Source organism: Mesorhizobium sp. M0052 (genome assembly GCF_040323255.1).
GTDB lineage: Bacteria > Pseudomonadota > Alphaproteobacteria > Rhizobiales > Rhizobiaceae > Mesorhizobium.
The window spans coordinates 171,108-226,828 of sequence record NZ_JAMYUS010000010.1; the positions used below are offsets into that span (position 1 = coordinate 171,108).

Annotated in this window: 56 protein-coding genes (2 of these 56 cut by a window edge); 31 read left to right on the top strand and 25 right to left on the bottom strand. The window is 63.6% G+C overall.

The genetic code is table 11. The annotated features are described in order from the left end of the window. Window positions 1-344: the final stretch of a caspase family protein gene (locus NKJ77_RS15995; protein WP_023695271.1), read on the top strand. Its footprint begins 1,270 nt before the window's first position; 344 of the gene's 1,614 nt are visible here — the last part of the coding sequence; its start codon lies off the left edge, out of view; it ends in the stop codon at window positions 342-344. Between the two features lie 79 nt (window positions 345-423). Here NKJ77_RS15995 and NKJ77_RS16000 read toward each other — a convergent pair whose 3' ends face one another. Then, window positions 424-960: an OmpA family protein gene (locus NKJ77_RS16000; protein WP_023682635.1), complete on the bottom strand. Its 537-nt coding sequence runs from the start codon at window positions 958-960 to the stop codon at window positions 424-426. Window positions 961-1,189: 229 nt separating this feature from the next. On the opposite strand from NKJ77_RS16000, the gene NKJ77_RS16005 reads away from it, so the two are divergent. Beyond that, window positions 1,190-1,753: a DUF6931 family protein gene (locus NKJ77_RS16005; RefSeq protein ID WP_023735648.1), complete on the top strand. Its 564-nt coding sequence runs from the start codon at window positions 1,190-1,192 to the stop codon at window positions 1,751-1,753. A gap of 58 nt (window positions 1,754-1,811) precedes the next feature. Here NKJ77_RS16005 and NKJ77_RS16010 read toward each other — a convergent pair whose 3' ends face one another. From NKJ77_RS16010 to NKJ77_RS16020, 3 genes are all read right to left on the bottom strand, one after another. Next, window positions 1,812-3,056, bottom strand: a complete 1,245-nt coding sequence (locus NKJ77_RS16010) for a caspase family protein (RefSeq protein WP_352535458.1) — start codon at window positions 3,054-3,056, stop codon at window positions 1,812-1,814. A gap of 56 nt (window positions 3,057-3,112) precedes the next feature. Next, window positions 3,113-4,219 (bottom strand): OmpA family protein, encoded by a 1,107-nt coding sequence (locus tag NKJ77_RS16015; protein WP_352535442.1) that lies wholly within the window; start codon window positions 4,217-4,219, stop codon window positions 3,113-3,115. 139 nt (window positions 4,220-4,358) lie between these two features. Then, window positions 4,359-5,000 (bottom strand): ThuA domain-containing protein, encoded by a 642-nt coding sequence (locus NKJ77_RS16020; RefSeq protein WP_352535443.1) that lies wholly within the window; start codon window positions 4,998-5,000, stop codon window positions 4,359-4,361. 257 nt (window positions 5,001-5,257) lie between these two features. Here NKJ77_RS16020 and NKJ77_RS16025 point away from each other — a divergent pair, with 257 nt between their 5' ends. Continuing rightward, complete coding sequence (locus NKJ77_RS16025) at window positions 5,258-5,902, top strand: YjbE family putative metal transport protein (protein ID WP_352535444.1); 645 nt, start codon at window positions 5,258-5,260, stop codon at window positions 5,900-5,902. Between the two features lie 13 nt (window positions 5,903-5,915). On the opposite strand, the gene NKJ77_RS16030 is transcribed toward NKJ77_RS16025, so the two are convergent. Beyond that, a complete protein-coding gene (locus tag NKJ77_RS16030; protein ID WP_352535445.1) occupies window positions 5,916-7,301 on the bottom strand; it encodes an FAD-binding oxidoreductase in 1,386 nt (461 codons plus the stop codon). A 226-nt stretch (window positions 7,302-7,527) separates the two neighbouring features. Here NKJ77_RS16030 and NKJ77_RS16035 point away from each other — a divergent pair, with 226 nt between their 5' ends. Continuing rightward, window positions 7,528-8,592, top strand: a complete 1,065-nt coding sequence (locus NKJ77_RS16035) for a LacI family DNA-binding transcriptional regulator (protein ID WP_031194612.1) — start codon at window positions 7,528-7,530, stop codon at window positions 8,590-8,592. On the opposite strand, the gene NKJ77_RS16040 is transcribed toward NKJ77_RS16035, so the two are convergent. From NKJ77_RS16040 to NKJ77_RS16050, 3 genes are all read right to left on the bottom strand, one after another. Then, complete coding sequence (locus NKJ77_RS16040) at window positions 8,580-9,560, bottom strand: alpha/beta hydrolase (protein WP_023830367.1); 981 nt, start codon at window positions 9,558-9,560, stop codon at window positions 8,580-8,582. The two genes, NKJ77_RS16035 and NKJ77_RS16040, sit on opposite strands and share 13 nt — an antisense overlap. Before the next feature lie 14 nt (window positions 9,561-9,574). Further along, window positions 9,575-10,723 carry a Gfo/Idh/MocA family protein gene (locus tag NKJ77_RS16045; protein ID WP_023830368.1) on the bottom strand — a complete coding sequence of 383 codons (1,149 nt, stop codon included), beginning with the start codon at window positions 10,721-10,723 and terminating at the stop codon, window positions 9,575-9,577. Between the two features lie 255 nt (window positions 10,724-10,978). After that, window positions 10,979-11,740: a DeoR/GlpR family DNA-binding transcription regulator gene (locus NKJ77_RS16050; RefSeq protein WP_023692210.1), complete on the bottom strand. Its 762-nt coding sequence runs from the start codon at window positions 11,738-11,740 to the stop codon at window positions 10,979-10,981. Window positions 11,741-11,902: 162 nt separating this feature from the next. Here NKJ77_RS16050 and NKJ77_RS16055 point away from each other — a divergent pair, with 162 nt between their 5' ends. The 9 genes from NKJ77_RS16055 to NKJ77_RS16095 all read left to right on the top strand — a co-directional run bounded on the left by NKJ77_RS16055 (window position 11,903) and on the right by NKJ77_RS16095 (window position 20,758). Then, complete coding sequence (locus NKJ77_RS16055) at window positions 11,903-12,703, top strand: beta/alpha barrel domain-containing protein (RefSeq protein WP_023709984.1); 801 nt, start codon at window positions 11,903-11,905, stop codon at window positions 12,701-12,703. Between the two features lie 3 nt (window positions 12,704-12,706). Continuing rightward, window positions 12,707-13,657: a PfkB family carbohydrate kinase gene (locus NKJ77_RS16060; RefSeq protein WP_023830369.1), complete on the top strand. Its 951-nt coding sequence runs from the start codon at window positions 12,707-12,709 to the stop codon at window positions 13,655-13,657. A gap of 89 nt (window positions 13,658-13,746) precedes the next feature. Next, window positions 13,747-14,892 carry an ABC transporter ATP-binding protein gene (locus tag NKJ77_RS16065; RefSeq protein WP_352535446.1) on the top strand — a complete coding sequence of 382 codons (1,146 nt, stop codon included), beginning with the start codon at window positions 13,747-13,749 and terminating at the stop codon, window positions 14,890-14,892. Between the two features lie 115 nt (window positions 14,893-15,007). Continuing rightward, on the top strand, window positions 15,008-16,255 hold the full coding sequence (locus NKJ77_RS16070) for an ABC transporter substrate-binding protein (protein WP_023830370.1): 1,248 nt from the start codon (window positions 15,008-15,010) through the stop codon (window positions 16,253-16,255). A 140-nt stretch (window positions 16,256-16,395) separates the two neighbouring features. Further along, entirely contained in the window at window positions 16,396-17,292 is an 897-nt protein-coding gene (locus NKJ77_RS16075) for a carbohydrate ABC transporter permease (protein ID WP_023699786.1), read from the top strand. Window positions 17,293-17,296: 4 nt separating this feature from the next. Next, the gene (locus NKJ77_RS16080) at window positions 17,297-18,139 is read left to right on the top strand and encodes a carbohydrate ABC transporter permease (RefSeq protein ID WP_023686993.1); all 843 of its coding nucleotides are present in this window, start codon (window positions 17,297-17,299) and stop codon (window positions 18,137-18,139) included. A gap of 39 nt (window positions 18,140-18,178) precedes the next feature. Continuing rightward, entirely contained in the window at window positions 18,179-19,000 is an 822-nt protein-coding gene (locus NKJ77_RS16085; protein ID WP_023692215.1) for a sugar phosphate isomerase/epimerase family protein, read from the top strand. A 4-nt stretch (window positions 19,001-19,004) separates the two neighbouring features. Further along, a complete protein-coding gene (locus NKJ77_RS16090) occupies window positions 19,005-19,730 on the top strand; it encodes a ribulose-phosphate 3-epimerase (RefSeq protein ID WP_023807540.1) in 726 nt (241 codons plus the stop codon). Beyond that, complete coding sequence (locus NKJ77_RS16095; protein ID WP_352535447.1) at window positions 19,730-20,758, top strand: ROK family protein; 1,029 nt, start codon at window positions 19,730-19,732, stop codon at window positions 20,756-20,758. Before NKJ77_RS16090 ends, NKJ77_RS16095 begins: the two co-directional genes overlap by 1 nt. A 77-nt stretch (window positions 20,759-20,835) precedes the next feature. Here NKJ77_RS16095 and frp read toward each other — a convergent pair whose 3' ends face one another. The 3 genes from frp to NKJ77_RS16110 all read right to left on the bottom strand — a co-directional run bounded on the left by frp (window position 20,836) and on the right by NKJ77_RS16110 (window position 22,529). After that, entirely contained in the window at window positions 20,836-21,171 is a 336-nt protein-coding gene (gene frp, locus NKJ77_RS16100) for a fluorescence recovery protein (RefSeq protein ID WP_023704781.1), read from the bottom strand. Between the two features lie 74 nt (window positions 21,172-21,245). Beyond that, complete coding sequence (locus NKJ77_RS16105; RefSeq protein ID WP_023729215.1) at window positions 21,246-21,521, bottom strand: hypothetical protein; 276 nt, start codon at window positions 21,519-21,521, stop codon at window positions 21,246-21,248. Between the two features lie 96 nt (window positions 21,522-21,617). Further along, window positions 21,618-22,529: a LysR family transcriptional regulator gene (locus tag NKJ77_RS16110; RefSeq protein ID WP_023818559.1), complete on the bottom strand. Its 912-nt coding sequence runs from the start codon at window positions 22,527-22,529 to the stop codon at window positions 21,618-21,620. Window positions 22,530-22,631: 102 nt separating this feature from the next. Here NKJ77_RS16110 and NKJ77_RS16115 point away from each other — a divergent pair, with 102 nt between their 5' ends. The 3 genes from NKJ77_RS16115 to NKJ77_RS16125 all read left to right on the top strand — a co-directional run bounded on the left by NKJ77_RS16115 (window position 22,632) and on the right by NKJ77_RS16125 (window position 24,826). Beyond that, on the top strand, window positions 22,632-23,270 hold the full coding sequence (locus tag NKJ77_RS16115; protein ID WP_352535448.1) for a DsbA family protein: 639 nt from the start codon (window positions 22,632-22,634) through the stop codon (window positions 23,268-23,270). A gap of 52 nt (window positions 23,271-23,322) precedes the next feature. Continuing rightward, window positions 23,323-23,931 (top strand): NAD(P)-dependent oxidoreductase, encoded by a 609-nt coding sequence (locus tag NKJ77_RS16120; protein ID WP_023667893.1) that lies wholly within the window; start codon window positions 23,323-23,325, stop codon window positions 23,929-23,931. A 163-nt stretch (window positions 23,932-24,094) separates the two neighbouring features. After that, complete coding sequence (locus NKJ77_RS16125; RefSeq protein ID WP_023820937.1) at window positions 24,095-24,826, top strand: SDR family oxidoreductase; 732 nt, start codon at window positions 24,095-24,097, stop codon at window positions 24,824-24,826. On the opposite strand, the gene NKJ77_RS16130 is transcribed toward NKJ77_RS16125, so the two are convergent. After that, window positions 24,777-25,709: a LysR family transcriptional regulator gene (locus NKJ77_RS16130; protein WP_352535449.1), complete on the bottom strand. Its 933-nt coding sequence runs from the start codon at window positions 25,707-25,709 to the stop codon at window positions 24,777-24,779. The two genes, NKJ77_RS16125 and NKJ77_RS16130, sit on opposite strands and share 50 nt — an antisense overlap. Before the next feature lie 264 nt (window positions 25,710-25,973). Here NKJ77_RS16130 and NKJ77_RS16135 point away from each other — a divergent pair, with 264 nt between their 5' ends. From NKJ77_RS16135 to NKJ77_RS16150, 4 genes are all read left to right on the top strand, one after another. Continuing rightward, window positions 25,974-26,888: a dihydrodipicolinate synthase family protein gene (locus NKJ77_RS16135; protein ID WP_352535450.1), complete on the top strand. Its 915-nt coding sequence runs from the start codon at window positions 25,974-25,976 to the stop codon at window positions 26,886-26,888. Window positions 26,889-27,131: 243 nt separating this feature from the next. Further along, on the top strand, window positions 27,132-28,988 hold the full coding sequence (locus NKJ77_RS16140; RefSeq protein WP_352535459.1) for an ABC transporter ATP-binding protein: 1,857 nt from the start codon (window positions 27,132-27,134) through the stop codon (window positions 28,986-28,988). Next, complete coding sequence (locus tag NKJ77_RS16145; RefSeq protein WP_352535451.1) at window positions 28,988-30,874, top strand: ABC transporter ATP-binding protein; 1,887 nt, start codon at window positions 28,988-28,990, stop codon at window positions 30,872-30,874. The genes NKJ77_RS16140 and NKJ77_RS16145 overlap by 1 nt, the downstream gene beginning before the upstream one ends. Before the next feature lie 363 nt (window positions 30,875-31,237). After that, window positions 31,238-31,402 carry a DUF3309 family protein gene (locus NKJ77_RS16150; RefSeq protein WP_023667887.1) on the top strand — a complete coding sequence of 55 codons (165 nt, stop codon included), beginning with the start codon at window positions 31,238-31,240 and terminating at the stop codon, window positions 31,400-31,402. Window positions 31,403-31,737: 335 nt separating this feature from the next. Here NKJ77_RS16150 and NKJ77_RS16155 read toward each other — a convergent pair whose 3' ends face one another. Together NKJ77_RS16155 and NKJ77_RS16160 are read right to left on the bottom strand one after the other, a co-directional pair. After that, complete coding sequence (locus NKJ77_RS16155; RefSeq protein ID WP_023830379.1) at window positions 31,738-32,919, bottom strand: MFS transporter; 1,182 nt, start codon at window positions 32,917-32,919, stop codon at window positions 31,738-31,740. 102 nt (window positions 32,920-33,021) lie between these two features. Then, the gene (locus tag NKJ77_RS16160; protein ID WP_023692229.1) at window positions 33,022-33,249 is read right to left on the bottom strand and encodes a DUF1127 domain-containing protein; all 228 of its coding nucleotides are present in this window, start codon (window positions 33,247-33,249) and stop codon (window positions 33,022-33,024) included. A gap of 254 nt (window positions 33,250-33,503) precedes the next feature. On the opposite strand from NKJ77_RS16160, the gene NKJ77_RS16165 reads away from it, so the two are divergent. Further along, a complete protein-coding gene (locus tag NKJ77_RS16165) occupies window positions 33,504-35,021 on the top strand; it encodes a winged helix-turn-helix domain-containing tetratricopeptide repeat protein (protein ID WP_031194617.1) in 1,518 nt (505 codons plus the stop codon). 534 nt (window positions 35,022-35,555) lie between these two features. After that, window positions 35,556-37,052 (top strand): aldehyde dehydrogenase family protein, encoded by a 1,497-nt coding sequence (locus NKJ77_RS16170; protein ID WP_023830380.1) that lies wholly within the window; start codon window positions 35,556-35,558, stop codon window positions 37,050-37,052. 25 nt (window positions 37,053-37,077) lie between these two features. On the opposite strand, the gene doeB is transcribed toward NKJ77_RS16170, so the two are convergent. The 10 genes from doeB to ehuR all read right to left on the bottom strand — a co-directional run bounded on the left by doeB (window position 37,078) and on the right by ehuR (window position 47,080). Beyond that, on the bottom strand, window positions 37,078-38,082 hold the full coding sequence (doeB, locus tag NKJ77_RS16175; protein WP_023830381.1) for a N(2)-acetyl-L-2,4-diaminobutanoate deacetylase DoeB: 1,005 nt from the start codon (window positions 38,080-38,082) through the stop codon (window positions 37,078-37,080). A 5-nt stretch (window positions 38,083-38,087) separates the two neighbouring features. Next, the gene (gene doeA, locus NKJ77_RS16180) at window positions 38,088-39,266 is read right to left on the bottom strand and encodes an ectoine hydrolase DoeA (RefSeq protein ID WP_023830382.1); all 1,179 of its coding nucleotides are present in this window, start codon (window positions 39,264-39,266) and stop codon (window positions 38,088-38,090) included. Window positions 39,267-39,304: 38 nt separating this feature from the next. Next, the gene (locus tag NKJ77_RS16185) at window positions 39,305-40,297 is read right to left on the bottom strand and encodes a cyclodeaminase (protein ID WP_023830383.1); all 993 of its coding nucleotides are present in this window, start codon (window positions 40,295-40,297) and stop codon (window positions 39,305-39,307) included. 232 nt (window positions 40,298-40,529) lie between these two features. After that, complete coding sequence (gene eutB / locus NKJ77_RS16190) at window positions 40,530-41,516, bottom strand: hydroxyectoine utilization dehydratase EutB (protein WP_023830384.1); 987 nt, start codon at window positions 41,514-41,516, stop codon at window positions 40,530-40,532. Between the two features lie 5 nt (window positions 41,517-41,521). After that, window positions 41,522-42,301 carry an ectoine utilization protein EutA gene (gene eutA, locus NKJ77_RS16195; protein WP_023830385.1) on the bottom strand — a complete coding sequence of 260 codons (780 nt, stop codon included), beginning with the start codon at window positions 42,299-42,301 and terminating at the stop codon, window positions 41,522-41,524. A gap of 8 nt (window positions 42,302-42,309) precedes the next feature. Next, window positions 42,310-42,969, bottom strand: a complete 660-nt coding sequence (gene ehuD / locus NKJ77_RS16200) for an ectoine/hydroxyectoine ABC transporter permease subunit EhuD (protein ID WP_023692236.1) — start codon at window positions 42,967-42,969, stop codon at window positions 42,310-42,312. Window positions 42,970-43,003: 34 nt separating this feature from the next. Continuing rightward, a complete protein-coding gene (ehuC, locus tag NKJ77_RS16205; protein WP_023830386.1) occupies window positions 43,004-43,663 on the bottom strand; it encodes an ectoine/hydroxyectoine ABC transporter permease subunit EhuC in 660 nt (219 codons plus the stop codon). A 206-nt stretch (window positions 43,664-43,869) separates the two neighbouring features. Further along, window positions 43,870-44,721, bottom strand: coding sequence for an ectoine/hydroxyectoine ABC transporter substrate-binding protein EhuB (ehuB, locus tag NKJ77_RS16210; protein ID WP_023682674.1), 852 nt, complete (start codon window positions 44,719-44,721; stop codon window positions 43,870-43,872). A 63-nt stretch (window positions 44,722-44,784) separates the two neighbouring features. Further along, a complete protein-coding gene (gene ehuA / locus NKJ77_RS16215) occupies window positions 44,785-45,570 on the bottom strand; it encodes an ectoine/hydroxyectoine ABC transporter ATP-binding protein EhuA (protein ID WP_023682675.1) in 786 nt (261 codons plus the stop codon). A 124-nt stretch (window positions 45,571-45,694) separates the two neighbouring features. Next, the gene (ehuR, locus tag NKJ77_RS16220; protein ID WP_023830387.1) at window positions 45,695-47,080 is read right to left on the bottom strand and encodes a MocR-like ectoine utilization transcription factor EhuR; all 1,386 of its coding nucleotides are present in this window, start codon (window positions 47,078-47,080) and stop codon (window positions 45,695-45,697) included. Between the two features lie 82 nt (window positions 47,081-47,162). Between ehuR and NKJ77_RS16225 the strand changes: the two genes are divergently transcribed. From NKJ77_RS16225 to NKJ77_RS16240, 4 genes are all read left to right on the top strand, one after another. Continuing rightward, entirely contained in the window at window positions 47,163-47,651 is a 489-nt protein-coding gene (locus NKJ77_RS16225; RefSeq protein WP_023740582.1) for an Lrp/AsnC family transcriptional regulator, read from the top strand. A 129-nt stretch (window positions 47,652-47,780) separates the two neighbouring features. After that, window positions 47,781-49,274 (top strand): NAD-dependent succinate-semialdehyde dehydrogenase, encoded by a 1,494-nt coding sequence (locus NKJ77_RS16230; RefSeq protein WP_352535452.1) that lies wholly within the window; start codon window positions 47,781-47,783, stop codon window positions 49,272-49,274. Window positions 49,275-49,305: 31 nt separating this feature from the next. Continuing rightward, window positions 49,306-50,685, top strand: coding sequence for an aspartate aminotransferase family protein (locus NKJ77_RS16235; RefSeq protein WP_352535453.1), 1,380 nt, complete (start codon window positions 49,306-49,308; stop codon window positions 50,683-50,685). An 8-nt stretch (window positions 50,686-50,693) separates the two neighbouring features. Beyond that, window positions 50,694-51,797 (top strand): alcohol dehydrogenase family protein, encoded by a 1,104-nt coding sequence (locus NKJ77_RS16240; protein ID WP_023732239.1) that lies wholly within the window; start codon window positions 50,694-50,696, stop codon window positions 51,795-51,797. A 12-nt stretch (window positions 51,798-51,809) separates the two neighbouring features. On the opposite strand, the gene NKJ77_RS16245 is transcribed toward NKJ77_RS16240, so the two are convergent. After that, window positions 51,810-51,986, bottom strand: coding sequence for a hypothetical protein (locus NKJ77_RS16245; protein ID WP_023692240.1), 177 nt, complete (start codon window positions 51,984-51,986; stop codon window positions 51,810-51,812). 178 nt (window positions 51,987-52,164) lie between these two features. Here NKJ77_RS16245 and NKJ77_RS16250 point away from each other — a divergent pair, with 178 nt between their 5' ends. The 5 genes in view from NKJ77_RS16250 to NKJ77_RS16270 are tightly spaced (at most 17 nt apart) and all read left to right on the top strand, a layout consistent with a single transcriptional unit that may run on beyond the window. Continuing rightward, entirely contained in the window at window positions 52,165-52,836 is a 672-nt protein-coding gene (locus NKJ77_RS16250; protein WP_023695231.1) for an amino acid ABC transporter permease, read from the top strand. Then, on the top strand, window positions 52,836-53,507 hold the full coding sequence (locus NKJ77_RS16255; RefSeq protein ID WP_023818577.1) for an amino acid ABC transporter permease: 672 nt from the start codon (window positions 52,836-52,838) through the stop codon (window positions 53,505-53,507). The genes NKJ77_RS16250 and NKJ77_RS16255 overlap by 1 nt, the downstream gene beginning before the upstream one ends. 1 nt (window position 53,508) lies before the next feature. Beyond that, entirely contained in the window at window positions 53,509-54,243 is a 735-nt protein-coding gene (locus NKJ77_RS16260) for an amino acid ABC transporter ATP-binding protein (RefSeq protein ID WP_023699816.1), read from the top strand. 2 nt (window positions 54,244-54,245) lie between these two features. Next, window positions 54,246-55,166, top strand: a complete 921-nt coding sequence (locus tag NKJ77_RS16265) for an isoaspartyl peptidase/L-asparaginase (protein ID WP_023807550.1) — start codon at window positions 54,246-54,248, stop codon at window positions 55,164-55,166. Between the two features lie 17 nt (window positions 55,167-55,183). Then, window positions 55,184-55,721 carry the 5' portion of a transporter substrate-binding domain-containing protein gene (locus tag NKJ77_RS16270; RefSeq protein ID WP_023695228.1) on the top strand. The gene runs 254 nt beyond the window's last position, so the window shows 538 of its 792 coding nt (coding positions 1-538); its start codon is at window positions 55,184-55,186; its stop codon lies off the right edge, out of view.

Genomic DNA, 55,721 nt, shown 5'->3' on the forward strand with positions numbered 1-55,721 from the left:
CTCCGACCACCTTCCTGACGCGCGAGCAACTGGCATTCCTGGTTATCCAGACGGATCCGATGATGGAGGCCGTGCGTGCCAAGCATGAGGCCGACCAGGCCGGCGTGGACAAGCCGAAAAAACAGATGGTGCAGAAGGCCCGCACGCTGAAGCCGGTGGCGGAAAAGCCACGCAAGAAGCAGTACGCCCAGAAGCCGCGCCGACAGCAGCAGTTCGTGCAGAAAAGGCGCAACCGGGAGGTCGTGCGCGAGGATGAGCCGCCGCCGCGGGACAACAATGATTTCCTGACCAAGGCGCTGATCTTCGGCACCGGCGTAGCGGTCGGCGGCGTGCTCAAGAACTGATCGATCACATCGAACGACAAAAACGCCGCGTGTCCGTTGGACGCGCGGCGTTGATGGCCGGAAAACGCAGCCGGCGACGCTACTGCGCCTTGATCCGCATCTCGACCCGGCGATTGACGGGATCGTAGGGGTCGGGGTTGCGTGGATTGGCCTCGCCGAGACCGACCGCCTTGATGCGGGTGGCTTCGATGCCGTTGGATTCGAGGAAGGCCGTCACCGACTGCGCCCTGCGCTGCGACAGCCCCTCATTGTAGGTCGCCGAGCCGGATGCGTCGGTATAGCCTTCGACGACGAAGGACAGCTTGCTCAGCCGATCGTCCTTCAGCGCCTTGGCGAATTCGTCGAGTTCGCTGCGCGCCTTGGCGTCGAGCTCGGACGAATCCAGGCTGAAATTGATCAGCATATCGAGGCCGGTCTTCTCCGGAGGCTTTTCTTTCTGGCCGGTCTTGCTCTTGCACTCGTCCTCGGTGCCGACACAAATCCCGCGTGCCGCGCCGTGATCGATCGTGCCGGCAAAGAACTTCACAATGTCTTCCGATTTCTGAAGTGGGTCGGCATAGACGTGAGTCGAGAAAAGCACGGTCGCCAATGCCAAGACTGAAATGTGCCGCTGCATAACGGTTACTCCCGTTTCGAGCATCCGATTTTCACTCAGGCCCGATCCATGGATCCGGGCCAACTCTTCCTGTTCGACAATGATCTGTCGAGATCACGGTCGGCTGTGGAATATACCAAACCGTGAGGCGTTTGTCTGTGAACAACGTCATGGACATGTGGTGGTCGACAGACTTGACCCGCGCCTCGCAGGCGGGTTGAGTGAGGGCTGGGGGAGGATAACAGCAGCGATGGTCAACGGGCTTCGATTCCAGACCGCACGCGATCTCTTCGCCGCGAACACGGCTGTCGCTCGGGACATGACGGCCGTTCCGACCGACCAACCCTCGCTCGAGTTCTGCCGCCGGCTGATGGCCGGGCGCATCCCCGAGGAAGCGATTACCTTTTGCGCCTATCTCCTGCCTGACCGGGCCGCAATCTGGTGGGGCCATGAGTGCCTGGGGCATCTGACCGAGCTGCTCGAAGAGCAGGACCTCGCAACGCTGGCACTGATCCAGGAGTGGGTCGGCGACCCCAACAATGCAACCCGCCGGGAGGCTGTCGCCGGGGCGGCGATGACGCAGCAGCACACGCCTGCCGGCTGGATCGCGCTAGCGGCGCAACGGCACATCAATGGCCTGACGCCGCAGACCAACGGGTCAAGGCTGCGGCCGCTGCCGGCTGCGCATGCCGTCAATGCCGGCATACTGGCCGGACTGGCGCGGGTTGCGGTGGCGGACCGTTTCTCCGTGCTCACCGCCTTTGTCGAAATGGGCATCCATCTGGCCGAAACCGAGGCGCTGCGCCGAGCCTGATTGCTCTGGATCGTGATGAGATTTCATTGAAATCTGATCCAACCCATTGTTGGCGGTCTCATTTGCAGCCGTTTTGCGCCCATTTGCCGAGCGCCACCTTGAAGCGCGTGCCCAGCGGGTGTTGCAGGCGCAACACCGAGACATCATTGGTGACGTAGGTCTTGGCCTGGTCGCACAGCCGCTCCTCGGTCCATTGATGACAATTGCTGCACTGGTTGTCCCAGACGGACTTTTCCAGGCCCTCGACCGGACTGAAGTGCGGCTTGCCCTGGATGAGTTGGGCGATGCTCTTGCCGTCGATCGCCGGGTCGCCGAAATTGACCGGAACATCGAAAAGGATTGGCGCGTCCGAGCCCAGCTTCGGAATTTCCTCACGCAGCTGTTCCAGCGCCTGCTCGCCGGCGTCCGTACCCGGCGGATTGGCGGCCGCGCCGGTGCGCGCCTGCGTATCGCCTTCGGGCGCAGCCGGGCCGGAATCGCCGACGATCAGCGGCGCCTTGAGATCGACCTTGTGAAGCACGACATCGGTGGTCAGCGAAACGTTGATCCAGGGCCGCTGGCGTCCGGCTGTGGCCTTGAACACATCCGACGTAACCCGGTTCATCGCTTCGGTGATCGAGACGTTGACCTCGCCGATATGGGCAAGCAGCGCCGCCGAAAATGGCGAGTGCTCGCCCGGTCCGTCATAGGCGAGCTGGTTGGGACTGGCAGCGAAGGCGATCAGCGTGCCGGCGCCGCCATTCTCGATCGGTATTTCGGCAAGGCCGCTGCTTGCCGTGCTGTCGCCGCCGGTCTCCTTGGCAAGCACATCGGCGAGCGGGTTGTCGCGGCAGGCGTCGAGGAACACCAGCCTGATGCTGGTCTCGCGCGACATCTGCCGCAGGATGAAGTCCACCTGCACGGCTTCGAAGTCCAGCGAGGTCTCGTCCTCCAGCGCCGCATCGACAGGCAGCAGGTAATTCCTGCCCGAGACCTGCAGGCCATGACCGGCATAGAAGAACAGCGCGATATCGGCGCCACGCACCTGCCTGGCGAATTGCGCGATCTTTTCCTGCGTCTGCGCCTTGGTGAGATCGAGGCCGGAGACGATTTCGAAGCCCAGCCCCTTCAGGCGATCGGACATTGCCTGCGCATCGTTCACCGGATTGGGCAGCACCGGCGCGTTCCGGTAGTGGGAATTGCCGAGCACCAGGGCGATGCGGCGTTCGGCACTGGCCGCGGTCATGGTAATGGTCATGGTCAACGCAAGCGCCAGCACGGCGAGGCCGATGCCGCGCATGAAGTTGCCGCAACTTGCAATCATGTCCAAACGCACCGGATTCCTTTTCGGTTGACGGGCCTTCTCAGTTAAGGACCGGCTTAGTTGGAGAGCGGCGTGGCGGAGAACTCGATCCGCCGGTTCAGCGCCTTGTTCTTCGGCGTATCGTTCGGCGCCACCGGCTTTTCCTCGCCATAGCCGGAAGCCGTGATCTGCGCCGATGGAATGCCCGCAGCGATGATCGCGTCGGCGACCGTCTTGGCGCGCCGTTCCGACAGGTTCTTGTTGGCCGTCGGCGAGCCGTCGGAATCGGTATGGCCCGAAACCTCGACCTTCAGTTTCGGACATTTGCCGACGACGCCGACTACCTCGGCCAGCAGCGGGCGGCTCTTTTCATCGAGCCGAGCGCTGGCTGGGCGAAAATAGACGGCGCCGGTGCGCGACAGCACCTCGAACCTGTTCAGGCATTCATCGTCGCTGAAGGACGTCTTGCCTGCATCTGTGGCGACCGGCCCGGCATCGGCTGGGGCTGCGGCTGCGACGGCAGGCGCCGCCGCCGGCTTGGCCCCGTCAGCGGTGAAGACGAAGTCGAACGACACCGAAGCCGTCGGCACGATGCTGCTGACATTGGCCGCCTGCTGGAGTTTTTCGATGTTGGGCAACAGGCCGAAATCCTCGACATGCACGGCGACCGGCGCCTCCGAGGCGATCGACACCATGCTGTCGGTGATCATAGTGACCACGACATTGGCCTCAAGGTCCTTGTCGACGCCGTGCAGGCTCAGGCGAAACGGGATATGCGCGCTCATGCGCCGTTTGGTGGCGAGATCGGCAAAAGCGGCGGGATCGACTTTCGCCGTCACTTCCGCCGTCGGGAATTTAAAGGTTTCGAAGAACAGGAAGCGCATGCGGACATTGCGAAGGTCGATACCGGTGTCGACCGAGTTGAGGTCGAACGTGACCTTGGCGGCGCCATCCGATGTCAGCGTGCCCGAGAGGTTCCTGATCTTGTTGGTTTCGACAATGGTGTTCTTCTTCACCGATTGATAGGTGAGTGTCGAATTCGCCGGATCGAGCGTCCAGTGCGGCTGCGCGTTGGCCGCCTGCGGCGTAAGCAGCAACAGACCGAACACCACGACCACCAGAGCGGGCGGACGCCAGCGCTGCGACGACTTTCCATGCCTTACTAATCCGACGACCCCGAACATGCATGTCCCCCGTGACAACACATTTCAGTTGCGATGACGGCGGTCGAACGCCGTGACCTCAGCCAGCATAGAGCGTTAGCCGCGGCTTAGCGAGTAGCGGAGGCGTGATATCGCCGTTGCTTGCTCGGACAGGCCCCGGTTACCGGCTGGCCCACAACGCCCCGCGCTCGAAGATGGTGCGCATTTGCGGCACGGAAAACTCATCCGCCGTGTGGCCGAGCGCGCTGAAGAAGACGCGGCCCTTGCCGTAGCGGCGCTTCCAGACCACGGGCATGACGACGCCGTCGATGAAGTCGAGATGCTCACCGCTGAACGTCGTCGTCGCCAGCACCTCGTTGCTCGGGTCGACATGCATGTAATACTGCTCGGAATGGTAGGCGAAACCCTCGATACCCCTGACGATCGGATCGTCGCTGATGATGTCGACACGGTAGTCGATGATGTCGCCGGGGTGCGCGACCCATTGGCCGCCGGTCATGAACTGATAGTTCGGCTCGTTGCGAAAACTGTCGCCCATTGTGCCGTGGAAGCCGGCAAGGCCGGTTCCGCCGCTGACGGCGGCGGTGAGGTTTTGCAGCTCCGGTTTCTCGATCGTCGACATGGTGATCACCGGCACGATAAGATCGATGACCGGGAGCTGCGGATCGGCGAGCGCGGATGTGCCCTCTTCTATCCGCACCTCGAAGCCATGCCCGGTCAATATCTCGCTGACGACAGCGGCGCTGCGGGCCGGCGTGTGACCCTCCCATCCGCCCCAGAAAATCAGTGCCGTCTTGCTCATGCTCGTCTCTCCTTTGGTCGGCAATATTGATAGGCAAGCGGAACGCTTTTGTCTTCCCTTCCATGACGGGCATTCTGGGACGGGCATTTCTGGTCGGAAATCACGACCCGGCGATGAATTCCGTGGATGAGGACCGATTGGCCGCGCTGGCGTCTTGTTTCAATGCCGGGCTGCACTCAAATCAGCTGTCTTCGCGTTTGCGCAGACATCGGTCCGATCCGCCGCAACCAGCCGGAGCCTTCCGGGGAGACCGCTCTATGAGTTTCGACCAGACGACTGTCGCCGCCTATCTGGAAGTCATCACCATCAACCTTGTGCTGTCTGGCGACAATGTCGTGGTGATCGGCATGGCGGCCGCAGGCCTCGCCAAGGCGTTGCGGCAGAAGGCGATCATCGCCGGCATTGCCGCGGCGGCGGTGATCCGCATCGTCTTTGCGGTGATCGCGGTGCAGCTGCTGGAAATTCCTGGGATCATGCTGGTCGGCGGCATGCTTTTGTTCTGGGTGTGCTGGAACATGTTCCAGGAGTTGCGCTCGGCCGGCGACGGCGAGGACGTCGACACTGAAGCCGCAGCACTTGCGACGGCGCGGCCGGCCAAGGCGCTGCGCACCGCGATCCTGCAGATCGTCGTCGCCGATGTCTCGATGTCGCTGGACAATGTGCTGGCCGTGGCGGGCGCCGCCGCCCACGACATGAATGCGCTGGTGTTCGGTCTCATCCTGTCGGTGGTTCTGATGGCGGTCGCCTCGACGCTGGTGGCGGCGCTGCTTGCCAGGTATCGCTGGATCGGCTGGCTCGGTCTGGCAATCATCGTCTATGTCGCGGGAAATATGACTCTGGACGGCGTCGAGCAGATGAGAACGGTCGACTTCCACGCGCTGCTCTCGCCAGTTGCAAGCTAGATCCTCCTGGCGATCAAATGATATCGAAAATCCGCCCTGGGTTGAGAATGTTGTGCGGATCGAACGCCACCTTCAGCCGGCGCATGGCTGATAGTTCGGCGTCGCTGCGCACGAGGTTCAGCCATTTCTTCTTGTCGAGGCCGATGCCGTGCTCGGCCGAGACGGCGCCACCGCACGCCGCCACGCCGCGATAGATGATCTCATAGGCGGCCGCCGGTTCCGTGGTGTCGACCTGATAGTGCAGATTGCCGTCGCCGAGATGGCCGAAGACGTAGATCTCGGCGCGGCTGTCGACGGCGTGGATCGCGGCTTCGGCGTTGCGCAGGAAACCCGCCATGGTCGCCAACGGGATGCTGATGTCGACGCCGATCATGCCCTCGATCGCAAACAGGAAGCGGTTGGCCTCTTCGCGCACATCCCATAGCGCACGGAATTCGCGTGGCGACTGCGAGACGACCACGTCGGCGACGATACCGTCTTCGACCGCCTGCATCAGCACCGAAGCGAAACGCTCGCCGTCCAGCTCGGCCTGATTGCCCTGGATCTCGGCCAGCACGTAAACCGGCGCGCCGGCCGGCAGCGGCGCCGGCGCCGCCATGCCGGCAATCATGGAGCCGTAGAGCGGCGAGAAATTCACCTCATAGGCTGACAGCAAGGGACCGAGCCGCTGCTTGAGCAGGTCGAGCAGCGCAATGGCGGCCCCCAGCGAGCCAAGGGCGCAAAAGGCGGCAACCTCGGTGGCGGGCTTGGGATGCAGCCGCAGGCAGGCGCGAGTAACCACGCCCAGCGTGCCTTCGCTGCCAATGAAAAGCTGGTTGAGATCGTATCCCGAATTGTCCTTGGCCAGGCCACGCAACGAAGTCAGGATCGAGCCGTCGGCAAGCACGGCCTCCAGCCCCAGCACCTGGGCGCGGTACATGCCGTAGCGCAGCACGCGAATGCCGCCAGCATTGGTGGCGATGTTGCCGCCGACCGTCGCCGTGCCGCGCGCGCCGATATCGACGCCGAACATCAGGCCGGACGCATCGGCCGCTTCCTGCACCATTTGCAGCGGCGCGCCGGCTTCCGCGATGATGGTTGCCGCGGCGCGGTCGGGCGCTTCGACCGCGGTCATGCGCTCCAGCGACAGCACCGCTTCGCCCGGCTGCACGCGCGCGCCGCCGGCCAGCCCGGTGCGGCCGCCATGGACGACCAGCTTCTGGCCGATACCACTGCATAGGCGCAGGATTTCGGCGACGTCGGCGGCGTTGCGCGGACGCAAGACCAGTTCGGGCTGGCCGCCGCCCTTGCCGGAGAGGTCGTCGCTGTAGCGCGGATCGATAGCATCGCCGATCACAACCGCGGCGGCATCGAGCCGACGATAAAGCTGGGAAAGAAGCCGATCGATCTGTTGTGTCATGGTGCCTGGACTGTTTCAGCGCTCTTTGTGACCGAGACTTTGATGCGCGACAATTTTCGCGTCAATTGAACAAATTTACGCACGGTATAATCTGTCATTGCGCGTTGAACCCACTGACGTTTCCTGTAAATTTCGTCTGCCGTTGCGTGGCAGACGCGCCGGCTGCAGGACCGTGGGCAGCGTCAAGGGATGACCGAGGTTCTGGCGCGTGCCAGACGAGGATTGAATGCCAATGACGCACAAGACGATGGAGGATTTCGCCCGCTCCTGCGGCGTCTCCAGGCCGACGCTGTCGAAATATTTCGACGATCCGACCAGCGTCAAGCCGGCAACGCGCAAGCGCATCGAAGAGGCGTTGCGGTCGTCCGACTACCAGCCCAATCTGTTTGCCCGCAACCTCAACCGCAAGCGCACCCGCGCCATCGGCATTGTCGTACCGACGGTCACCGACCCCTTCTATTCCGAAATGGTCAGCCGCATCGAACTTCGGCTGCGCGACGAGGGCTACTGGCCGATCGTCATCTCCTCGCATGGCTCGACCGAGCTCGAAATGGAGGCGACACGTACCATCCTGTCGCTGAAAGTTTCGGGCGCGCTGATCGCGCCGCTCGGCTTGCGCTCGGACCGGCGCACGCTGGAGAAGCTGACCCAGACAATGCCGGTCGTCTATTTCGACACCTATCTTGAAGGCGGCACGCCCTTTGTCGGCAACAACAATGCCCAGAGCGTCTCGACCATCGTCGACTATCTCTGCCGCTCCGGCGACGCCCCGGTCTATTTCGACATCCCGCATGTCAATCACAATTCGCCGGAGCGCCTGAACAGTTACGTCGCCGCGATGCGTCAGCTTGGCCAGGAGCCGGTGGTTATCGGCAACACCCGAGACTACACATGGGATTTCGAGCGCATCGGCTACGAGCAGATGGAACAGATGCTCGGGGCCAGCGGCCTGCCGGGCAAGACCAGAGGTCTGCCCGGCAAGACCGGGGGTCTGCCCGGCAAGACCATACTGTGTGCGAATGACCGCCTGGCCTTCGGCGTGATGGCGGCAGCCTTCGCGAAAGGGCTGAAGATCGGCCGCAAGGCCGATTGCGACCTGCGTATCGCCGCCCATGACGACCATCCGCTGAGCCGCTACACCTGCCCCGCACTGACCACCATCGCGCAGGATTTTGCCGCCATGGCGGGGCGCAGCGTCGAGACACTGCTCGCTTTGCTCAACGAGGATAGGGCAAACGTCGCGCCGAAGGTCAGCCTCGACGCCGCCCTGGTGATGCGTCAGTCCGCTTGAGCCTTTCCAAAGGCAGGATCGAAGCTTCGCCACGCGGCAATGGCGGCGGCAACCGCCTGTCTCGCTGCCGGGCCGTGACGGCCCATCGAGACGAAGCCGTGGATCTGACCGGGCCAGTGTTCCAGCACGACCGGCACGCCGGCCTGCTGCAGACGCCTGGCATAGGCCTCGCCTTCGTCGGCGAGGATGTCGTGACCGGCGATGGCGATGAAGGTGGGCGGCGCACCGGCGAGGCTTTCCGCCTTCAGCGGTGAGGTACGCCAGTCGCCGATGTCGGCGGCATTGCGGATATAATGGTCGCGGAACCAGGCCATGGTCGAGGCGGTCAGGCCAAAGCCTATGGCGAAGCGGCGATAGCTGTCCGTCGTCTGCCCGGCATCGGTGTTGGGATAAAACAGAAGCTGCGCTGCCGGCGGATTTTTGTCCCCCCGCGTGAGCAGGCCGAGCACCGTAGCGAGATTGCCGCCGGCGCTGTCGCCGGCAACCGCAATGCGGGCAGCCTCGATGCCGAGCTCGTCCGCGGCGCTTTGCATGTAAGCAAGTGCCGCTCGGCAATCCTCTATTGCCGCCGGGAACTTGTGTTCCGGCGCCAGCCGGTAGTCGACGGAGACGACGACAGCGACTGCCTCGTTGGCGAACCAGCGGCAGATCTCGTCATGCGAGTCGAGATTGCCGATCACCCAGCCGCCGCCATGGAGATAGAGCAGCGCCGGAGCGCCTGCCGAAGGCGCGCCCTGCCCGCGATAGATCCTGAGCCTCAGCGGACCGCCGGGTCCTGCAATGATGCGCTCGCTGATCGACGCGACCAGCTCGCGCTCGCCTTGCAGGGTCGGGAAGCCTTCATTGTAGGCACGGCGCGCCTGCTCAGGCGTTCCCGTTTCGAACGGCGGCGCGCCGGCCTGGCTGCCGAGCTCGAGCACATGCCGGGCCTCCGGATCGAGTGTCGACGGGGACGGTGGCGATGTCACGGACGAATCTCCCGTCAGGCAAGCAGGGTTGCGGCTTCGTCTTCGCCAAGCAGCGGCGGCTGGTCGACCGTGCCGTTGACGGCAACCGAGCCACGGCTTTCGCCCGAAGCCAGGATCGCCTCCATGATCTCAAGCACATGCAGCGCCAGCTCACCGGAGGCGCGCGGCTTTCTGCCCGCGGCCAGCGCGCGCGCCAGATCGGCGACGCCGAGCATGCGGTAATTGGCGCGGTCGGGCGCGGAATAGGGCCAGTTGCGGTCGCCATAGAGTTCGCTCTCGCTGGCGAAATCGGCCCAGTCGGCGCCACGCTCCGACAGCGAAACGGTGCCGCCGAACGTGTCGGGGTCGGGCAGCCTGAGCGAGCCTTCGGTGCCGTGCAGTTCGATCGGATGGTTGGAGTGTTTGAACACGTCCCAGGAGGCGCCGAAGGTGACGGTGGCGCCCGAGCGGAATTCGAGCAGCGATATTATGTTGGTCGGCGTGCCGACCTTGAATGTCGTGTTCTTGAACGGCCCGTCGGCCGTGATCAGCCTCTCCTCCTGGCCGCGCGTCGCCATCGCCATGACGCGCTCGACCGGCCCGAGCAGGTTGACCAGCACGGTCAGGTAATAGGGACCCATGTCGAACACCGGACCGCCGCCGGGCTGATAATAGAATTGCGGATTGGGATGCCAGTGCTCCATGCCCCGTCCCATCATGAAAGCGGTGCCGGTCACCGGCTTGCCGATCGCGCCGTCATCCATCAGCCGGCGCGCGCGGCGGCCGGCTGCACCCAGGAATGTGTCCGGCGCCGAGCCGATCAGCAGGCCGCGCTTCGCGGCCTCGGCGACAAGGCGGCGGCCGTCGGCGGCAGAGGTTGCCAGCGGCTTTTCGGTGAAGACATGCTTGCCCGCCGAGAGCGCTGACAACGAAATATCGAAATGCGCCGCGGGGATTGTCAGGTTCAGCACGAGGTCGATATCGGGGTCGGCCAGCAGCGCGTCAACGCCCAGGGCGCGGATGCCGTATTCCCTGGCGCGCAGCTCAGCCATGTCAGCGGAAATGTCGGCGCAGGCGCGTAGCTCGACACCACCGAAGAGCGCTGCATTGCGCAGATAGGTCATCGAGATGTTGCCGCAGCCGATGACACCGATGCCGAGCTTTGTCTCTGATTTTCCGTGCATTTCCAGCTTTCCTCCCAAGCCAAGGGCATGCTGCGCAACCGTTGCAGTTCCCACGACCCCCCGCAATCCGCTATACAGGACTTTAAATGTTGACGCGCGTAAAATTTTTATAGAGCATGTGAGAGTTCTGGCGCAGGATTGGGAGGCCGCCAGCGTGAGGAGGAGAACATGACCGGCATGAAAAACGGCCGACGGCCGCTGCGAAGCCCGTGGGTCATGCGCGCTTTCCGTCGCGCATCAGAGACCGGGATGGGTTCAGGCATAGATCACCTTGGCCCCGATCCTATCAAGCTCGCTGCGTATTGGACCGGGCAGGCCATCGTCGGTGATCACCACATCGACGGCCGACAGCGAAAATGCCTTGGACGTCCCGCTGACGCCCCATTTGCTCGAATCGGCGAGCAGGACAACGCGCCGGGCCATGCGAACGAGGTTTCGCTTCGTTCGCGCCATGTCTTCGTTCACGTCGACCACATCCAGTGACGAGTCTATCGCATGCGCTCCAACAAAGACCTGATGCGCTACCAGGCCGCCGAGAGCCGTATCGGCATCGGTGATCAGCGTGCTCACCGTGTCGGGATAGACCCGGCCGCCGATCATATGAACGTCGAGCCCGGGACGATGCATAAGATGCTGCACGATGTTCATGGCCGTGGCCGCGACCACGACATTGCTGAGCGGCGGTAACTGCATGGCAAGCTGCATCAAGGTCGAGCCACCGTCGAAGATGACCGATTGGTTGTCCTCGAACAGGTCCAGCGCCGCCCGGGCGATGCGCTTCTTTGCGTCGAGGTTCGTTTGCATCCGGCGGGCGAACGCGGCCGTCGTCGAATCGGTGGTCCGGGTCACCGCCCCTCCACGGGTCTTGGTCAGCAGTCCCTTGCGGTCCAGTATTTCGAGGTCGGAGCGCACGGTGACCTCCGACACGCCAAACCCGTCCGACAGGTCCTTGATGCGAACCTGTCCGCTGCGTTGCACCTCGCCCAGGATCGATTGGCGTCTCTGCTCCGACAACATTGCCCGGCCCTTGCCTGCCTGCGCCGAGCAATCGCGCCGGCCTCGGCTCACCTTACCGGAAATATGCAGATTCGAAAGCTTTCAAAAGATTGTTTTTCTTTTTTCTTTCGGAAACACTGGATTGAGCATTTTTAAATCAACCGATCAGGGAATTTTGCACACATGAGCCTAGGAACCAAGGTGCGTCTCGCGCGCCTCTTCTCGCATCCATCGGGGAACCTCTTTGGCGGCGCGGTCGACCACTTCGTCGGCTATGGCGACGTGCGCAAAGGCGGCCTTGCCGACCTGCCGGGTGCGCTCGCACGCGTCATGGCGGGCAAACCCGACTATGTCAGCATTCAGCCTGGCAGCGCGCGCCATCTGTGGCCGCAATATGCGGGCAAAGCTTCCCTGGTGATTCAGGCGGGCTGCTTCACTGCGGACGATCGCATCAGCGAGTTGATCGCAACACCCGAGGACGCGGTGCGCGCGGGGGCCGATGCGTTGGCCGTGGCCATTCCGGTGCGCGGCGCGACGGAGGGCAAATACATACGCTGGCTGACCGATTCGGTGAATGCAGCGGCCCGCTACGGCATGCCTGTGGTGGCGCATATCTACCCTCGCGATTTCACCGACGGGGCAAAGATCGTCTTCACCCCCGACGAGATCGCCTATGCGGCGCGCATCGGTTACGAGTCCGGCGTCGACGTGATCAAAATCGGCTACACCGGCGATTTCGAGTCGTTCCGGGAGACCGTCCGGACCTGCCCGGTGCCGGTTGTCATCGCGGGCGGTCCAAAGACCGATACGCTGCTCGGCGCGCTTCAGCAGACGGCGGATGCCATCCGTGCCGGCGCGCGCGGCGCCGTGGTCGGCCGCAATCTCTGGGGGCACGGCGATCCGGAGAAGGCAGCGCTTGCCTTTCGCGGCGTCATCCATGACGGCCTTTCGGCGCAAGACGCCCTGGCGAAGGCGGGTGCCTGAACGATGCCCACCGTCCCCGCCACCCTCGGCTTCGGCGCTATTGCGATAGACGACATCGTCTACGTCGATCAGCCATTGTCGGCGGGCAAGGGTAAGGTTCTGCAAAGTACCCGCGCTTTCGGGGGAAATGTCGCGACGGCGCTTGCCGCCGTCGCGCGGCTCGGCGGAACCGCCGGGTTCGTCGGATGGCTGGCCAGTGCCGCGGACGACGCCGTTCTGCTCGATCTCGTGGCGAGCGGTATCGAAACCGCATTCGCGCCGCGCCATCCCGACGCGCGCCCGGTGCACTCGCGGATCACCGTCGGCTCGGACGGGGAAAGGTTCATCGCGTATGACGACGATGCGATGCTGGGCACCGCTCCGGACTTTCCGGACGATATCCTCAGCCGCGCAACCGTCCTGATCGTAGATAGCTATGCGACCGGGTCGCTGGATGTCGTGGCTCGGGCTCGCGATCTCGGCCTTGCGATCCTCGGCGATATCGAATGGAGCAGCGGCCCCGCCACGGAGCGGCTGATCGCGCTCTGCGACCATCTCATTCTTCCACTTAGCTTTGCACGGACTGCCACGGGGCGCCGATCGCCTGCCGAGATGCTCGATGTCTTGTGGTTGCCATCGCGATCCGCCGTGGTTCTGACCGATGGAGGCAGGGGTGTGTACTATCGCGGCCGTGAAGAGACAGGTCTCTGGCACCTGCCCCCGCACCGGGTTGCGGTCGTCGACTCCACAGGCGCGGGTGACTGCTTTCATGGCGCCTATGCCCATGCGTTGACGCGCGGAGCCGACACCGCGGGCCGGATCGCATTCGCGGCCGCGGCGGCGGCCGTTTCGATAACGGGGCGTGGCGGGCGCGAGGCGCTTCCGACCGAGGACCAGGTCACGCAACTCCTGGCATCGGCGAACGCGCCGTCAGCAGTCGACCTGAAAAATGCGCATGTGGATGCTGGAGCATGACCTGAAACGATCCGACGAAACATTTCGCAGGCGAACACAAGCCCAGGAGAATCATAAAAATCAGGGCTTATACTTGTGGAGGGAGGAATATGGCAGAAGTCATTCTTGAGAAGATCTGCAAAACCTACGGGAACAGTTTTCGCGCAATCGACCAGTTGAACCTGTCGGTCAAGGACGGCGAGTTCTTGATCCTCGTCGGGCCTTCCGGCTGCGGCAAATCCACGGCGTTGCGAATGATCGCGGGGTTGGAAGACATCACCAGCGGCAGCCTTCGGATCGGCGGGGTCGACGTCGTCGACATGCCGCCCAAGGACCGCGACATCGCGATGGTGTTCCAGAGCTACGCGCTCTACCCGCATATGACGGTATCCGAAAACATCGCCTTTTCGATGCGGCTGGCAGGCAAGCCGAAGGCCGAGCGCAAGAAGCGCGTGGACGAGATCGCCAAAACTCTTCAGCTGACGTCTTTGCTGGACAGCAAACCCGCGAACCTGTCAGGCGGGCAGCGTCAACGGGTTGCCATGGGCCGCGCCATGGTGCGCGAGCCGGCCGCCTTTCTCATGGACGAGCCCCTTTCCAATCTGGATGCGAAACTGCGCGTGCAAATGCGCGCCGAAATCACCAGCCTGCAAAAGCAGCTCGGCGTCACGACCATTTACGTGACCCACGATCAGATCGAAGCGATGACGATGGGCGACAGAGTCGCGGTGTTGAAAGGCGGTGTGCTGCAGCAGGTCGACACACCCAAGAGGCTCTATGAATCGCCGGTTAACGCCTTCGTTGCCGGCTTCATCGGCTCTCCTTCGATGAACCTTTTCGAGGCGACCCTGAAGGGCGGCGAGCTCGCTTTTCGCGACTTCGCCGTCCGGCTGCAGGATGCAGCCTTCGTGCGCAGGCCGGCCTTGAGGTCGTATGCGGGGCGCAAGGTCGTGTTCGGGATCAGACCGGAGGATCTTTATGACAGCAGCCTTGAATCCGGTCGCAAGTATCAGACGATACCGGCCAGGGTGACCTCGATCGAGGAACTCGGCTCCGAACAGATCGTCCACATGAACATCGACGCGGTCCGGGTGGACTCCGGCGATCCGGATGCGGTGGACGATTTCGGCCTGGCGTCGAACGCGGTGGCGAGGTTCGAGCCGATCAGCGCCGTCCGCTTCGGCTCGGAAATCCGGTTGGCCGTGGATGATGCCAAGTTCCATTTCTTCGATCCCGAAACGCATCTGGCGATCTGAAGATCTGCGGAAGACCGCGGGCGGGAGCGAGGTGCCTGCGGAAGATACAAGAAGGCTTCTGAATGAACAGACGATCGTCCGCATTGTGCGGCCGATCTTGAAGAAGGAGGAGAAAATGATGTTTCGGATACGACCCGCGATGCTGAAAATAGCCGCGGTCGCATGGTTGCTTGGTGCAACCGGCGCCATGGCGGACACGACGCTGGAATTCACCCAATGGTGGGAGCCCGAATTGCCGGCGGGATCGCTCAGGGCAATCATGAACGACTTCGAGGCTGCAAACCCCGGCATCAAGGTGACGCTGGTCAGCGGTCCCTATGCGACCACGCGAGACCAGATCTCGGTCGGCGCCGCAACCGGAACGCTTAGCGACGTCGTCGGTCTCGACGGCGCCTGGGTGAACAATCTGAACGCGCAGGGTGCGCTGGCCGACATGAACCCGATGATGGATGCGAGCGGGTTCGACAAGACCCAGGTCGCTGATATCATCAAGGTGGACGGCAAGGCGGTGATGTTTCCCGTGGCTTCGTTCGTCTATCCGGTCTTCGTCAATCTGGACCTCGCCGCCCAGGCAGGCGTGACCAAGCTGCCGTCGACCCGCGCGGAGTTTCTCGAAGCCGCCAAGAAGATGACCCACGCCGACAAGAACCAGTATGGCTGGGTGCTGCCCTTGTCGCTGCAAACGCCGTCCGGTGTCCAGAACGACCTGATGTCGTGGGTCTGGGCCTCGGGCCAATCGATGATGGTTGAGGGCAAGCCGGCTCTCGAGGGCAAGCCGGTCGTCGATATGCTCACCTTCGTCAAATCACTGAACGACGCCGGCGTCATCTCGCCCGGCATTGCCACCAAGACCGAGCAGGAGAAGGTCGAGGAATTCGTCAACGATCGGGTCGGAATGATGATCGACTCGCTTGCGCATGTGAACCTCATCCGCAAACGCAATCCCAAGCTGAACTTCGACCTGATCCCGGTCCCGGTCGTGGCGGACTACAGCGGCAAGCGCGGCCTTCCCTACGCCTCCTGGGGCATCGGCATCTCCGCCGCCTCGAAACATCAGGATGAAGCCTGGAAGCTCGTCCAATATCTGATGAGCGAAAAGGTGAATGCCAAGCTCGTGTCGCTTGCAAACGCCTTCCCGGGCAACGTCAACGCCAAGCCCGATTTCGTGACCTCGGACAAGGCTTTCGCCAAGGCTTTCGAAATCTTCAAGACCGGCTATCTCGCCAACGAGTTCACGGGCCTGCCGGTGGCTGAAGACCTGATGACCCAGTTCGACGTGGAGGCTCAGAAGATGCTTGCCGGCGAGCAGTCTCCGGAACAAGCCGCAACCAACGCTCAAAAGGGCTGGATGGCGAAATTCTGAGCGGCCCATTGCCCGTTTGCTATCTTCCACCGGGTGTCCCGGCCTCGGCCAGGCCACCCGTCAACAACGGATCGGCAATTTGAGATGGACCTGTTTTTGAAGCGCACCTTCCTCCTGAAGGCACATCCCAGGGGTCGCACATGACCGGGCAGAAGCGCTCCCACCATCGACTGAAACGAGCGGTCGCACCCTATCTCTATCTGTCACCATCGCTCCTCATAATCGGCCTTCTGATGCTGCTGCCGATGGTGACGGTGATTGGCTATTCGTTCCAGAACAGCGCGGTGCTGCGTCGCGATCCGTCCTTTGCCGGACTGAAACACTACCAGGCGATCTTTGCCGATCCGGTGTTCTGGGCCTCGCTGTGGCACACGCTCTATTTCACCTGCATGAGTGTCGTCTTCCATATGACCATCGGCATGCTCTTCGCACTCATGCTGAACAGCGACCGCATCAATCCGACGCTGCGCAACATCCTGCGCGTGCTGTACATACTGCCCTGGCTGTTCACCGCGGTGATTATCGCGGTGATCTGGCGCCTGCTGCTTGAGCCGAATGGTGTCGTGAACAGTGTTCTCATGCAGATCGGCATCATCGGCTCCAAGGTCGAGTGGTTTTCCTCGCCCGCGACCGCGCTGCACGCCGTCACCTTCGCCAATATCTGGGCGGGCTACCCGCTTTTCATGGTCAGCCTGCTCGCAGGCTTGCAGGGCATTCCCAAGGATTTCTACGAGGCCGCCGATATCGACGGCGCGAAGGCCTACCAGAAGCTGATCTTCATCACCATTCCGCAGCTGATGCCGATCATCATCAGCATCTCGCTGCTCGACTTCATCTGGACCATGCAGGTCTTTCCATTGATCTGGATAACGACGGGTGGCGGTCCGATCTACTCGACCGAGGTCCTCAGCACCTACACGTACAAGCTGGCGTTTTCGAGCTACAACCTGTCGCAGGCCTCGGCGAGCGCCGTGGTCATCCTGCTGATCTCTCTCGGCCTGACGCTGTTCTACATCCGCTATCAAAAGGCTCGGTAGTCACATGAGGAAAATGCACACGCCCAAAGACAGGCTGATCACCGCCGCGCTCCATGTCGCGCTTGCCGCAGGGCTCTTTTTCGCGGCCTTCCCGATCTACTGGATGCTGAGCAGCTCGTTCAAGTCGAACACCGAAATCTTTGCCCTGCCACCAACCGTCCTGCCGAAGGCCTTCACGCTGGAAGCGTATGCGGCCATCCTGGGCGACCCGGTAAAGCTGCGCTTCTTCTTCAACAGCTACTTCGTGGCCGGAGCGGTGACCGTGCTGACGGTGCTGATCGCCTTGCTGGCGGCCTATGGGTTCAGCCGTTTCAATTTCCGCGGCAAGGGCAGCCTCAACACTCTCATCATCAGCACGCAGACGATCCCGCCGATCACGCTTTTAATCCCCTTCTTCGGGCTTGTCGTCTCGTATGGCATCTTCGACACCTATGTCGCGCTGATCCTGACCTATCTGGTGTTTACGCTGCCCTATGCGATCCTGCTGATGACGGGATATCTGAACACCTTGCCCCGCGACCTCGATGAAGCGGTGGCTGTCGACGGCGGCACCAGTTGGACCGCACTGTGGCGGGTGATCGTGCCGATTTCACTGCCTGGTATCGTGGCGACGTCGGTCTACACCTTCCTGTTGTGCTGGAACGAATTTCTCTTTGCGCTGACACTGACGAAGTCGACGTCCATGCGCACCGTCCCGATCGGCATCCAGTTGTTGATGGGGCAACACGCATTCGAATGGAACCAGATGATGGCGATGAGCGTGCTCGGCTCGCTGCCGCTCCTGGTCATCTACCTGGTTGCCCAGAGGTTCTTCCTCGCCGGCATGACCGCAGGGTCGGTCAAGTAGGATGTCCCTCCAACGGAGGTGGAATCAAGGAATGAAAGGATGACCGTGAAAGACCTGGAAGTCGGTTGCCAGACCTTTACCTGGGAAATGCTCGGCGACCGTTTTGCCGGCGGCCCGGACGATCTGCTCAAGGCGATCGCCGATGGCGGCTATGCCGGCATCGAGATCACCGACACGATGATCGGCCGCTATGCCGCCAAGCCAGCGGAGTTCGCCGCCGCGCTGAAGTCATCCGGGCTGACGCTCGTCTCCTTCGCCTTCGGCTCCAAGAGCGGTTTCACGCTCAGGGATGAGATCGGCGCCGACCTGGAGACCGCCAAACGCTGGATCGACTTCGCCGCCGCCTTTCCCGGCGCGCTGGTGTCGATGGGCTCGGCCACGATCGTTTCCGACGGGCCGCGCGACGACAAGTTTGCCATCGCCGCCGAGGTCTACAACAAAGCCGGCGAGCTCGGGCGCGAGGCCGGCGTCCAGGTCGCGGTGCATCCAAGCTCGCATCACAACACGCTGCTGTTCGACCGCGCCGACTACGACCGCATCTTCGGGCTGCTCGACGCCTCGCTGGTGGGCTGGGTGCCCGACACCGGCCACATCTTGCGCGGTGGCCAGGACATGGCGGATACGCTCACCACTTATCGCGACCGCATCCGCTATGTGCATCTGAAGGATGTCGACGCGAATGGAACCTGGGCGATGCTCGGCAAGGGCGTCTGTGACACGGCGAAGGTGATCGAGATCGCTGGTGCTGCACCCAATTTCAACGGCTGGCTGGTGCTGGAGGAAGAGTCCGAAACGGCCGCCGCCGACCCTGCCGGCGCCGTCAAAACCAACCGCCAGACAATGCGCGGCTACGGAGCCTGAGACGATGACGACGAACAAGCCCCTGTCCGGCCCCGCAGCAATTGCCGCCCTGCCGCGCAACCGGCTTATCGGCGAGTTTTCGCTGTGGTCGGCCGACCTCGCCAATATGGAGCGCGATTTGAAGCGCATCGAGACCCATGCCGATGTCCATCATATCGACGTCGCCGATGCCCGCTTCACCCCTGGCTTCCTGTTCTTCCCGGACCTGGTGGCGCACATCGCCAAGCTCACCGCAAAGCCTATCCATGTCCATTTGATGGTCGAAGCCGAGATCGTCGAGGAACAGACGCGCCAGTTCATCGAGGCCGGCGCCGACCTGATCAGTGTGCACGCCGAAAACGGCGAGACCGGTCTGCGCGCCGTGAGACTGGCGCGTGAACTCGGGGCCGAGGCCGGCGTGGTGCTGCGGCTGGAAACACCGGTCGCGGCCGTCACGCCCTTCCTGCCGGAAGTGGCGTTCGTGACGCTGCTCGGCACTTCCATCGGCGTCAAGGGCCAAAGCCTGTCGGAGCAGGCGTGTCCGCGCCTGATCGAGGCGCGCGTGCTGATGCGCAAAGCCGGCCGCGAGGCCGACATCGTGCTCGCCGCCGATGGCGGCATCCGCCACGAGACCGTGCCCTTACTGCGCGCCGCAGGTGCGGAGACCGTGGTGCTGGGCTCGCTGGCCTTCGGCGATCCCGACCTTGCCCGGCGCATGGCCTGGCTGCACGGGCTGGAGGTCGCCGCCTGATGACCAAGCTTGCGCTGGCCTTCGATCTCGGCGGCACGGCGCTGCGCGGTGCGCTGGTCGAAAGCTATGGCCGCATCGTCGCTCATGCTTCAGCGCCGACGCTTGCCGGTGCGGGATCCGAGGCGGTGATCGGCCAGATCGTCGCTCTGGCAGGCACGCTGCTTAGGGAACACCCGCAGGCAAACGTCGCCGGCATCGGCGTCGGCGCGCCGGGACCGCTCGACCCCAAGGCGGGCATCGTGATCGCGCCGCCGACGCTGGCCGGCTGGCATGATGTGCCGCTGATCGACATTCTGGGGCAGCATTTCGGCCTGCCGGTGCGGCTGGAGAATGACGCCAATGCGGCGGCGCTCGGCGAATGGCGTTTTGGCGCCGGACGTGGCAGCGGATCGCTGGTGTTCGTCACCGTATCGACCGGCATTGGCGGCGGCGTCGTCGCCGATGGCCACATCTATCACGGCAGGCGCGGACTGGCGGCCGAGATCGGCCACATGACCATCACCGGTGAAGGCGACCGCTGCTTTTGCGGCGCCATCGGCTGCTTCGAGGCCGTTGCCTCCGGAACCGCGCTCGGCCGCCGCGCCACGCGACTGACCGCGCCGGGCGACGGCTCGCTCTTACGACGGCTGTCAAATGACGGCGACGTCTCGGCCAGGCATGTCGTAGAGGCTGCCAAGGCCGGCGACGCCAACGCTCTCGACCTGATCGAGGCGGAAGCACAATGGCTGGGCATCGGCTTCACCAACCTGCTTCATCTCTATTCGCCCGATCTGATTGTCATGGGAGGCGGCCTTTCCAACGGGTTCGACCTTCTGGCACCGTCGATCAGAGCGGTCATCCAGCAGCGGGCGATGCCGGCCTATCGCGACGTGCCGATCGTGCAGGCTGAACTCGGCGACCGCGCCGGGCTGATCGGCGCCGCCAGCCTGATCCTGTTGGAAGGCGAACCGGGTGCGCCGCTGGCGATGGCGCAGGACGACAAGGACAGAGGCGGGACCGCCGATGCCACGGAGGCACGCCATGGCTGAACTCGAGCTGCGCGGCGCGCGCGAAGATGGTGAATGGTCCAGTTTGAATGCAGCGCCAAGGTCCCCGAAGAGGACCCCTACCCTTCGCGATTCCAGCTGGCGTATTTTCGGATCGTTTGCCGCTTGTCTTCCGACAAGCCAACAAGGAGATTCTCCTCGAGATAGCCTTGCCGGATGAGATTGGCGAAGACCTGTATTAGCTGTGAATAGCGATAGTCGAACATCTGGTCGATCTTCCGTCGCTGCTGCCGCAGAAAGTCTTCGACATCCCATATTTCGGAAGGCGTTGCCGCAACGTGGGCCCTGCTCTTGAGTTCAGCCAACGTCTTGTCGAGCGCCACCTTCAGCGCTGCGTCATAGGCAGTGCGGGCGACTTTCTTTTCGGACGGAGACCATTTCTCACCAGCGGTCATCGACTGTCTCTATCGTGTTCGCGGCGGCCGTCATCCGGTAACCCTGGGACGCAGGACCCCGCCTTTGGGACAATCTACTTTCCGCAATGGTGATCGTTGACCTTGTTCAGCGCATTCGCGTCCGGCCCGACCCGGTCGTAAGAGCACGGGCCGGCCGCCGTGGTGATCAGCATTTTGTCATAGTAGCGCGGGCCGCCGAACAGGGCGTAGATGAGGTCGCGATGGGCGGGGACGTAGCGTTCGGGTTCTGGCTGACGATGGCGATGCTTGTCTTTGGCGACAGCCGCTGTGGACAGGCTGCAGCCGACAGCGAGAGCGAGCATGCAGGTCGCAAAGATCTTGGTGGTCATCGGCAGTACCCCTTCTGACGGTTCGGAATCGCAGCATATCCAAAAGCGCCTGCCGAACAAAGGTTCCCTCGCCGGCATTGCCGGCCGGTGCCGAGATCAGCCCGCACTGCGCGCGCGCCGCCGTTCGGCTGCAACCAGGAGGTCGACGAAAGCGCGCACCTTGGCCGGCCTGAAGCGCGCCGGCGGGAAGACGGCATGGATGCCACCGGACGGCAAGGTCCAGTCCGCGAACACCCGCACCAGCCGGCCGCGCGCAATGTCGTCGGCGACACTGTAATCCGGAAAGATGCCGAGGCCGATGCCGGCCAGCACGCAGGACAGCACGCCTGGTGTCTTGTCGCAGCTGACGACGGGGTTGAGTTCGGCCAGCACCGTTTCCGTGCCCCTCGAGAACAGCCATTGGCCGACCCCGCGCAACTGGGCGTTGCCGACCCAGGGCAGCGACTTCGCCTGCCTGGGGCTGGCTTCCCCAGGCAGCCTGGCGGCCAGTTCCGGGCTGGCGACGACGAATTGCTGCAGGCTGCCCAGCCGCCGTGCCAGATTGCTGGAATCGGCAAGCCAGCCGACGCGGATGCCGAGATCGATCTGCTCGTCGACCAGGTTGCTGACCGCATCGTCGAAGATCGTCTCGACCCGCATTTTCGGATATTTTCTGAGATAGGCGGCGATGGTCGGCGCCACGACCTTCTCGCCATAGTCGAGCGGCGCCGTCAGCCGCAGCGTCCCCGTCGGCTGCGCCGCGCGCTGCGAAATGTCGCCATAGGCTGCCTCCGCCTCGCGCAGGATGATCGCGGTCCGGTCATAGAACAGACGACCCTCTTCGGTCGCCGTCACGCGCCGGGTCGTGCGCCGCAACAGCGTAGCGCCAAGCTCTTCTTCGAGCTTGCCGACCTGATGGCTGACCACAGCCTTGGCAACATCGAGACGGTCGGCAGCGGCCGTGAACGAGCCGGTCTCCACCACGGTGGCGAAGTAAACGAGCCGGTTGAGATTGAGGAGTTCGGTCACAGGCCGCTCATTGTCTGATTTTATCAGACAGTTTGTATGATTGATCGCTATTTTTCGCAAGCGGTCCAGCTGTCATCTATCGGGCAACAGAATGAGGCCGCCATGACCAATGCAACCCTAACCTATCTTTTCGACCCGCTCTGCGGCTGGTGCTATGGCGCCACGCCGATGCTGGATCGACTGGCCGCCGGCGGGACCGCGCTCCAACTGCTGCCGGTGGGGCTTTTCTCCGGTGCCGGCGCGCGGCCGCTGGATGCAGGTTTTGCCGCCCACGCCTGGGACAATGACCAGCGCATCGCGCGGCTGAGCGGACAGCGCTTCAGCCAGGCCTATCTCGACAATGTGCTCAATGTCAGCGGCACCTTGCTCGATTCTTCCGCTGCCACCATGGGCATCAACGCCGCCGGGCTGCACGACTGGCGCCAGGAACTTGCGGCACTGAAGGCGATCCAGCATGCCCGCTATGTCGACGGTCGCGATATTGTGACGGTTGACGGCGTCGCCTCGGTACTGACCGACGCCGGCATGAGCGACGCGGCAAAGCTCTTGAAGGCGCCGACGCAGCCGTTTCTGGCGAAGCATGACGACCTGGTCAGCCGCGGGCGGATGTTGTTCCAACGGCTGCATGCCAATGGCGTTCCCGCGCTGGCGGTGATCGGCCAAACGGCGCCGCGCCTGATCGGCGCCAACGCGCTGTTCGGCAGCTACGACAATCTCGTCGCTCACATCGAGGCGGCGTAGTCCCAGAAATTCTCCCCAGACGAAATTCTCCCCAGACGAAAGGAAAATCCCCATGAAAATCGCACTTATCGGCGCGTCCGGCCAGGTCGGCTCCCGCCTGCTTAAGGAACTCTCCGATCGCGGGCACAGCATCACCGCCATTGCCCGGCATCCAGACAAGATCGCGGCACTTCCGGGCGTGACTGCCAAGAAGGGCGACGTCTTCGACAAGGATGGCCTTGCCGCCCTGATCAAGGGTCATGACGCGGTGATCTCCTCGGTGCATTTCCTCGACAGCGATCCCGATACGCTCATCGCAGCCGTGCGTGCTTCCGGCGTCAAACGCTACCTCGTCGTCGGCGGCGCCGGCAGCCTTGAGGTTGCGCCCGGCAAGCGCCTGGTCGACACGCCGACCTTCCCTGATATCTACAAGGCCGAGGCACAGAAGGGCGCCGACTTCCTCGACACGCTGCGGACGGTCGACGATCTCGACTGGACCTTGCTGTCGCCTTCGGCGCTGTTCGTCGCCGGCGAGCGGACCGGCAAATACCGCATCGGCAAGGACACGCTGCTGACGTCCGACAAGGGCAGCAGCATTTCCTTCGAGGACTATGCCATCGTCATGGCCGACGAGATCGAAAAGCCGGCGCATATCAAGCAGCGCTTCACGGTCGGCTACTGAGCGCACTTCATTGACAGGCGGGCACTCGACGGAGCGGCCCGCGTCCGTTGCTATCGACGATAGTGCCATCGGAGCCTCCGATGGCACTATCGCTTTCTTCCGTTTCCACTCCTGCCGCCGGTCTGCGACTCTCGCCGGAGCGGTTCAGGACAGGAACGGAAACATGGCAGACATCGCAAAATCGAAAATCGCTATCATTGGCGGCAGCTCCGGAATGGGGCTGGCGTTGGCAAGGCGGTGCCTGGACTCAGACGCCGAAGTCATCATCGTCGGCCGCAGTGAAGCCAGGCTCAAGCGTGCCGGCGAGGCGCTGCAGAACCCTTCCGCTTTGAGCGCCGTCGCGGCCGATATCGCCAGGGAGGATCAGGTCGCTGACCTGTTCAAGCGAATTGGCCGGCTCGACCATATCGTCAGCACCGCCGCCGACATCGAAGGCGCCTATGAGCTATTGCCTTCAGTCGACCTGAAGGCGGCGCAGCGGGTCGTCGAAAGCAAATTTTACGGGCCGCTGCTGCTCGCCAAATATGGCGCGCCGCAGCTTTCGGCTAACGGTTCCATCACCTTCACCTCAGGCATCGCCGCCTATCGACCTGCCGCGCGCGGCTCCGTCGTCGCTGCCGTCAACGCTGCGCTGGAAGGGTTGGTGCGGGCGCTGGCGGTCGAACTGGCGCCGATCCGCGTCAACGCCGTCTCGCCGGGCTGGGTCGACACGCCGATCTGGAGTTTTGTGGCCGGCGACAAGAAGCACGAGACGCTCGATGCAATGGCCAGGCGCCTGCCGGTCGGCCGCGTCGGGCAACCGGACGACATTGCCGATGCTATCGCCTTCCTGATGAGCAACGGTTTTACGACAGGGACGGTTCTGCATGTCGAGGGCGGTCACCGGCTGATCTGAGCGCAGCGAAATTCCTGGCCGCGGCCGCCAGCAGCAGTTTCAGCGCCGGCGGTTGCACCCGCCGGCGGCGCCAGATCATGACCAGCGACGCCGTGCGGGCCGAACCCGGCCATGGCAATTCGACGATCTCGCCGCGATCGAGCGCGTCGGCAACGGCCAGCCGCGGCACCAGGCCCATGCCGACACCAGTCGCCACCAGGCCCGCAATGGCGCCGATGCTGCCGACTTCGGCGGCAAGTTCTGGCGCTGCAATCTCGGCAAAGGCAGTGTCGAACAGATGCCGGTAGACGCATCCGGTTTCCGTCACCACGAAACGCATCGCGGCGAGCGTGGCCAGGTCGCTCTGCCCCGATGCGGGCGCATGTTCGGGTGAGGCGACAAGGACCAGCGGCTCGGCCGATATCGTGCGCCGGGCCAGACGTTCGTCCAGACCGCCTTTGTCGAAACAGAAGGCGACGTCAATCTCGCTCTCTTCGAGCTGCCGCAGCAGGGCATCGCTGCCGGCGATTTTCAGCCGCAGACCGATCTCCGGGTGGTCGCCTCGAAAGGCCGCCAGCCATTGCGGAAGTCTGACGGTCGCAATCGTCTCCAGCGCGCCGACCGTAACCGTTCCGGCGGTCATTCCCGTCGTTGCCTCGACGGCAATACGCGCCTCCTCCGCCAGTTGCAGAATCTCTTCAGCATAGGGTTTCAGCGCGTCGCCGGCCGTCGTCAGGTCGAGGCCGTGGCGCGAGCGGATGAAGAGGACGACACCAAGTTCGCTTTCCAGCGACTGGATCTGGTCGCTGACGCTCGACTGCGCCAGATGAACCTCCCGCGCTGCGCGGGTGATGTTGCGGTGCCGCGCCACGGCGAGGAAGGTCTTGAGCAATCGTGGGTGCATGCCGTTTCCGGATCTGTCTCTGTTCGACATTTCGGGCTTGGCTGGTCCACTTGCAACCCTGGTCCATTTGCAACCCCGGTCCATTTGCAACCCATTGACGCCGGCGTCATCTGGTTGTGGCAGACCGAAGGGCCAGAATTTCGCGGCAATGACCCGCAAGTTTTCCCACGGCCGGCGCGGTGGCCCAAGAGATCGCCTCTGGCAGATCGCATCGTACGTATGCTCTATGCCAAGCTGATTTCCAGCACCGATGGAAGGACCGACATGCCCCGCCCGCAAGGAACCATCGCCCCGATCCTGACGCCGTTCGAGAACGATGGCCGCATTGCCCGTGACCTGTGGATCTCACATGCCAAATGGGTGCTGGGCCAGGGCGCCCATTTGCTGTCGCCGTTCGGCACCACGGGCGAGGCACTGTCGCTCTCGCTCGACGAGCGCATGCAGGCGCTGGAATGGCTGGTTGCATCAGGCATTTCGCCGGGGCGCATGATGCCCGGCACCGGCGTCACCGCACTGCCCGAAACCGTCGAACTGTCGAAGCACGCGGTCGGCCTCGGCTGCGCCGCCGTGATGGTGCTGCCATCGTTCTTCTACGCGGCCGCCGGGGACGATGGCCAGGCGCGCTACTACAGCGAGCTGATCGAAAGGGTGGCCAACCCGGCGCTGAAGGTGATCCTCTACCACATCCCGCAGAACTCCGGCGTGCCGGTAAGCCCTGCCCTGACCGCCCGGTTGAGCGCGGCGTTTCCAGAGACGGTCGTCGCCTACAAGGATAGCGCCGGCGACTGGAACAACACGGCGGCGGTGATTGCCGCCGCACCCGACGTCGCGGTGTTCCCCAGCTCGGAGGCGCAACTGACCAAGGGGCTCGCCAGTGGTGCTGCGGGCTGTATCTCCGCGACCGTCAATCTCAACGCTGCGGCCATCCGCGCCCTCTACGACGCGACGATCGCTGGCCAAGACGTCACGGAAGCGGACGCCGCGATCAGGGCGTTCCGCAAGGTGATCCAGGATGCAGGCCTGATCCCGGCAATGAAGGCCGTGCTGGCGGTGCGCTCCGGCGACAAACGCTGGCTCAACCTGCGCGCGCCGCATGAGAATGCGACGCTGGAAAGCGGCAAGGCGCTGCTCACTGCGCTCGGTCCCGCAGCCGATCACATTGGCCGAGGTCACGCATGATGGCGGTTGGCGCAACCCACATGCTCGCATCTTTTCAATCGGCCTAAAGTGACGAGCCTGCCGCCTCTAACGCCGACACGGGCTTAAGCGGTCGCGGACGATCAGCCCCTTTCAGGCACAGTGCGATGCCGCCATTGGTCCTTGAACGGTCAAAATGGAGGCGTACCATCGCGGCATCTGAAACTGAGTCTTCTTCATTCGTCTGGGCTAATGTCCGGACCCGATTGGATATTTTCCTTGGCAATGGATGCAACCCGCGGCGCGGCGAAGCGCGGCAAATCGTTTGCCCATGTGGCGGAGGCGTCCTGGGGCAAGGGCCTCAGCACGCTGCTGCGCATCGTGCGCATGACGTTGCGCCATCCCTGGCAGGTTGCGGTCACCATCGCCTCGACCTTCATCGCCGCGACGCTGCAGCTGTTCATCCCGCGCCTGCTGGGCCACGCCATCGACCAGGCGCAAGGCGTGATGGCTGGAGGCGGCGGCGCGGCGGCTGAGCAGGCGCTGTGGACGACGGCGATCACCTTGCTCGTCGTCAGCATCCTGCGCGGCCTCTTCACCATGGCGCAGAATTATTATGGCGAGGCCGTTGGCCACCGCACCGGCTATGAGCTGCGCCTGGCCTTCTACGAGAAGATCCAGCGGCTGAGCTTCTCCTTCCATGACCGGGTGCATACCGGCGACCTGATTACGCTTGGCCTGCTCGACCTCGACGGCGTGCGCATGTTCTTTTCCACCGGCATATTGCGCGTGGTGCTGCTCGGCGTGCTGATCGGCGTCGGCTCCTATCTCCTGATCAGCACCGATCTCGAGCTCGGGCTGCTCAGTCTGAGTTTCGTGCCGTTCGTCGCCTGGCGCTCCTCGGTCACACAGCTCAGGCTGCGCAGCACCTGGCTGACGCTGCAGGAGCGGCTGTCAGTGCTGAGCCGGGTGATGGACGAGAACCTCGGCGGAATCCGCGTCGTGCGCGCCTTTGCGGCGCAGCGGCATGAGCTGGAAAAATTCGACCGCGCCAAGAAGTCGGCGCTGGAGCTTGCCGACCAGCGCGTCGACATCCGCGTCTCTAACACCAGCGCCATGAATTTTTCCTTCCTGGCGGCCATGGGCCTGGTGCTGTGGTTCGGTGGCCAGAAGGTGATCGCGGGCCAGATCAGCGTCGGCACGCTGGCGCAGTTCCTCACCTTCATGACCATCCTGCAGATGCCGGTGCGCCAGCTCGGGCTGATGGTCAACTCGTTCGCCCGCGCCTCGACCTGCGGCACAAGGCTGTTCGAACTGCTTGACGCCGAACTTGACATCGAGGATGCGCCTGATGCCAAGGATCTCGTGGTCACCGAAGGCGTGCTGCGCTTCGACAATGTCGGCTTCCGCTACGTGGGCGCCGGCGGCCGGCCGGCGCTGTCGGGCATTTCCTTCGAGGCCAGGTCCGGCGAGACCGTCGGCATTGTCGGCCCGCCGGGCAGCGGCAAGTCGACCATCGCGCATCTGATCCCGCGCTTCTACGACGTGACGTCGGGCGCGATCACGATTGACCGGCAAGATATCCGCGAGGTCACGCTGCAATCGCTGCGCAAGGCGGTCGGCGTCGTGCAGCAGGACGCTTTCCTGTTCACCACCTCGATCGAAAACAACATCGCCTATGGCAATCCGTGGGCGCGCGAGACCCGCATCGGGCAGGCGGCTGAATACGCCCAGCTGCACAATTACATCATCGGGCTTCCGGCCGGCTACACCACGGTCGTGGGCGAGCGCGGGTCATCGCTTTCCGGCGGCCAGCGGCAGCGCCTGACCATCGCCCGCACCCTGATGCTGCGGCCTTCGGTGCTGGTCTTCGACGATTCCACCGCGGCTGTCGACGCCGGCACCGAGCAGCGAATCCGCACCGCGATGAAGCGTTTCGCCAAGGACCGCGTGACGCTGATCATCTCGCACCGGCTGAGCTCGCTGATGCATGCCGACCAGATCCTGTTCGTCGAGAATGGCCGCATCGCCGAGCGCGGCACGCACCAGGAATTGCTGGCGCTCGGCGGACGCTACCGCGCGCTTTACGACCTGCAGCTGCGGCCGGACGACGATTTGCCGGTGGCGGTGGGAGCCGCATGATGTCGACACAGAACGACGACCAGAAGGAAGACACCAGCCGGCGGCCCACCAGGGCCGTTGTCGGTTCGCACCGCGACGAGGAAGAGGTCTTCGGCAAGGTCTACGATCCGCGTATCCTGCGCCGCATCTGGAGCTTCGTGAAACCGTATCAGGGCCGGGTCTTCATCTCGGTTGCCGCCGTGCTGGTGTTCACGCTGACGCAATTGGCGATCCCGCTGGTCATCCGTTACGCCATCGACCACGGCATGGCCGCTGGCAAGGCCGACCGCTCGGTGATGAACTGGGCGATCGGCGCCTTCGCTCTGATCATCCTGATCAACTATGGCGCCAGCTATGTCCAGGAAAGTGTCGTCGGCAAGGTGGCCGAGAATGTGCTGTCGGATTTGCGCCGCGCCATGTTCAGCCATCTGCAGCGTGTGTCGCTGAGCTTCATGGACAAGACCGAAGTGGGACGGTTGATGTCGCGCCTGCAGGGCGATGTCAATTCCATGCAGGAATTCCTCGAGACCTCGGTGATGTCGGTGGGCGACATCGTGCTGATGTTCGGCATCGTCAGCGTGCTTTTGTGGCTCGATTTCCGGCTCGGTCTGCTGACGCTGTCGACCATGCCGGCGTTGTTCATCGTGCGCCTGTTCTGGCTGCCGCGCGCCAAGGTCGCCTTCATGGCCGCGCATGAGACCAACTCGATCGCCAATGGCGCGCTGGCCGAAGGCATCCATGGCGTTCGCACGGTGCAGAGCCTGGAGCGCCAGCACGTCAATTTCGACCTTTATGACGAGAAGGTGCTGGCCAATCTCAGGGCTCACCTGACCTCGGCCAAATATGCGCAGGTGATGGTGCCGATCGTCGACACGCTGACCGGCATTGCGATGGCAACCGTGATCGTCGTCGGCGGCTCGATGGTGCTGTCGCACAGCCTCGACATCGGCGTCATGGTGGCGTTCCTGTTCTATATCCAGCGCTTCTTCGACCCGATCCGCTCGCTCACCATGCAGTACTCGGTCATGCAGCGCGCCATGGCGTCGGGCCAACGCATCTCCGAAGTGCTGGACGTACCGGTCGACGTCAGCGACAGACAGGGCGCGGTGACGCTGACGCGCGACATGGACGGTTCGGTCGAGTTCAGGAACGTCACCTTCGGCTACCGGCAGAACCAGCCGGTGCTGAAAAACATCTCCTTCCGCGTCAATCCGGGCGAGACGGTTGCGCTTGTCGGCCCCACCGGTTCGGGCAAGTCGAGCTGCATGGCGCTGGTGCACCGCTTCTATGATGTCTGGTCGGGCGAGGTGCGGGTCGGCGGCCACGACGTGCGCGACGTGACGCAGGATTCGCTCGGCGACCAGGTGGCGATGGTGTTGCAGGAGCCGTTCCTTTTTTCCGGCACGGTGCTGGAGAACATCCGCTACCACAAGACATCGGCTACCCGCGAGGAGGTGGTGCGCGCCCCGCCGGCCGGCGGCGCGCCCCACTTCATCAAGCATTTGCCCGATGGCTACGACACCGAGCTCGAACAGCGCGGCGGCAATCTGTCCCTCGGCCAGCGCCAGCTGATCAGTTTCGCCCGGGCGCTGGTCGCCGACGCAAAAATCCTGGTGCTCGACGAGGCCACGGCGAGCATCGATTCCTACACCGAGATGCTGATCCAGAAGGCGCTGGTCACGCTGCTGGAAGGCCGCACCGGGCTGGTCATCGCGCATCGGCTGGCGACCATACGCGGCGCCGATCGCATCATCGTTTTACAGAACGGCGAGATCGTCGAAAGCGGCAACCACGAGCAGCTGATGGCGGCCAAGGGCCTCTATGCCAGGCTCTACAACATGAACTACGCATCGTTCGACGATATTGCCGAGGAAGACATAGGCGCGCCGGCCGGCAAGGCGACGTGAGCTGCTGCCGGTTCAGCTCGACTGGGAATGGTGCGGGGCCAAAACTCGTCGTCGACCAATTCGGCTTCAGATGACGACACGTTTCAGCTCGCCTTCCAGCGTAAGCCCGGCGTCACGCCTGCCGCGCGTTCAGGTGGAGGAGCGGCCGGCCGCCTAAAGGGCAATCCCGCGTAAATTCTGAATTCTACGCGCCGCCTGGCGCGCGATGCACGCGCAGCTTGCGCCTGAACCTCAGCAAACGCCGTCATGATGGCTTTCGTTCCTTAGCCGTCGGATGAAAATCGCCGGGGAACAGGAAGGCTTGCTGGGAGTTTAGTTCTTCGAGCCGCGCCGTGAACGGCGCGGCAGCGAAGGAGACGGCATATGGGCCTGGGTACCATTCTTATTATCATCCTGATCATCGCGTTGCTCGGCGGCTTCAGCGGCCTCGGCGGCGGCCCGTTCTACGGCACTGGTTACTATGGCGGCGGTGGCCTCGGGCTGGTGCTGATCATCGTGATCATTCTGGTTGTTCTCGGGCGAATATAGCGTCGCCATTGGCGGCCGCCGAGTTTCTACGGCGGCCGCGTTTTCGCCTGACATTGAGGTTTGAAGACATGGCAGCTGAAGACATTGCTGGTCCGGAAACACTGGGCCGGCGTCGGCGCGAGCGAACGCGACGAGCTGGGATATCCTAATGGTGGCACTATCCGAAGGCGCCGGGCGTAATGCTGCAGACCCCGACACCCGCCTGGCGGCCGTGGCGTTCATCGAGGCGGATCGGACGCTTCGAGAAACCCAGGACGGCGACGAGGCGGGTTCGGCCTTTCTCGCTCTGTCGACAAGGGCAGCACCGGCCCGAAGGCAGCAATGGCAGGCACGCCTCACGCCTGAACGCGGTCAACCCGCCGTAGTTCCGCCAGCAGAAACACCACCAGCACGCAGCACAGCAGGCCAAGCGACGATGGCAGTCCCTGATGTCCGGTCAGTTGCATCGCCAGCCCGGCCACCGGGGAGCCGACGATGCCGCCTACGCCCCATACGAACGCAAAGGCGGCATTGCCGGCGATCAAGGCTTGACCGGTGAAACGCTCGCCGAGCTGGATCAGTGACAGCGTGTAGATCCCGAACGAGACACCGCCCCAGACGAAGAAGAGCGGCCAGATAAGCCATGTAGCGAAGAGCAATGGCAACAGCAGGCAACCGGCCAGGCAAGCCATGACACAGAACAGCATCATCGGCTTCGAGCCAAACCGTTCGGCGGCGCGCCCAAGCACGACCTGCAGCACGGCATTGCCGGCGATAAAACAGGTGATGAGCGAAGCGATGCGCTGCTCAGTGCTGCCGAGCGCGGCACCATAGACCGCGAACAGCGAAAGCAGGACTTGCTCGAAGGCGGCAGCCGTGAAGACTGCGAACAAGAGCAGCGGCGCCAGCGCGAAGAAGCCGCCGACCGACACCGCTTCGCCCTCACGCGGCATGTCGGGCAGGCGTGGCGCGACGGCAAGCACGATCAGGCCGCAGACCAGGAAAGCCGTGCTGCCGACGATGAAGGGTGGCCATCCTTGCGTGCCGACCAAGCCTAGCGACAGCGGGCCGAGGCCGAAGCCGGCCGAAACGATCGACGAATAAAGGCCCATGATGCGGCCTCGGCGTGCGGCGGGTGTGATCGAGACCAGCCAGGTTTCACTGATCACGTAAAGCGGATTGGCAAAGAAGCCGAGCAGGAAGCGCAACGGCATCCAGGCCCATACATCCTGCGTCCAGGCAATCGCGATCAGGACGGTTGCTGCCAGGATCGAACACACAACCGCAAAGCGCGCCGCGCCCACCCGCCGGACCAGCGCCGGCGTGAAGAGCGACGATATAATGAAACCCAGAGGCGTCATCGCGGCCGAGAGGCCGATAAGGCCCGGTGTCGTCCCTTGCCGTTCCAGGATGAAGCTGAGCAGCGGATACGTCAGCCCCTGTGCTATGGCGAACACCGTAACTGTCGCGATGATGCCGGCCATCGCGGCCCATGCGATGTGGTTCTCCGGCGGTGACGTCGCGTCTTCGGCGCTCATGCCGACTTCGAAGCAGGATCGGCACGTTCCGGCAAGTGCAAATGCCGGCAAAACGCCGCGGTACGCCCAAACAGGCGGGCGGGTCTTATCCGCGACATCAGCTCACACTTGCCAGAAGCGTTTGACGATTTCGGCCTCGACCTGGCGTCTGGTCAGACCGATATCGTCGATCAGGTGCGGATTGGCCTCCGCCATCTGCTTGAGGTCCCAGCGAAAGCGTATCCGCTCGCGCCAGGCCGCGATCATGCCCCGCGGGCCTGTCGGACGCCGGCCCGATGACACCGCCTTTTCCGGCAAGGCTGCACGAGCAGAAGCAAGGGTATCGTTCATGGCAACCTCCATTCGGTTTGAGGGGCGACAGCCCTCTGCTTGAAAGAGGTTGAATTCTGCCGCATGCGGACGGCGCCGTAATTAAGCCCGGCCAAATAGTTCTCAAAAGTTCCAAACCGGCTAGAGCACCTCGCCGTTTCATGGAAACGCGAGGTGCTCAACTCTTTGTTTTGACGCCATACGTCCGTGAAGCGCTCCGCCGCGCTTTCCCGTGGGAAAACCGCCTTCACACCTTTCCTGGAATTGCTCTATAGATGCGCGTTATGCAGGGATCGCGCTTTGCCTTTGGTCCGTTCGTGCTTGATCCGGGTGCGGGAACGCTCCTTCGGGACCAAGTTCCCGTCGCCGCCGGCCACCGCGGACTGCAGCTGCTGGCGGCGCTCGTCGCCCGGCCCGGCGAGATCGTGGCCAAGGCCGAGTTGATGGATGCGGCATGGCCAGGCACCGCCGTTGAGGAAGGCAACCTCACCGTCCAGATTGCGCAATTGCGCAAGCTGCTGGGTCCGGCCACGAACGGCGGAGAATGGATATCGACCGTTCCGCGCGTCGGCTATCGCTTCGCCGGCGCCATCGAACAGCTCGGCGACGAGAAGCGACAGGCTTTGCCGCTGCCCGCCAAACCGTCGATAGCCGTGCTGCCCTTTGCCAATTTCAGCAACGACCCCGAGCAGGAAGCCTTCGCCGACGGGTTGACCGAAGACCTGATCACCGACCTGTCGAGGATCGGCGGCCTGTTCGTCATCGCGCGCAACTCGACCTTTGCCTACAAGGGCAAGGCGGTGGATGTGCGCGAGGTCGCCAGAGAACTTGGCGTGCGCTATCTCTTGGAGGGCAGCGCCAGACGCGCCGCCGGGCGCGTGCGCATCAACGCCCAGCTGGTCGACGCGCTGAGCGGCGAGCATTTATGGGCAGACCGCTTCGATCGCGGCCTGGAAGATATCTTTGCCGTTCAGGACGAGGTGACGGCCAAGATCGTCGAGGCGCTGCTTGGCCGGCTGCGCGCGCCGCTGCCGCGCAATCGGCCCCGAAATCTCGAGGCCTACGATCTGTGCGTGCGGGCCCGCAACCTGATCGACGTCTCGCCGGAGACGGCGCGCGAAGCGCATCTGTTGCTGACGCGCGCGCTTGCGCTCGATCCGGACTATGCCGAAGCCTATCGCTGGCTTGCCATGAACCACTGGATGGGATGGGTGCATTGGGGAGAGCCCATTGAGCCCGCCCGAGGCCTTGCCCTGGAGCTGGCGCGCAAGGCTGTGGCGATCGATCCCAACGATGCCGGCTGCCACTGGGTGCTTGCCAACCTGCTTGCCTATGAGCGCAGATTCGACGAGGCGGATGTGGGATTTGCCAAGGCGTTCGAACTCGACCCGAACGAGGCCGATGCCTGGGCGACATTGTCCGACATCGCGGTCCTGGCCGGGCGCGTCGAGGACGGCCTCGACTATATCAGCAAGGCGTTCCGGCTGAACCCGTTTCCGGCAAGCTGGTACTACCTGACGCTCGGCCAGGCGCAATATGCGGCGCGCGACTATGAAGCCGCGGTCGAGACGACGCGCCGGGACGAGACGTATCGGACAAGCTCGCGCCGTTTCCTTGCGGCAAGCCTTGCGCAACTCGGCCGGATCGATGAGGCGCGCGCCGAGGTCGACCTGTTCCTTGTCGCGAACCCACATTTCACCACCCGCCACTGGGTCGAGACGGAGCCGTTCCGCGACACGGCCACGCTCGACCATTTCGTCGATGGCTTCCGAAAGGCCGGCCTTCCGGAGTGACGGACCGGCGTGCTCGATCGATGCCAGGCACCGTCGGTTGCGGCTCAATCTGTCAATGTTTGCAAGTCGCGAGGCCGCTCGACCGATCTTGCTTCCGCGTGCAGTCATCCAACAGCGATTGCAGCGAAGCGGCGCGCGAAACCTCTGTCACGGTGAAGCCGGCTGGAACGGCCACGATCGATCCGGCCACGGGTGAGCGCTGGGTGGCGGCTGGCGACTGCCTGATTGCGCTCTCGTCTGCAATGCCGGCATCGCGGTCGCCGTGGGCAATGATCGGCTTGCCTCGTTGAGCTTTCAGCGACGCGCTCCGACAACTCGCGACGATTTTTCTAGATGCCGGATGATTTTTCTAGATGCCGTTTGTCGAAGCATGATCTTTTCCGAAAACCGTTTCCCACTTTCTGGATCACCCTCTAGCGGCTTGCGTGATCGGAAGTCACCCGCACAACCTGGTTATCTGAGCGCCCTTTAGCTTTCCTTGTTTGAGGTCGGCGGCGGGAGTAATAGTCGCCAAGGAATTGCGAGGAGGAAGAGATGACGCTGAACTTCGACCCGAAGGCGAAGGCCACGGCGTTGTACCATGGCGAATTCCGACCGATGTTCATTGGCGGCAAGTGGGTCGCGGCGCAGTCCGGCCAGGGCATGCAGGCACTCAATCCGGCAACAGGCGAGGTGCTGGCGACAGTGCCGCGCGGCGGGGCTGCCGATATCGACTCGGCGGTGGCCGCCGCGCGCGCGGCCTTCGAAGGCCCATGGTCCAAATTCTCGCCCTACGAGCGGCAGTGCGTGCTGCTCAGGATCGCCGATCTCTTCGAGACGCATTGGGAAGAGCTCAGCGTTTCCGACACGCTCGACATGGGGCTGCCGATCACGCGCACGCTCGCCAACCGGCGCCGCGTCATCGGCATGCTGCGCTTCTATGCTGGCATGGCGACGGCGCTGCATGGCGAGGCGATCGACAATTCGATTCCCGGCGAGATCGTCACCTTCACCCGGCGCGAGCCGGTGGGCGTCGTTGGTGCGATCATTCCCTGGAATGCGCCGACCGCCGCCTCGATCTGGAAGATCGCGCCGGCGCTGGCGACAGGCTGCACCATCGTGCTGAAACCGTCCGAGGATGCGTCGCTGACGCCGCTGCTGATCGCGCAACTGATGCAGGAAGCCGGCGTGCCCGACGGCGTCGTCAACGTCGTCACCGGCACCGGGGCCGAAGCCGGTGCGCGGCTCGCCGAACATCCAGACGTCAACAAGATCGTTTTCACCGGATCGACGCTGACCGGCCAGGCCATCGCGCGGGCAGCCGTGGCCAACCTCAAACGCGTTTCACTGGAGCTCGGCGGCAAGTCGCCGATCATCGTCTGCCGCGACGCCGACATCGACAAGGCTGTTCCGATCGCGGCGATGGCGGTGTTCGTGCATTCGGGCCAGATCTGCATTGCCGGCTCGCGGCTGTTCGTGGCGCGCGAAATCCATGACGAGTTCGTCCGCCGGCTCGCCGATTTCGCCGGCAGACTGCGGATCGGCCATGGCATCGAGGCCGAGACGGAAATCGGACCGCTCATCAATGCCAGGCAGGCAGCCAAGGTGGAGGGCTATATCAGGGCCGGCAGCGACGAAGGCGCCGAACTGGTCGCCGGTGGCTCGCGGCTGACCGGCGAGCTCTACGATGGCGGCAACTTCATTGCGCCGACGGTCTTCGGCGCCGTGTCGGACCAGATGACCATCGCGCGCGAGGAGATTTTCGGCCCGGTGATTTCGGCGATGCCCTTCGACACGCTCGACGAAGCGGTGGCGCGCGCCAATGCGACGCCCTATGGCCTGGCCGCCGGCATCTTCACCACGCATCTGGGCACCGCCCACAAGCTTGCGCGCCGCGTCAAGACCGGCTCTGTCTGGGTCAACATGTACCATGCCATCGACCCGGCGGTGCCGTTCGGCGGCATGAAGATGTCCGGCTATGGCCGCGAGGGCGGCATCGAGCATCTGCACGAGTATCTGGAGACCAAGTCGGTCTGGATCCAGACCGACTGATATTCGCGCGGCGTTCTCTGCGAAATCACGATGAAACCAAAACGGCCAGGACGGCCGCGCAGTCACCGGCTTTGACCAGGCCGGGGAAATGCCGCGCAGCCAGCATGCCGGACATTTTTGCCTTGATCTCCTGCGGGGCGATGCCAGTGCGGCCGGTGGAATGGATGCGCGCCAGCACCGAGCCTTCTTTCACAGGCTCGCCGAGATCGACCATGGTCTCGATCATGCCGTCGTCCTCGGCGAAGGAGAAACAATCGCCTGACGGCATGTCGAGCCACTGAGTTCTGCCCTTCTCGACCGCACCATCAACAATGCCGGCATGGCGCAGCACATTGCTGATGCCGCGCCGCGCGATCCGCACGGTCTGGGCACGCGAGGTGCCGCCCCCGCCAAGCTCGGTGCTGACGAAGACCTTGCCCATTTCCTCGGCCGCCGTGTCATACATGCCGACGGAGTCAATCTCGATCATGCGCATCGAGAATGGAGCCGCGAATGCGGCGACCGCGTCGAAGGCTTTCTGCTCCAGCGCCTTGTCGGGCACCGTGTGGGCGGCACAGAAGGGCACGAAATCCAGCGTCCTGCCGCCGGAGTGGAAATCGAAGACGAGGTCGGCCCGCGGCAGCAGTTCGCGTTGAAAGTAGTCGGCGATCTTCTCGGTCACCGTGCCGTCGGGACGGCCGGGAAAGCTGCGGTTCATGTTGCCCTTGTCGATCGGCGACGTCCGGGTGCCGGCGCGGAAGGCCGGATAGTTCATCGCCGGCACGATGATCACCGTGCCGCTGACCTGTTTGGGATCGAGCGTGCGGGCGAGATCGTAGAGCGCCAGCGGCCCCTCATACTCATCGCCATGGTTGCCACCGGTGAGCAGCGCGGCCGGCCCCTTGCCGTTGCGGATGACGCAGATCGGGATCGTCACCGAACCCCAGGCCGAGTCGTCGCGGCTGTAGGGCAGGCGCAGGAAACCATGTTGCACGCCGTCCTTGTCGAAATCGACGGTCGGGGCGATCGGGGAAGGGCGGAGGCTAGGCATCGGGCTCAATTCTTCAGCACCAGTTTGCGCGGTACATTGGCGAGGCACTCTACACCGGTTTCGGTGATCAGGATGGATTCGGTGATTTCCAGTCCCATGGTCTCCAGCCAGAGACCGGTCATGAAATGGAAGGTCATGCCAGGCTTGAGTTCGGTGCGGTCGCCGGGGCGCAGGCTCATGGTGCGTTCGCCCCAATCCGGCGGATAGGAGAGACCGATGGAATAGCCGGTGCGGTTGTCCTTGACGATGCCATATTTCTTCAACACGGCGAAAAAGGCGTTGGCGATGTCCTCACAGGCATTGCCGGGCTTTGCCGCCGCCAGCCCCGCCTCCATGCCTTCCAGTGTCGCCTTCTCGGCATCGAGGAATTCCTGTGTCGGCTTGCCGAGAAAGACGGTGCGCGACAGCGGGCAATGGTAGCGGTTGTAGCAGCCGGCGATCTCGAAGAAGGTGCCCTCGCCCGACTTCATCGGCTGGTCGTTCCAGGTGAGATGCGGCGCCGAGGCGTCGGCGCCCGACGGCAGCAGCGGCACGATCGCCGGATAGTCGCCGCCGACGCCATCGACACCGCGCGTGCCGGCATCGTAGATCTCGGCGACCAGATCGCATTTGCGCATGCCTACTTCGATCTTGTCGACGATGCGCTGGTGCATGGCTTCGACGATCCGAGCCGCCTTGCGCATATAGTCGATCTCGGTTGAACTCTTCACGGCGCGCTGCCAGTTGACCAGCGCTGTCGCGTCGACGAAGCGGGCGTTGGGCAGGTGCTTCTGCAACGCGGCGAAGGCGGCAGCCGAGAACCAGTAATTGTCCATCTCGACGCCGATGGTCAGCTTGCCCCAGCCGCGATCACTAAGCACGCTGGCCAAAAAATCCATCGGGTGGCGCTCGGTCGACTGCACGTAGTGGTCGGCATAGCCGACGATGTTGTCATGCGCGAGGTAGGCGGTGCGCTTGGCGCCATTGGCATCCTGGCCGCGGCCGTACCAGACCGGCTCGCCCGATGGGGGCACAATCACTGCTTGGTGCACATAGAACGACCAGCCATCGTAGCCGGTCAGCCAGGCCATGTTGGAGGGGTCGCTGGTGACAAGCAGATCGACGCCTTTCCCCTCCATGGCTTTCCGCGTCTTGGCGAGGCGATCCGCAAATTCGGCGCGCGAGAATTTCAGGTTCGGTTGCATTGTTCTTGGTCCTCGTTTGTTGGGCCTTGCGGCCAGCATCAGCTTTCAAAAATGGTTCCGGCATTGGCCGCCCGCGCCCGGTCGCGAGCGAGCGTGGCGATCGCCGTATCCTGCACGCCGGTGCCGGTGAGGTCGGCGATGGTGATATCGCTGGGTGAGCGCCTTCCGTGCCGTTCGCCGGCGATGATCTGGCCGAGTTCGGTGACCTCGGCATCGGCTCCCATCACGCCCGATGCGATGGCGTGATGCAGTTCTCCCAGACGCCGTGTCTGCTTGGCGCTGTCGGCGACATAGAGATCGGCCATGCGCAGGATCGCCGGCGCGATCTCGTTCTTGTGCTCGGCGTCGGAGCCCATGGCGGTGATGTGCTGGCCGGCAACGACAAAGCCGGCCTTGATCAGCGGCTCGGTCGACGGCGTGGTGGTGACGATGATGTCGGCGCCGATGGTTGCTTTGGCTGCATCCGGCTCGGCGCGCACGAGAATAGCTAGTTTTTCGCGCAGCGCGCCTGCGGCCGTCTCCGCCTTGACCGCATCGCGCGCCCAGATACGTGCCTCGGCGATCGGCCGCACCAACATGAGCGCTTCGAGTTGCAGCCCGGCTTGCACGCCGGCGCCGAAGATTGCGGCGACGGACGAATCGGGCCGCGACAGATGTTTCGCCGCGACGGCGCCGGCAGCAGCGGTGCGGACATCTGTGAGATAGCCATTGTCGAGCAGCAGCGCCTCGACCACACCGGTTCTTGCCGAGAGCAACACCATCATGCCGCCCCCGCTGGGCAGACCGAGCTTCGGATTGTCGAAGAAGCCCGAGCTTATCTTGACGGCGAAACCGTCTATTCCTGGCACATAGGCGGACTTCACATCCACCTCGCCGCGCTGCTCGTGAATGTCCAACCGCAGAATCAGCGGCATCGCCACCGGCAATGTGGCGAGCGCGCGGAAAGCGTTTTCGACGCAGGCGACCGCGTCGAGATCGAGCGTCACAATTGTGCGCAGTTCCTTCTCGGTGAGGATCGTCATCCGGCTCATGCGACGCGCTCCGCGAAGGCGCGCACTGCGAAGGATAGTGTTCCGTCACACCCCCCTCTGGCCTGCCGGCCATCTCCCCCGCAAGGGGGGAGATTGGACTGCACTCCTGCCTTCGCCAATCTCCAGCGCAGCAAGAACAGCGACCGCATCGAAGCTGCCGATCTCCCCCCTTGCGGGGGAGATGTCCGGCAGGACAGAGGGGGGTGGGCGGGAATTCGGCGTGGGAGAGTTTTCATGCCGCGCGCTCCGCGATTGCGTCACCGCAGACGATCTTGCGATGCGTGTTCATGTCGATATTGCGGCCCGAGAGAAGAACGACCACCGGCCCGGTCGCCCTGACCTTGCCGGCGAGTAGCGCAGCGATGCCGACCGCACCGGCGCCTTCGACGATCTCGCGCTCTTGTTCATAGGCATGTCGGATGCCGCCGGCGATCTCGTCCTCGGTGAGCAGGATGACGTCGTCGAGCAGATCGCGGCACATGGCGAAGGTCAGCCGGTTGTCGAGACCGATGCCGCCGCCGAGCGAATCCGCCAGTGTCGGCAGTTCTTCAACCTCGACCGGCCGGCCGGCGTCGAGGCTGGCCTTCATCGCAGCGCCACGTTCCATCGAAACGCCGATCACTTTTGTCCTGTGGCTAGTGCCTTTGATAGCTGCGGCGATGCCCGAGGCCAAGCCGCCACCGGAAAGCTGGACGAGGACGAGAGCGGCATCCGGGACCTGCTCGATCATCTCCAATCCAAGCGTGCCCTGCCCAGCGATGATGGCCGGGTGGTCGAAGGGCGGCAGCATCACCAGTCCCTCCTGCGCCACCAGCCGTTCGACCTCCTGCTGCGCCTCGTCCTGACTGTTGCCGATGATGCGGACATCCGCGCCAAGCCGACGGATTTCGTCGAGCTTGTTGCCCGGCACCAGTCGCGACATGCAGATCACCGCACGCACGCCTTCGAGCTTCGCGGCATGGGCCAGCGCACGGCCATGATTGCCGGTCGACGCCGCGACCACGCCGCGCGCCTTCTCCTCGGCGCTCAGCGAAGCAACGGCATTCGAGGCGCCGCGCAGCTTGAAGCTGCCGGTGGTCTGGCGGTGTTCAAGCTTGAGGTGGACGGGGATGCCCAGTCGTTCGGAAAGGCTGTGAGATAACCCTGTCGGCGTGCGTTCGATTTTGCCGGCAATTCGCTCCCGGGCGGCACGAATATCGTTAAGGGTGACTGTCGTCATGATCGTCAACCGCGCGGCAAAGGCAGCGTCATCAGACGGCCAAATTCGGGATGCGACGTCCCGTCGCCACACAACCGCAAACAATTCCAGGCGCTCGCCTGATTGCTGGTGACGACCGGGCGGTCGATCGCCTGTTCAATGCCGGCAACCGCGAGCGCTCCGCGCAATGCGGTGCAGGACACGAACAGTGCATCGGCCTGCGCATGCGTCGCCTCACGAGCCAGGTCGACGATCGCTGCCGGCGCAATGCGCGCCATCTCGCGATCGTCCTCGAAGCCGAGGCAGGTGAAGCTGACGATCTCAAAGTCGCGCTCGCCGAAATACGTCGCCATCGGCCTGGAGGTTTCGACGGTGTAAGGGGTGAGGATGCTGATCTTTTTCGCGCCCAGCGCCTGCAGCCCGCGCACGCCGGCCATCGGCGGCGTGACCACGGGAACCCCTGATTTGGCAGACTGGATCGCGGCCTCGATTTCAGCGTCGCCAATCACTACCGAGGCCGAGGTGCAGGAGTAGCAGATCGCGTCGAGGTTTTCGTCGGGCAGGATCAACGCCGCACCCGCCGCCAGCTCGGGCTGCATCTTGCGAAGGTTTTCCGGCGTCGTCGGATTCTTGTAGGGAATGCGCGCGACATAGACGCCGACCCGCTCGCTCGCCACCATGCGGCGGAAATCCGGTTCGCTGGTGTGGTCGGTGGCAAGGATGATCAGGCCGACGCGCTTTTCCAGCGGGCGCGCATCGAGCGCCGGCCTTGTCGGCATCAGCCTGATTTCGGGCAGCGGTTTCATCTTGAGAATTACCTTTCGATCTTGCCGTAGCGATGTTCCAGCCAGCGCAGCAGCACGACCGAGAAGAGGCTGATGACGAGGAAGAAAGCGCCGACCAGCGTGATCGGCTCAATGTAGCGGTAGTAGGTGTTGGCGACGCTCTTGGCCTGGTTCATCAGCTCCAGCACGGTGATCGCCGATAGCAGCGGCGTCTCCTTGAACATGGCGATGAAATAGTTGGCCAAAGCCGGGATCATCGGTGGGATCGCTTGCGGAATGATGATGTTGGTCCAGGTCTGCGTGGCGCTCAGATTGCAGGCCTTGGCCGCCTCCCACTGGCCGCGCGGCACGTTGTCGATGCCGGCGCGATAAACTTCCGCCGTGTAGGTGCCGTAGTGCAGGCCGAGCCCGATGACGCCGGCGACCAAGGGCGGCAAAAGGATGCCGAAATCCGGCAGGACATAGAAGATGAAATAAAGTTGCACCAGAAGTGGCGTGCCGCGGATGAATTCGGCCGCCCAGCCGATGCTGCGTGACAGGACCTTGTTGGGCGAGCGTCGCGCCAGCGCGATGCCCAGACCCACGACAGCGGCCAGCACGGAGCCGAGCAGCGTTGCCAGGATGGTGATCTTCACGCCCTGGATCAGCGTCGGCAGGATCTCCCAGACGAAGTTCCAGTCCCAATCCATCAGGAGGCCCAATTTATCAGAAGGGCATTGGCCATCAGACGCGCACCCCGTCGAGGCCGCGCGCCATGCGGCGTTCCAGAGAACGCACGCCCCAGGAGATGATCAGCGCCAGGGCGAAATAGATGATCAGGATGGTGGTGAACGGCGCCATCGTGTTACCGGTCTGCGAGCGCACGACCTGCGCCTGAAAGGTGAGATCGGCGAGCGAGATCAGCGACACCACGGAGGTCGCCTTGAGCAGTTCGATGGCATTGTTGCCGAAGGTCGGCAGCATGACCAGCAGCGCCTGCGGCAGGATGACATGGCGCATGCCTTGCCAGCGGCCGAGGTTGAGCGCGATGCAGGCTTCATATTGTTCGCGGCCGACCGACTGGATGGCGCCGCGTACCACCTCGGCCGCATAGGCGCCGACATTGAGGCCCAGCGCCAGCACACCCGCCTGCAGCGGGGTCAGTTCGAGGCCGATCAACGGCAACACGAAATAGGCAAAGAACAGCTGCACGAAGATCGAGGTGCCGCGGAAGAATTCTATATAGGCGGTGGCCAGCCAGCGCAGCGCAAAGAAGCGCGACACGCGGCCCATGCCGGCGAGGAAGGCCATGATCAGGGCGAGCACCGACCCCATCAGCGTCAGCTCGATGGTGACAAGCGCTCCCTGCAATATCAGGCCGAGGTAGCCGGACCACTGGGTCATTCGGGTTCCAACGTTGGCGGTTAGCTTCCTTCTCCCCGTTCACGGAGAGAAGATGCCAGTCCACCCTCCGAAGCTGCAGCGCAGCTGCTGCGGAGGACGGGCAGGCAGATGAGGGGCAGCGCTAAATTCTCAGAACCTGGCGCCGCCCCTCATCCGGCCCTTCGGGCCACCTTCTCCCCGTGAACAGGGAGAAGGCAAAAACGGCGCTATTTCGCCGCGCAGAGCTTGTCCCGCGTGGTCGACATCGCGGCTGCGGCCGAGAAGCCGTAGGGCTCGATGATCTTGGCAAACTCGCCGGATTTCTTCAGCTTGGCGAGCTCGACATCGAAGGCGTCGCGCAGGGCCTCATCGCCTTTCTTGAAGGCGGCGCCGTCGCAATAGACCGGCGCGCCGACCACCGGGGCGATGACTTCGAGGTTCGGATCGTTGGCTTTCTTGACGAGGTCGTTGATTGACAGGACGGGAAGCGAATAGGCATCGATGCGACCGTCCTGCAGCATCTTCAGGCCGCTCTGGCCGTCCGGCACGACGATGACGCGCTCGCGCGGCACGCCGGCGTTGAGCGCCAGCTTCTCCTCGGTGCCGCCACCGGGCGCGCCGATGGTGGCTGACGTGTCCTTGGCGACGTCCTCGTAGCTCTTGAAGCCCTTCGGATTGCCCTTCTTCACCAGCATCGCCTCGGCGTCGCACAGCACCGGCTCGGAATAGACGACCGCCGCGCAACGCTCCGGCTTCATGAACAGGCCGGCGGTGACGACGTCGAAGCGGCCGGCCTGCAGGCCGGGGATCATCGCGCCATATTCGGAGATCGAAGCGACGATGTCGGCAACACCGAGACGCTTGAAGACCTCGCGCGCCACGTCGGGCGCCGCACCCGAAACTTTGCCGTCGGCGGCGACCGCCGTATAGGGCGGCTCGTTGGCGATCGCGACGCGGGCAAAGCCCTGCGCCTTCAATTGCTCGAGCTTGCTGTCATCGGCCGAACCGGTGCTCGACGCGGCGAGCACCGCCGTCAGTGCGAGACCGGCGACGCCGGCCAGAATGCCAAGTTTCTTCATTGTTCCCAACTCCTTGTTGTCTTCTTGGTTTTGTCTGGGGCGGTCTTCCGCCCCGCAAAGCGGTCAGACACGATGTCCGGCCGCGATGATCTTCTTCAGGAAGCCTTGCGTGCGCTCCTGCTTGGGATGGCGGAAAATCTCGTCGGGTTTGCCCTCTTCGACGATCTTGCCGCGGTCGAAAAACAGCACGCGGTCGGCGAAGTCATGGGCAAAGCCCATCTCGTGGGTGACCAGCAGCATGGTCATGTCGGTCTCGGCCGCGAGCTTGCGCATGACGTTCATCACCTCCTCGACCAGCTCCGGATCGAGCGCCGAGGTCACTTCGTCGAACAGCATGATCTTGGGCGACAGCGCCAGCGCGCGGGCAATCGCCACGCGCTGCTTCTGGCCACCGGACAATTGCGCCGGCATCGACTTCGCCTTGTCGGCCATGCCGACCATGTCGAGCAGTTCCATGGCCCGCTTTTCAGCGGCGGCGCGAGGCGTGCCCTTGGTCAGCATCGGCGCCAGCGTGACGTTATCCATGACGCATTTGTGCGGAAACAGATTGAACAGCTGGAAGACCATGCCGATCTTCTGCCGCATCTTGGTCAAATGCCGCTCGTCGGCGGGCAGCAGCTGGCCGTTGCGCTCCATGTGGTAGAGCTGCTCGCCATCGATCTGGATATGGCCGCCGTCGATCTTCTCCAGCGTCATCAGGATGCGCAGGATCGTCGTCTTGCCCGAGCCGGACGGGCCGATCAGCGCCAGCTTCTCGCCGGGCATGACCTGCATCGACAGGCCGTCCAGCACCTTGAACGAGCCGAAGCTCTTCGAAATGGCGTCGACCTTGATGATGGGTGAGGACAAATGAATTTCCCCTGCTGGAGAAGCCTGTGCCCTTAACGATGCGGAACGCGCCAAATCATGTCAATTGGGAAAATAAAATCATGACAATATTTCCGGCGCTGCATGATTCCAGAGCAATTCCCGCTTAGATTGCGAGCAGCAGATGCTCCGGATCGCCAAGCAGCAACTTGGTGACAACGCCGAGGCCGGCGCGCAGTTCCCCCTCGGTGGTCGAGCCGAGCGAGATGCGCACCGCCGGATGCCAGGGCGCATCCGAGATGCGGAAGGAGGTGCCGGGCGCGATCGCCACGCCTTGCAGGCGGGCCTGGGCGACGAAGCTTTCCTCGGCACGGTCCGCGGGCAGTTGCAACCAGACATGCAGCCCGTCGCGCCTGGCGCGATAACCAACCCCGCCCAGCACCTCGGCTGCGATGTCCTGGCGGCGGCGCAATGCCGCGCGCTGCCAGCGAACGAGTTCCATCGCCGTGCCGTCGGTCACCCATTTGGTGGCGATCTCGGCCACCAGCGGCGTCGCCATCCAGTTCGACACCAGATGCCGGTTGGCAACGGCGGCGACATAGCGGTCGGGCGCCGCGAGATAGCCGATGCGCAGGCCAGGTACGGTGATCTTGGTGAAGGACGTGACGTAGAGCGTGCGCTCCGGTGCAAAGGCCGCGACAGGCGGCGGCCGGTCCTCCACCAAGGGACCCAGCACATCGTTCTCGATGATGGCGATGTCGTGCTTGCGCGCGACCGCGGCGATCTCTTCGCGCCGTCTGGCGTCCATCAGCGTCGCCGTCGGGTTGATCACCGAGGGCTGCACGAATACCGCGCGAATGTCGGTGAGCCGGCAGACCTCGTCCAACGCCTCCGGGATCAGGCCATTGCCGTCGATCGGCAGGCCTTCCAGGTTGAAGCCGAGATAGCGCGCCAGCGGCACCAGCGTGTGGTGGCCGATAGCCTCGGTGGCGACAGTCGATCCCGGCGGCGCAACGCTCATCAGCGCCACGGTCATCCCGGCGGTCGCGCCATTGGTCAGGCTGATATTCTGTGCGGAGGTGTCGAGCCCACACAGTTTCAGCCATTCGACAGCCACCGCGCGGTGACGCGGGAACACCATGTTGGGCCGGAACGACAACGCCGAACTGGATGGCAGGTTTTCGGCCAGCCAGCCCAGCGCCTGCTTCAGCCGCTCCAAATGCATCGGCTCGCAGACCGGCTTCAGGATTGACAGATCGATGACCTCGCCGAGGCGCTCCGGCAGATAGGGCGGCTCCGGGTCGCGGCGCTGCGTCTGGACAAAGCTGCCACGGCCGATCTCGCCCGAAATCAGGCCGCGCCGGATCAGTTCTTCGTAGGCGCGGCTGACCGTCTGCACCGACAGTTTTAAATCGTCTGCCAGCCTTCGATGCGTTGGAAGCCGCGCGCCATTGGCCAGCCGCCCGTCATGAATGGCGCGCGCGAACTGGTCGGCCAGCGATTGATAGGCTGGCCGGCGGAGGAGCGCAGGGTCGGGTTGCCATAATGTCATGACTTATTAGAGATCGAAATCAGTGCAATTGACAATCGAAATAATGCGCCGTCATGGTGATGCCGACAAAAAGCGGACGCCGATGACATCAAAACTCGACGCGGTCGACCTCAGGATACTCGACGCCATCCAGCGCGACGGGCGCATCACCAAGCTGGCGCTGGCCGAACAGGTCGGGCTGTCGCCGACGCCGTGCTGGATGCGGTTGCGCAAGCTGGAGAAGGCCGGCATCGTCTCGGGCTATCACGCAAGGATCGCCATGCGCGTCGTGGCGCCGGTCGCAACGGTGCTGATGGAGGTGACGCTGGCCAGCCATCGCCAGGCCGATTTCGACCGCTTCGAACGCGTCATCCGCGACATCCCCGAGATCGTCGCCTGCTGGTCGGTTGGCGGCGGCGTCGACTATGTGGTGAAGGTGATGGCGCGCGACATCGACGCCTATCAGCGGCTGGTCGACGGCCTGCTGGAGCGCGAGATCGGCATCGACCGCTACTTCACCTACATCGTCACCAAGACGGTGAAGGAAGAGATCGTTCTCCCCATCGCCGACCTGCTGCCCGCATCGTCGTGAAGCCGGAGAGAATATCTGCCGGAACGACACAATAGAGAGACTCTCTCTCCTTCAAGCCATGCAAACAGCCTCTCTGTCTGCTTCTGGCCGATAGTCTTCCCCCATCGTCCGTACCGGGAGGCCTCGACCATGTCCGCGCATTTTGCCCGCTCGCATCGCCATGAGGCGCTCGACCGCCTCTCCGACCGCCGGCTACTGCGCGAGCTTGCCTATGTCGATGGGCATTGGACCGCGAGCGAAGCGGCCGAAAGCTTTGAAGTCACCGATCCGGCCACAGGCGCGACGGTCGCGTTTGTCGCCGCGCTCGATGCGCAGCAAACGACAAGGGCAATCGGTGCCGCCGCGCGTGCCTTCCCGGCTTGGCGGTCACTGCTGCCGCAGGAGCGGTCGAGAATTCTGCGAAAATGGTTCGGGCTGATCATCGCGGCGAAAGACGACCTTGCCCTGCTGATGACTTTGGAACAAGGCAAGCCGCTGCAGGAATCGCTCGGCGAAATCGACTATGCCGCCTCTTTCGTCGAATGGTATGCCGAAGAGGCAAAGCGCCTCAACGCCGAGAGCGTCACCAGCCATCTGCCGAATGCCGAGATGATGGTGAGGCGCGAGCCGCTCGGCGTTGTCGGCGTCGTCACGCCCTGGAATTTTCCGGCGGCGATGCTGACCCGCAAGGCGGCCGCCGCACTCGCCGCCGGCTGCACCATCGTCGCACACCCATCCTCGGAGACGCCGCTGTCGGCGCTGGCGCTGGCTGAACTCGGCGAGCGCGCCGGCCTGCCCGCCGGTGTCTTCAACGTCATCACCGGCAAGGCAGCGACGATCGTCGGGCGCATGTGCGAAGACCCGCGCGTCCGCGCCATGAGTTTTACCGGCTCGACGGAGATCGGCCGGTTGATCGCCGCACAGTGTGCTCCGACGATGAAGCGGCTGGTGATGGAGCTTGGCGGCCATGCGCCGCTGGTCGTCTTTGCCGACGCCGATGTCGACAACGCAGTGAGCATTGCCATCGATGCCAAGTTTGCAACGTCAGGCCAGGACTGCCTTGCCGCCAACCGCATCTATGTCCAGCGCCCGATCTACGATCGCTTCTGCGCCGCCTTTGCCGAGCGCATCGAGGCGCTGCGGACCGGCAATGGGCTTGTCGAAAAGATCGATATCGGACCGCTGATGCATGATCGCGCCGTGACCAAGGTCGAGGAACAGGTCGCCGATGCCGTGGCCCATGGCGCGCGCTGCCTCACCGGCGGCAAGCGGCATCAGGCCGGGCCGCTGTTCTACCAGCCGACGTTGCTGGCCGATGTCAGCGACGAAGCGCTGATCATGCGCGAGGAGACCTTTGGGCCGGTCGCCGCAGTCACGCCGTTCGACAGTGAGGACGAGGTGATCGCCCGTGCCAACGCCACAGAATATGGCCTCGTCGCCTATGTCGTTACCGAGAATGGCGCCCGCCAGCAACGTATGGGCCGCGCGCTCGACTACGGCATGGTCGCCATCAACCGCGTCAAGATCACCGGAGCGCCGATCCCCTTCGGCGGCGTCAAGCAATCCGGCATCGGCCGCGAAGGCTCGCGCCACGGGCTCGAAGCTTTCACCGATCTGAAGTACCTCTGTCTGGAGGTCACATAGTCCGTCCGGCCATCTCTCAAGGAGTCAAAAAATGCTCGACCAGTCCAACGAACTCAACGCCTGGGATCGCGACCATTTCTTCCATCCTTCGACCCATATGGGCACGCATGCGCGGGGCGAGAGCCCGACCCGCATCATGGCCGGCGGTGAAGGCGTCACCGTCTGGGACAACAATGGCAAGAAGAGCATCGATGCCTTTGCCGGTCTCTATTGCGTCAATGTCGGCTATGGCCGCCAAAAGATCGCGGATGCCATCGCCACCCAGGCGAAGAACCTCGCCTATTACCACGCCTATGTCGGCCACGGCACCGAGGCTTCGATCACACTGGCCAAGATGATCATCGACCGCGCGCCGAAGGGCATGTCGAGGGTCTATTTCGGCCTCTCGGGTTCGGATGCCAACGAGACCAACATCAAGCTGATCTGGTACTACAACAACGTGCTTGGGCGGCCGGAGAAGAAGAAGATCATCTCGCGCTGGCGCGGCTATCACGGTTCGGGCGTGATGACGGGATCACTGACCGGGCTCGACCTGTTCCACAACGCCTTCGACCTGCCGCGCGCGTCGGTCCTGCACACCGAAGCGCCCTACTATTTCCGCCGCGCCGACCGCTCGATGAGCGAGGAGCAGTTCTCGCAGCATTGCGCCGACAGACTGGAAGAGATGATCCTGGCCGAAGGTCCCGAAACCGTCGCCGCCTTCATCGGCGAGCCGATCCTCGGTACTGGCGGCATCGTGCCGCCGCCGGCCGGCTACTGGGAGAAGATCCAGGCGGTGCTGAAGAAGTATGACGTGCTGCTGGTCGCCGACGAGGTGGTGACGGGCTTCGGCCGTCTGGGCACCATGTTCGGCTCCGACCATTACGGCATCAAGCCAGACCTAATCACCATCGCCAAGGGGCTGACCTCGGCCTACGCGCCGCTGTCGGGCGTCATCGTTGCCGACAAGATGTGGCAGGTGCTGGTGCAGGGCTCCGACAAGCTCGGTTCGCTCGGCCATGGCTGGACCTATGCCGCGCATCCGATCTGCGTCGCCGCAGGTGTCGCCAATCTCGAACTGATCGACGAACTGGACCTGGTGACGAACGCCGGTGAGACCGGCGCTTATTTCCGCGCCGAACTGACCAAGGCTGTCGGCGGGCACAGACACGTCGGCGACGTGCGCGGCGATGGCATGCTGGCGGCGGTCGAATTTGTCGCCGACAAGGACGACCGGGTGTTCTTCGACGCCTCGCTCAAGATCGGGCCGCAAGTGGCGACAGCACTTGCCGCCAGCGGCGTCATCGGCCGCGCCATGCCGCAGGGCGACATACTAGGCTTCGCGCCGCCGCTCTGCCTGACGCGTGAGGAAGCCGACATCGTCGTTTCGAAAACCGCCGATGCCGTCAACAGCGTGTTTTCCAATCTCTGAGATCGACCATGAATGCCATGACCAAGACCCTCCCCGCCACCATGGCCGCCGTGCTGCTCACCGGGCATGGCGGACCGGAAAAGCTCGTCTATCGCAGCGATGTGAAAGTGCCTGTGCCTGCCGCCGGCGAGGTGCTGGTTAAGGTCAGCGCTTGCGGTATGAACAACACCGATGTCTGGGTACGCCAGGGCGCCTATGGCACGGAGGAGGACGCTGCCGCCGTGTCGACGTGGCGGCGGCAAGGCAACACGCTTACCTTCCCGCGCATCCAGGGCACCGACACGGTCGGCACCATCGCTGCCGTCGGCGAAGGCGTTTCCCCGGGCCGTATCGGCGAACGGGTAATGGTCGATTTTTCGATCTACAACCGCGACGACGATTCCCTCGCCGACATTGACTATATGGGCCACGGTCGCGACGGCGGGTACGCCGAGTACCAGACGGTGCCGGGCGAGAATGCGCATTTCGTCGATACTGACATGAGCGACGTCGAACTCGCCACCTTCTGCTGCGCCTACCTCACCGGCGAACAGATGCTGGAGCGCGCCGGGCTGAAAGCCGGCGAACGCGTGCTGGTCACCGGCGCCTCAGGCGGCGTCGGTTCCGGCATCGTGCAGCTGGCGCGGGCGCGCGGCGCCATTCCCTATGCGGTCGTCGGCAAGGGCAAGGAGCAGGCGGTGCGCGACATCGGCGCCGAAGCGGTCATTACCCGTGGGGTTGCCGATCTTCCCGCCGCCGTGAATGAAGCCACTGGCGACCAGCCGATCGATGTGGTCGCCGATCTCGTCGGCGGCGCGATCTTCAACGACCTGCTGCGCATCCTGAGGCCCGAAGGCCGCTACACCACCGCCGGCGCGATTGCCGGTCCGGTTGTGCAGCTCGATCTCCGGACCATGTATCTGAAGCAGCTGCAACTGCACGGATCGAGCCAGGGGACGCGCGCCGACTTCCGCCGCATCGTTGGATACATCGAAGCGAAGAAAATCCGGCCGCTGGTCGGCGGTGTCTACAAACTGTCCGATTTCCACAAGGCGCAGGCCGACTTCATCGCCAAGGATTTCGTCGGCAAGCTGGTGGTTGTGCCGGACGCCATGTGGAACATCCGCGCATAACGGCTCCCAACGTCAGAGCGCGTCGTAAACGGCATCAATCAACACCTTGCGGCGTGGATCGACGTCGTCGAAACCCAGCATGCGGTTGGTGACGTAGCCGAATCCGACACCGGCGCCGGGATCGGCAAAATCGAGGGCGCCGCCCCCAGCCGCCATGGCCGAGGGATTGCGGCGACGCGCGGCTGGCATAGGCGGCGTCCTCGAGCTGAAAGCCGGCGGCGAATTGCCGGCGCTTGAGACATAGCGCGCATGAGGCGAACCGGAATCATCGCAACGAATGCAAGCCACAGGCCAGCAACCAGACCCTGCATCTTGACAGACGAGGCGAAAGCCAAAAGAGTGAAACCGGTTTCACTGGGGACCGCCGGTGCATTTCGATCTGTCCATTCTGCTCCCGCATCTGGGTTTTCTGGCGCGCGGCGCCGAACTTACGGCGGCGGCTTGCGCGCTGTCGCTGGTGGGAAGCGTCGTCATGGGCGCGTTGGTGGCGATCGCACGCACCTCCGCCTCGGCACTGCTTCGACGGATCGCCTTCGTCTACGTCGATCTCTTCCGCAATGTGCCGTTCATCGTCCAGCTGTTCTTCTTCTATTACGGCCTGCCCGAGCTCGGCATTTACATCGACGCCTTCACCACCGGCGTCGTGGCGCTTTCCATTGCCGGCGGCGCCTATGCCTCCGACATCATTCGAGCCGGCATCCTCGCCATCGACCAGGGCATCATCGACGCCGCTGAAGTGAGCGGCCTGTCCAGGCGCAAGATCTTTACCCGCATCGTGCTGCCGATTGCGCTGCGCACCTCCGTGCGACCGCTCGGATCCGTGCTCATCAACATGATCCTTACGTCCTCGATCCTCTCGACCATCACGCTCAACGAGCTCACCGGCTCAGCCCAGATCGTGGTCTCGCAGACCTATCGGCCCTTCGAGGTCTATGTGGTGCTGCTCTGTGCCTATGCGGCCCTGACTTATCTGGTTTCGCTGGGCGTCACCCTGCTCCACCGCCATCTCAATCGGGACATGATGGAGGCGGTCGGCTGATGCGGTTCAGCGACTTCACCTCCTACGACCTGATCCTGCTGGCGCAAGGTCTCGGCACCAATATCGCGCTGTTTCTCGTCACCTCTCTGATCGGACTGCTGATTGGCCTGAGCTGGGCGCTGGTGCGGTTCTACCGTGTGCCGGTTCTGGCCCAGATCGTCACCTTCCTGTCGGAGCTGTTGAAGAACTCGCCGGTGTTGGTGCAGCTGTTCCTGGTGTTCTTCGGCCTGCCGGCGCTGTTGCATATAAGGGTGACGCCGGTCACCGCAGCGACCATCACTCTGTCGGCGAACACCGCGGCATTCGTCTATGTCATCGCGGTCTCGGCGATCGAGTCGATCGAACGCGAGCAGGTCGAGGCCGCGCGTGTCTTCGGCCTGACCCGGTGGCAGGTCCTGCGCCATATCGTTTCACCCCAGGCTGCCGCCTTCGCGGTCGGCCCGCTCGTCGCGCTGCTGGTCAACCAGCTTCAGGTGACGTCGCTGATTTCTGTCATCGGCGTCGTCGACCTGACCAAGATTGGCCACATCCTCAACATGCGAACCTTGAAGCCGTTCGTGGTCTGGACCGTCGTCGGGCTGCTCTACTATGGCGCGGCAAAGCTGGTCGCCCTGCTTGGCGAGCGTCTTGAAAACCGCCTGCGGGCGCACAGCGCCTGGCGGGGGCTTTAACATGCTCAAGATCGAAAACGTGCACAAAGCGTTCGGCGAGGTCACTGTGCTGGACGGCGTCGACCTGACGATCGCGCCCGGCGAAGTGGTCTCGATCCTCGGGTCGTCGGGGTCCGGCAAGTCGACACTGATCCGTTGCATCAACGGCCTCGAAAAGCTGAAGTCGGGCCGCATCACGGTCGACGATTTCGATGTCAGCAAGCCGAAGGAGCTGGCCGAGGCGCGCAAGCGCTCAGGCACCGTCTTCCAGCTGTTCAACCTCTATCCGCATATGAGCGCGCTTCAGAACATTACGCTCGCCCCGATCGAGGTGCTGAAGATGCCGCGCCCTGAGGCCGAGGCGCTGGCGCGCAAGCTGCTCGAGTCCGTCGGCCTCGCCGATCGGGCCAACGCCTACCCCGCGCAGTTGTCGGGCGGGCAGCGCCAGCGTGTCGGCATCTGCCGGGCGCTCGCCATGCAGCCGCGCTATCTGCTGCTCGATGAAGTGACCAGCGCGCTCGACCCGGAAATGACTTCCGAGGTGCTGGCCATCCTGGCAAAGCTCGCCGCGCAAGGCACGACGATGCTGTTCGTCACCCACGAGATCGAATTCGCGCGCGAGATTTCCAACCGCATCGTCTTCCTCGACAAGGGCAGGCTGGTGGTCGATCTGCCAACGGATCGTTTCTTCGCCGCGGACGGCGGCCGGGCGCAGCCGCGGGTTGCGCAGTTTCTCTCCAAGATGCGCAAGGACTAGGAATGCTGCTGTTAGCCAACAACGAAGCATGGCCGGGATTCGAAACCTCGGTGCAAATGCTGCGCGATGGCGCCGTCAGCCTGGACGCGATGGTTGCCGGCATCGGCATGGTGGAGAAAGAGGTCAAGGTTCGAAGCGTCGGCTATGGCGGCTGGCCGAACATGCTGGGCGAGATGGAGTTCGACGCCGGCGTCATGGATGGCAATACAAGAGAGGTCGGTTCAGTCGGCGCTGTGCCAAGGACCTTGGCGGTCGCTGCCCTGGCGCACCAGGTGATGAAGCGCCTGCCGCATGTGATACTGACCGGCGAAGGGGCGCAGCGCTTTGCCAGCGAAATCGGCTTTGCCGAAGACAAAGTCTTGTTCGAGGACTCCAGGCGCGTCTGGTGGGAGCGGCTGCAACAGGAACTCACACCGCAACAGCTGGCGAAATTCCCCAATATCGATCTGGCGCCGCTCAGCCGTACTATAACCGATCCCGAGCGCGTCCGCGACACCACCGTCTTCCTGTCGGCGGATGCGCGGCGCGGCATCCATGCCGCGACTTCGACCTCGGGCTGGGCGTGGAAATATCCGGGCCGGCTCGGCGATTCTCCCATTCCCGGCGCAGGCTTTTACGCCGACAGCCGCTATGGCGCGGCGGCGTGCACCCATACCGGCGAGATGACGATGCGCTGCGCCACCGCACGGACCGTCGTGCTGGCCATGAAGCTTGGCCGATCCTTGTCGGATGCGGTCGCGCTGGCGGTCGAGGAACTGGCTGAACTCGACACCGGCTTCCTGGCCGGAGTGGTCATCCACGCCGTCGACGCCGAGCAGAACCACGAGGTGGTGAATTTCAGATGCGAGGGCGAGGTCCGCTACTGGCTCTGGAAGGATTCCATGTCCGCACCCGAATTGCGGGCGGCAAGACGCGTCACTTGAAAATAAGGAGAGGAACCATGAAAACCGTACTGCGTGCCTTCGCCGCGCTGGCCATCGTGGCCGGTTCGGCATTTCCAGCCCTTGCCGGCATGATTGACGACATCCGCTCACGCGGCACCATTCGCATCGGCGTATCGCTCGGCGGCGAGCCGATCGGCTTTCGCGATGCACAAAACAACCCTGTCGGCTACGATGTCGATGTCGCGACGCTGCTGGCGCAAAAGCTCGGCGTGCCGGTCGAGTTCGTCGACGTCTCGGGCGATGCGCGTATTTCCATGCTGGTGTCGGGACAGATCGATGTCGCGGTCGCAAACACCTCGGCAACGCTCGAGCGGGCCAAGACCGTCAACTTCACCATCCCCTACAACCGGGCCGGGCTGCGCGTCATCGTCCAGAAGGATGCCGGGATAACCGACCTCAAGGGGCTCGCCGGCAAGAAGGTTGTCGTCGGCCGCGGCACCACGGGCGAAACCTTCCTCAAGGCGGCCGTGCCGGAAGCAGAGCTCGTCTATGTCGACCAGTTCGCGCCCGACGGGGTTCTGCAGCTGCAACAGA

Bases quoted from the DNA above. Each gene is read 5' to 3' on its own strand.
- NKJ77_RS16000 (WP_023682635.1), bottom strand. From the start codon at position 960: ATGCAGCGGCACATTTCAGTCTTGGCATTGGCGACCGTGCTTTTCTCG.
- NKJ77_RS16005 (WP_023735648.1), top strand. From the start codon at position 1,190: ATGGTCAACGGGCTTCGATTCCAGACCGCACGCGATCTCTTCGCCGCG.
- NKJ77_RS16010 (WP_352535458.1), bottom strand. From the start codon at position 3,056: ATGATTGCAAGTTGCGGCAACTTCATGCGCGGCATCGGCCTCGCCGTG.
- NKJ77_RS16015 (WP_352535442.1), bottom strand. From the start codon at position 4,219: ATGTTCGGGGTCGTCGGATTAGTAAGGCATGGAAAGTCGTCGCAGCGC.
- NKJ77_RS16020 (WP_352535443.1), bottom strand. From the start codon at position 5,000: ATGAGCAAGACGGCACTGATTTTCTGGGGCGGATGGGAGGGTCACACG.
- NKJ77_RS16025 (WP_352535444.1), top strand. From the start codon at position 5,258: ATGAGTTTCGACCAGACGACTGTCGCCGCCTATCTGGAAGTCATCACC.
- NKJ77_RS16030 (WP_352535445.1), bottom strand. From the start codon at position 7,301: ATGACACAACAGATCGATCGGCTTCTTTCCCAGCTTTATCGTCGGCTC.
- NKJ77_RS16035 (WP_031194612.1), top strand. From the start codon at position 7,528: ATGCCAATGACGCACAAGACGATGGAGGATTTCGCCCGCTCCTGCGGC.
- NKJ77_RS16045 (WP_023830368.1), bottom strand. From the start codon at position 10,723: ATGCACGGAAAATCAGAGACAAAGCTCGGCATCGGTGTCATCGGCTGC.
- NKJ77_RS16050 (WP_023692210.1), bottom strand. From the start codon at position 11,740: ATGTTGTCGGAGCAGAGACGCCAATCGATCCTGGGCGAGGTGCAACGC.
- NKJ77_RS16055 (WP_023709984.1), top strand. From the start codon at position 11,903: ATGAGCCTAGGAACCAAGGTGCGTCTCGCGCGCCTCTTCTCGCATCCA.
- NKJ77_RS16060 (WP_023830369.1), top strand. From the start codon at position 12,707: ATGCCCACCGTCCCCGCCACCCTCGGCTTCGGCGCTATTGCGATAGAC.
- NKJ77_RS16065 (WP_352535446.1), top strand. From the start codon at position 13,747: ATGGCAGAAGTCATTCTTGAGAAGATCTGCAAAACCTACGGGAACAGT.
- NKJ77_RS16070 (WP_023830370.1), top strand. From the start codon at position 15,008: ATGATGTTTCGGATACGACCCGCGATGCTGAAAATAGCCGCGGTCGCA.
- NKJ77_RS16075 (WP_023699786.1), top strand. From the start codon at position 16,396: ATGACCGGGCAGAAGCGCTCCCACCATCGACTGAAACGAGCGGTCGCA.
- NKJ77_RS16080 (WP_023686993.1), top strand. From the start codon at position 17,297: ATGAGGAAAATGCACACGCCCAAAGACAGGCTGATCACCGCCGCGCTC.
- NKJ77_RS16085 (WP_023692215.1), top strand. From the start codon at position 18,179: ATGACCGTGAAAGACCTGGAAGTCGGTTGCCAGACCTTTACCTGGGAA.
- NKJ77_RS16090 (WP_023807540.1), top strand. From the start codon at position 19,005: ATGACGACGAACAAGCCCCTGTCCGGCCCCGCAGCAATTGCCGCCCTG.
- NKJ77_RS16095 (WP_352535447.1), top strand. From the start codon at position 19,730: ATGACCAAGCTTGCGCTGGCCTTCGATCTCGGCGGCACGGCGCTGCGC.
- frp (WP_023704781.1), bottom strand. From the start codon at position 21,171: ATGACCGCTGGTGAGAAATGGTCTCCGTCCGAAAAGAAAGTCGCCCGC.
- NKJ77_RS16105 (WP_023729215.1), bottom strand. From the start codon at position 21,521: ATGACCACCAAGATCTTTGCGACCTGCATGCTCGCTCTCGCTGTCGGC.
- NKJ77_RS16115 (WP_352535448.1), top strand. From the start codon at position 22,632: ATGACCAATGCAACCCTAACCTATCTTTTCGACCCGCTCTGCGGCTGG.
- NKJ77_RS16120 (WP_023667893.1), top strand. From the start codon at position 23,323: ATGAAAATCGCACTTATCGGCGCGTCCGGCCAGGTCGGCTCCCGCCTG.
- NKJ77_RS16125 (WP_023820937.1), top strand. From the start codon at position 24,095: ATGGCAGACATCGCAAAATCGAAAATCGCTATCATTGGCGGCAGCTCC.
- NKJ77_RS16130 (WP_352535449.1), bottom strand. From the start codon at position 25,709: ATGCACCCACGATTGCTCAAGACCTTCCTCGCCGTGGCGCGGCACCGC.
- NKJ77_RS16135 (WP_352535450.1), top strand. From the start codon at position 25,974: ATGCCCCGCCCGCAAGGAACCATCGCCCCGATCCTGACGCCGTTCGAG.
- NKJ77_RS16140 (WP_352535459.1), top strand. From the start codon at position 27,132: ATGGATGCAACCCGCGGCGCGGCGAAGCGCGGCAAATCGTTTGCCCAT.
- NKJ77_RS16145 (WP_352535451.1), top strand. From the start codon at position 28,988: ATGTCGACACAGAACGACGACCAGAAGGAAGACACCAGCCGGCGGCCC.
- NKJ77_RS16150 (WP_023667887.1), top strand. From the start codon at position 31,238: ATGGGCCTGGGTACCATTCTTATTATCATCCTGATCATCGCGTTGCTC.
- NKJ77_RS16155 (WP_023830379.1), bottom strand. From the start codon at position 32,919: ATGAGCGCCGAAGACGCGACGTCACCGCCGGAGAACCACATCGCATGG.
- NKJ77_RS16160 (WP_023692229.1), bottom strand. From the start codon at position 33,249: ATGAACGATACCCTTGCTTCTGCTCGTGCAGCCTTGCCGGAAAAGGCG.
- NKJ77_RS16165 (WP_031194617.1), top strand. From the start codon at position 33,504: ATGCGCGTTATGCAGGGATCGCGCTTTGCCTTTGGTCCGTTCGTGCTT.
- NKJ77_RS16170 (WP_023830380.1), top strand. From the start codon at position 35,556: ATGACGCTGAACTTCGACCCGAAGGCGAAGGCCACGGCGTTGTACCAT.
- doeB (WP_023830381.1), bottom strand. From the start codon at position 38,082: ATGCCTAGCCTCCGCCCTTCCCCGATCGCCCCGACCGTCGATTTCGAC.
- doeA (WP_023830382.1), bottom strand. From the start codon at position 39,266: ATGCAACCGAACCTGAAATTCTCGCGCGCCGAATTTGCGGATCGCCTC.
- NKJ77_RS16185 (WP_023830383.1), bottom strand. From the start codon at position 40,297: ATGAGCCGGATGACGATCCTCACCGAGAAGGAACTGCGCACAATTGTG.
- eutB (WP_023830384.1), bottom strand. From the start codon at position 41,516: ATGACGACAGTCACCCTTAACGATATTCGTGCCGCCCGGGAGCGAATT.
- eutA (WP_023830385.1), bottom strand. From the start codon at position 42,301: ATGAAACCGCTGCCCGAAATCAGGCTGATGCCGACAAGGCCGGCGCTC.
- ehuD (WP_023692236.1), bottom strand. From the start codon at position 42,969: ATGGATTGGGACTGGAACTTCGTCTGGGAGATCCTGCCGACGCTGATC.
- ehuC (WP_023830386.1), bottom strand. From the start codon at position 43,663: ATGACCCAGTGGTCCGGCTACCTCGGCCTGATATTGCAGGGAGCGCTT.
- ehuB (WP_023682674.1), bottom strand. From the start codon at position 44,721: ATGAAGAAACTTGGCATTCTGGCCGGCGTCGCCGGTCTCGCACTGACG.
- ehuR (WP_023830387.1), bottom strand. From the start codon at position 47,080: ATGACATTATGGCAACCCGACCCTGCGCTCCTCCGCCGGCCAGCCTAT.
- NKJ77_RS16225 (WP_023740582.1), top strand. From the start codon at position 47,163: ATGACATCAAAACTCGACGCGGTCGACCTCAGGATACTCGACGCCATC.
- NKJ77_RS16230 (WP_352535452.1), top strand. From the start codon at position 47,781: ATGTCCGCGCATTTTGCCCGCTCGCATCGCCATGAGGCGCTCGACCGC.
- NKJ77_RS16235 (WP_352535453.1), top strand. From the start codon at position 49,306: ATGCTCGACCAGTCCAACGAACTCAACGCCTGGGATCGCGACCATTTC.
- NKJ77_RS16240 (WP_023732239.1), top strand. From the start codon at position 50,694: ATGAATGCCATGACCAAGACCCTCCCCGCCACCATGGCCGCCGTGCTG.
- NKJ77_RS16245 (WP_023692240.1), bottom strand. From the start codon at position 51,986: ATGCCAGCCGCGCGTCGCCGCAATCCCTCGGCCATGGCGGCTGGGGGC.
- NKJ77_RS16255 (WP_023818577.1), top strand. From the start codon at position 52,836: ATGCGGTTCAGCGACTTCACCTCCTACGACCTGATCCTGCTGGCGCAA.
- NKJ77_RS16260 (WP_023699816.1), top strand. From the start codon at position 53,509: ATGCTCAAGATCGAAAACGTGCACAAAGCGTTCGGCGAGGTCACTGTG.
- NKJ77_RS16265 (WP_023807550.1), top strand. From the start codon at position 54,246: ATGCTGCTGTTAGCCAACAACGAAGCATGGCCGGGATTCGAAACCTCG.